The 56,571-nt window shown below is 53.6% G+C and carries 53 protein-coding genes and 3 pseudogenes (1 of these 56 only partly in view); 19 read left to right on the top strand and 37 right to left on the bottom strand.

Annotated features, from left to right (window positions below):
• The 3 genes from ACIPZH_RS14130 to ACIPZH_RS14120 form a co-directional block, all read left to right on the top strand.
• On the top strand, positions 1–57 hold the 3' end of the coding sequence (locus tag ACIPZH_RS14130) for a hypothetical protein (RefSeq protein WP_400636603.1). 366 nt of this gene lie to the left of the window's left edge; 57 of the gene's 423 nt are visible here — the last part of the coding sequence; its start codon lies beyond the left edge, outside the window; the stop codon is at positions 55–57.
• Positions 58–205: 148 nt separating this feature from the next.
• Positions 206–730: an HAD domain-containing protein gene (locus ACIPZH_RS14125; protein ID WP_400636601.1), complete on the top strand. Its 525-nt coding sequence runs from the start codon at positions 206–208 to the stop codon at positions 728–730.
• A gap of 98 nt (positions 731–828) precedes the next feature.
• Complete coding sequence (locus ACIPZH_RS14120; RefSeq protein WP_241806088.1) at positions 829–1,170, top strand: hypothetical protein; 342 nt, start codon at positions 829–831, stop codon at positions 1,168–1,170.
• A gap of 97 nt (positions 1,171–1,267) precedes the next feature.
• Here ACIPZH_RS14120 and ACIPZH_RS14115 read toward each other — a convergent pair whose 3' ends face one another.
• Positions 1,268–1,558, bottom strand: coding sequence for a hypothetical protein (locus tag ACIPZH_RS14115; protein WP_400636600.1), 291 nt, complete (start codon positions 1,556–1,558; stop codon positions 1,268–1,270).
• A 181-nt stretch (positions 1,559–1,739) separates the two neighbouring features.
• Between ACIPZH_RS14115 and ACIPZH_RS14110 the strand changes: the two genes are divergently transcribed.
• Complete coding sequence (locus ACIPZH_RS14110; RefSeq protein ID WP_241806089.1) at positions 1,740–2,057, top strand: hypothetical protein; 318 nt, start codon at positions 1,740–1,742, stop codon at positions 2,055–2,057.
• A 353-nt stretch (positions 2,058–2,410) separates the two neighbouring features.
• Here the strand turns inward: ACIPZH_RS14110 and ACIPZH_RS14105 are convergent, their stop codons facing one another.
• From ACIPZH_RS14105 to ACIPZH_RS14090, 4 genes are read right to left on the bottom strand one after another with little or no spacing between them, the layout of a single operon-like run.
• On the bottom strand, positions 2,411–3,049 hold the full coding sequence (locus ACIPZH_RS14105; protein ID WP_400636598.1) for an RraA family protein: 639 nt from the start codon (positions 3,047–3,049) through the stop codon (positions 2,411–2,413).
• Between the two features lie 30 nt (positions 3,050–3,079).
• Complete coding sequence (locus ACIPZH_RS14100; protein ID WP_400636596.1) at positions 3,080–4,054, bottom strand: hydroxyacid dehydrogenase; 975 nt, start codon at positions 4,052–4,054, stop codon at positions 3,080–3,082.
• Positions 4,055–4,063: 9 nt separating this feature from the next.
• Positions 4,064–5,173: an MFS transporter gene (locus tag ACIPZH_RS14095; RefSeq protein WP_400636595.1), complete on the bottom strand. Its 1,110-nt coding sequence runs from the start codon at positions 5,171–5,173 to the stop codon at positions 4,064–4,066.
• A gap of 17 nt (positions 5,174–5,190) precedes the next feature.
• On the bottom strand, positions 5,191–5,403 hold the full coding sequence (locus ACIPZH_RS14090; RefSeq protein WP_400636593.1) for a hypothetical protein: 213 nt from the start codon (positions 5,401–5,403) through the stop codon (positions 5,191–5,193).
• Between the two features lie 217 nt (positions 5,404–5,620).
• On the opposite strand from ACIPZH_RS14090, the gene azu reads away from it, so the two are divergent.
• Entirely contained in the window at positions 5,621–6,067 is a 447-nt protein-coding gene (azu, locus tag ACIPZH_RS14085; RefSeq protein ID WP_400636592.1) for an azurin, read from the top strand.
• Positions 6,068–6,792: 725 nt separating this feature from the next.
• On the opposite strand, the gene ACIPZH_RS14080 is transcribed toward azu, so the two are convergent.
• Entirely contained in the window at positions 6,793–8,139 is a 1,347-nt protein-coding gene (locus ACIPZH_RS14080) for an aspartate aminotransferase family protein (protein ID WP_400636591.1), read from the bottom strand.
• Positions 8,140–8,853: 714 nt separating this feature from the next.
• On the opposite strand from ACIPZH_RS14080, the gene ACIPZH_RS14075 reads away from it, so the two are divergent.
• On the top strand, positions 8,854–9,771 hold the full coding sequence (locus ACIPZH_RS14075) for a LysR family transcriptional regulator (protein WP_400636589.1): 918 nt from the start codon (positions 8,854–8,856) through the stop codon (positions 9,769–9,771).
• Between the two features lie 68 nt (positions 9,772–9,839).
• On the opposite strand, the gene ACIPZH_RS14070 is transcribed toward ACIPZH_RS14075, so the two are convergent.
• Together ACIPZH_RS14070 and ACIPZH_RS14065 are read right to left on the bottom strand one after the other, a co-directional pair.
• Complete coding sequence (locus ACIPZH_RS14070) at positions 9,840–11,312, bottom strand: aldehyde dehydrogenase family protein (RefSeq protein ID WP_400636588.1); 1,473 nt, start codon at positions 11,310–11,312, stop codon at positions 9,840–9,842.
• A 103-nt stretch (positions 11,313–11,415) separates the two neighbouring features.
• Positions 11,416–12,825, bottom strand: coding sequence for an APC family permease (locus tag ACIPZH_RS14065; protein WP_400636587.1), 1,410 nt, complete (start codon positions 12,823–12,825; stop codon positions 11,416–11,418).
• 409 nt (positions 12,826–13,234) lie between these two features.
• Here ACIPZH_RS14065 and ACIPZH_RS14060 point away from each other — a divergent pair, with 409 nt between their 5' ends.
• The 4 genes from ACIPZH_RS14060 (at position 13,235) to ACIPZH_RS14045 (ending at position 16,562) form a co-directional block, all read left to right on the top strand.
• The gene (locus ACIPZH_RS14060; RefSeq protein ID WP_400636586.1) at positions 13,235–14,575 is read left to right on the top strand and encodes a hypothetical protein; all 1,341 of its coding nucleotides are present in this window, start codon (positions 13,235–13,237) and stop codon (positions 14,573–14,575) included.
• Between the two features lie 167 nt (positions 14,576–14,742).
• The gene (locus tag ACIPZH_RS14055; RefSeq protein WP_400636585.1) at positions 14,743–15,321 is read left to right on the top strand and encodes a TetR/AcrR family transcriptional regulator; all 579 of its coding nucleotides are present in this window, start codon (positions 14,743–14,745) and stop codon (positions 15,319–15,321) included.
• Positions 15,322–15,374: 53 nt separating this feature from the next.
• On the top strand, positions 15,375–16,142 hold the full coding sequence (locus tag ACIPZH_RS14050; RefSeq protein WP_400636584.1) for an MBL fold metallo-hydrolase: 768 nt from the start codon (positions 15,375–15,377) through the stop codon (positions 16,140–16,142).
• Positions 16,143–16,154: 12 nt separating this feature from the next.
• A complete protein-coding gene (locus tag ACIPZH_RS14045; protein ID WP_400636583.1) occupies positions 16,155–16,562 on the top strand; it encodes an ester cyclase in 408 nt (135 codons plus the stop codon).
• Positions 16,563–17,403: 841 nt separating this feature from the next.
• Here ACIPZH_RS14045 and ACIPZH_RS14040 read toward each other — a convergent pair.
• Positions 17,404–17,784, bottom strand: a complete 381-nt coding sequence (locus tag ACIPZH_RS14040; protein ID WP_400636582.1) for a helix-turn-helix domain-containing protein — start codon at positions 17,782–17,784, stop codon at positions 17,404–17,406.
• A gap of 164 nt (positions 17,785–17,948) precedes the next feature.
• The gene (locus ACIPZH_RS14035) at positions 17,949–18,635 is read right to left on the bottom strand and encodes a hydrolase (protein WP_400636580.1); all 687 of its coding nucleotides are present in this window, start codon (positions 18,633–18,635) and stop codon (positions 17,949–17,951) included.
• A gap of 207 nt (positions 18,636–18,842) precedes the next feature.
• Here ACIPZH_RS14035 and ACIPZH_RS14030 point away from each other — a divergent pair, with 207 nt between their 5' ends.
• A complete protein-coding gene (locus ACIPZH_RS14030; protein ID WP_400636578.1) occupies positions 18,843–19,304 on the top strand; it encodes a RidA family protein in 462 nt (153 codons plus the stop codon).
• Between the two features lie 19 nt (positions 19,305–19,323).
• Here the strand turns inward: ACIPZH_RS14030 and ACIPZH_RS14025 are convergent, their stop codons facing one another.
• From ACIPZH_RS14025 to ACIPZH_RS14000, 6 genes are all read right to left on the bottom strand, one after another.
• Positions 19,324–20,310 carry a LysR family transcriptional regulator gene (locus tag ACIPZH_RS14025; RefSeq protein ID WP_400636576.1) on the bottom strand — a complete coding sequence of 329 codons (987 nt, stop codon included), beginning with the start codon at positions 20,308–20,310 and terminating at the stop codon, positions 19,324–19,326.
• 155 nt (positions 20,311–20,465) lie between these two features.
• The gene (locus ACIPZH_RS14020) at positions 20,466–20,930 is read right to left on the bottom strand and encodes a hemerythrin domain-containing protein (RefSeq protein ID WP_400636574.1); all 465 of its coding nucleotides are present in this window, start codon (positions 20,928–20,930) and stop codon (positions 20,466–20,468) included.
• Between the two features lie 321 nt (positions 20,931–21,251).
• Positions 21,252–22,577, bottom strand: coding sequence for an SDR family oxidoreductase (locus ACIPZH_RS14015; protein WP_400636573.1), 1,326 nt, complete (start codon positions 22,575–22,577; stop codon positions 21,252–21,254).
• 32 nt (positions 22,578–22,609) lie between these two features.
• Entirely contained in the window at positions 22,610–22,843 is a 234-nt protein-coding gene (locus ACIPZH_RS14010; protein WP_010954786.1) for a PLD nuclease N-terminal domain-containing protein, read from the bottom strand.
• Positions 22,844–22,856: 13 nt separating this feature from the next.
• Positions 22,857–24,059 (bottom strand): zinc-dependent alcohol dehydrogenase, encoded by a 1,203-nt coding sequence (locus ACIPZH_RS14005; protein WP_400636570.1) that lies wholly within the window; start codon positions 24,057–24,059, stop codon positions 22,857–22,859.
• Between the two features lie 148 nt (positions 24,060–24,207).
• Positions 24,208–24,570 carry a response regulator gene (locus ACIPZH_RS14000; protein ID WP_400636569.1) on the bottom strand — a complete coding sequence of 121 codons (363 nt, stop codon included), beginning with the start codon at positions 24,568–24,570 and terminating at the stop codon, positions 24,208–24,210.
• A gap of 147 nt (positions 24,571–24,717) precedes the next feature.
• Here ACIPZH_RS14000 and ACIPZH_RS13995 point away from each other — a divergent pair, with 147 nt between their 5' ends.
• A complete protein-coding gene (locus tag ACIPZH_RS13995; protein ID WP_400636567.1) occupies positions 24,718–25,836 on the top strand; it encodes a sensor histidine kinase in 1,119 nt (372 codons plus the stop codon).
• A gap of 5 nt (positions 25,837–25,841) precedes the next feature.
• On the opposite strand, the gene ACIPZH_RS13990 is transcribed toward ACIPZH_RS13995, so the two are convergent.
• From ACIPZH_RS13990 to ACIPZH_RS13980, 3 genes are all read right to left on the bottom strand, one after another.
• Positions 25,842–26,243 (bottom strand): NUDIX domain-containing protein, encoded by a 402-nt coding sequence (locus tag ACIPZH_RS13990; RefSeq protein ID WP_400636565.1) that lies wholly within the window; start codon positions 26,241–26,243, stop codon positions 25,842–25,844.
• Between the two features lie 752 nt (positions 26,244–26,995).
• Positions 26,996–27,988 (bottom strand): isopenicillin N synthase family dioxygenase, encoded by a 993-nt coding sequence (locus ACIPZH_RS13985; RefSeq protein WP_400636564.1) that lies wholly within the window; start codon positions 27,986–27,988, stop codon positions 26,996–26,998.
• An 85-nt stretch (positions 27,989–28,073) separates the two neighbouring features.
• The gene (locus tag ACIPZH_RS13980; RefSeq protein WP_400636563.1) at positions 28,074–29,057 is read right to left on the bottom strand and encodes a GlxA family transcriptional regulator; all 984 of its coding nucleotides are present in this window, start codon (positions 29,055–29,057) and stop codon (positions 28,074–28,076) included.
• Between the two features lie 358 nt (positions 29,058–29,415).
• On the opposite strand from ACIPZH_RS13980, the gene ACIPZH_RS13975 reads away from it, so the two are divergent.
• Both ACIPZH_RS13975 and ACIPZH_RS13970 read left to right on the top strand, forming a co-directional pair.
• Complete coding sequence (locus tag ACIPZH_RS13975; RefSeq protein WP_400636561.1) at positions 29,416–30,399, top strand: dihydrodipicolinate synthase family protein; 984 nt, start codon at positions 29,416–29,418, stop codon at positions 30,397–30,399.
• 524 nt (positions 30,400–30,923) lie between these two features.
• Positions 30,924–31,844 (top strand): LysR substrate-binding domain-containing protein, encoded by a 921-nt coding sequence (locus tag ACIPZH_RS13970; protein ID WP_400636559.1) that lies wholly within the window; start codon positions 30,924–30,926, stop codon positions 31,842–31,844.
• A 112-nt stretch (positions 31,845–31,956) separates the two neighbouring features.
• Here the strand turns inward: ACIPZH_RS13970 and dddP are convergent, their stop codons facing one another.
• The 11 genes from dddP to ACIPZH_RS13915 form a co-directional block, all read right to left on the bottom strand.
• Complete coding sequence (gene dddP, locus ACIPZH_RS13965) at positions 31,957–33,300, bottom strand: dimethylsulfonioproprionate lyase DddP (protein ID WP_400636557.1); 1,344 nt, start codon at positions 33,298–33,300, stop codon at positions 31,957–31,959.
• Between the two features lie 98 nt (positions 33,301–33,398).
• Entirely contained in the window at positions 33,399–34,427 is a 1,029-nt protein-coding gene (gene proX / locus ACIPZH_RS13960; RefSeq protein ID WP_400636555.1) for a glycine betaine/L-proline ABC transporter substrate-binding protein ProX, read from the bottom strand.
• A 42-nt stretch (positions 34,428–34,469) separates the two neighbouring features.
• On the bottom strand, positions 34,470–35,423 hold the full coding sequence (gene proW, locus ACIPZH_RS13955; protein ID WP_400636554.1) for a glycine betaine/L-proline ABC transporter permease ProW: 954 nt from the start codon (positions 35,421–35,423) through the stop codon (positions 34,470–34,472).
• A 67-nt stretch (positions 35,424–35,490) separates the two neighbouring features.
• Entirely contained in the window at positions 35,491–36,636 is a 1,146-nt protein-coding gene (locus ACIPZH_RS13950; protein WP_400636553.1) for a glycine betaine/L-proline ABC transporter ATP-binding protein, read from the bottom strand.
• A 562-nt stretch (positions 36,637–37,198) separates the two neighbouring features.
• A complete protein-coding gene (locus ACIPZH_RS13945; protein ID WP_400636551.1) occupies positions 37,199–38,572 on the bottom strand; it encodes an MFS transporter in 1,374 nt (457 codons plus the stop codon).
• 232 nt (positions 38,573–38,804) lie between these two features.
• Entirely contained in the window at positions 38,805–40,295 is a 1,491-nt protein-coding gene (locus tag ACIPZH_RS13940) for an aldehyde dehydrogenase (protein WP_400636550.1), read from the bottom strand.
• 13 nt (positions 40,296–40,308) lie between these two features.
• Complete coding sequence (locus ACIPZH_RS13935; RefSeq protein ID WP_400636548.1) at positions 40,309–41,202, bottom strand: dihydrodipicolinate synthase family protein; 894 nt, start codon at positions 41,200–41,202, stop codon at positions 40,309–40,311.
• A 67-nt stretch (positions 41,203–41,269) separates the two neighbouring features.
• Positions 41,270–42,598, bottom strand: coding sequence for an MFS transporter (locus ACIPZH_RS13930; RefSeq protein WP_400636546.1), 1,329 nt, complete (start codon positions 42,596–42,598; stop codon positions 41,270–41,272).
• Between the two features lie 138 nt (positions 42,599–42,736).
• Entirely contained in the window at positions 42,737–44,056 is a 1,320-nt protein-coding gene (locus tag ACIPZH_RS13925; protein WP_400636544.1) for an FAD-binding oxidoreductase, read from the bottom strand.
• Positions 44,057–44,369: 313 nt separating this feature from the next.
• The gene (locus tag ACIPZH_RS13920) at positions 44,370–45,383 is read right to left on the bottom strand and encodes a GlxA family transcriptional regulator (RefSeq protein ID WP_400636542.1); all 1,014 of its coding nucleotides are present in this window, start codon (positions 45,381–45,383) and stop codon (positions 44,370–44,372) included.
• Between the two features lie 228 nt (positions 45,384–45,611).
• The gene (locus tag ACIPZH_RS13915; RefSeq protein ID WP_400636541.1) at positions 45,612–46,247 is read right to left on the bottom strand and encodes a DJ-1/PfpI family protein; all 636 of its coding nucleotides are present in this window, start codon (positions 46,245–46,247) and stop codon (positions 45,612–45,614) included.
• Between the two features lie 238 nt (positions 46,248–46,485).
• Here ACIPZH_RS13915 and ACIPZH_RS13910 point away from each other — a divergent pair, with 238 nt between their 5' ends.
• Together ACIPZH_RS13910 and ACIPZH_RS13905 are read left to right on the top strand one after the other, a co-directional pair.
• Positions 46,486–47,475 carry a LysR family transcriptional regulator gene (locus tag ACIPZH_RS13910; protein ID WP_400636540.1) on the top strand — a complete coding sequence of 330 codons (990 nt, stop codon included), beginning with the start codon at positions 46,486–46,488 and terminating at the stop codon, positions 47,473–47,475.
• Between the two features lie 196 nt (positions 47,476–47,671).
• Positions 47,672–48,907, top strand: a complete 1,236-nt coding sequence (locus ACIPZH_RS13905) for an SRPBCC family protein (protein WP_400636538.1) — start codon at positions 47,672–47,674, stop codon at positions 48,905–48,907.
• 619 nt (positions 48,908–49,526) lie between these two features.
• Here the strand turns inward: ACIPZH_RS13905 and ACIPZH_RS13900 are convergent.
• Both ACIPZH_RS13900 and ACIPZH_RS13895 read right to left on the bottom strand, forming a co-directional pair.
• Complete coding sequence (locus ACIPZH_RS13900; RefSeq protein ID WP_400636537.1) at positions 49,527–50,264, bottom strand: SDR family NAD(P)-dependent oxidoreductase; 738 nt, start codon at positions 50,262–50,264, stop codon at positions 49,527–49,529.
• 138 nt (positions 50,265–50,402) lie between these two features.
• Positions 50,403–51,290 (bottom strand): LysR family transcriptional regulator, encoded by an 888-nt coding sequence (locus ACIPZH_RS13895; RefSeq protein WP_400636535.1) that lies wholly within the window; start codon positions 51,288–51,290, stop codon positions 50,403–50,405.
• 160 nt (positions 51,291–51,450) lie between these two features.
• On the opposite strand from ACIPZH_RS13895, the pseudogene ACIPZH_RS13890 reads away from it, so the two are divergent.
• Positions 51,451–51,635, top strand: a pseudogene (locus tag ACIPZH_RS13890) (transposase domain-containing protein); the annotation flags it as partial.
• A 179-nt stretch (positions 51,636–51,814) separates the two neighbouring features.
• On the opposite strand, the pseudogene ACIPZH_RS13885 reads toward ACIPZH_RS13890, so the two are convergent.
• Positions 51,815–52,056, bottom strand: a pseudogene (locus tag ACIPZH_RS13885) (transposase); the annotation flags it as partial.
• On the opposite strand from ACIPZH_RS13885, the pseudogene ACIPZH_RS13880 reads away from it, so the two are divergent.
• Positions 52,056–52,160, top strand: a pseudogene (locus tag ACIPZH_RS13880) (glutaredoxin); the annotation flags it as partial. The pseudogenes ACIPZH_RS13885 and ACIPZH_RS13880 overlap by 1 nt on opposite strands.
• Before the next feature lie 366 nt (positions 52,161–52,526).
• Here the strand turns inward: ACIPZH_RS13880 and ACIPZH_RS13875 are convergent.
• The 3 genes from ACIPZH_RS13875 to ACIPZH_RS13865 form a co-directional block, all read right to left on the bottom strand.
• A complete protein-coding gene (locus tag ACIPZH_RS13875; RefSeq protein ID WP_400636690.1) occupies positions 52,527–53,174 on the bottom strand; it encodes an ATP-binding protein in 648 nt (215 codons plus the stop codon).
• A gap of 66 nt (positions 53,175–53,240) precedes the next feature.
• Positions 53,241–53,579, bottom strand: a complete 339-nt coding sequence (locus ACIPZH_RS13870) for a histidine kinase dimerization/phospho-acceptor domain-containing protein (protein WP_400636534.1) — start codon at positions 53,577–53,579, stop codon at positions 53,241–53,243.
• 22 nt (positions 53,580–53,601) lie between these two features.
• Positions 53,602–54,219, bottom strand: coding sequence for a PAS domain-containing protein (locus ACIPZH_RS13865; RefSeq protein WP_400636688.1), 618 nt, complete (start codon positions 54,217–54,219; stop codon positions 53,602–53,604).
• 580 nt (positions 54,220–54,799) lie between these two features.
• On the opposite strand from ACIPZH_RS13865, the gene ACIPZH_RS13860 reads away from it, so the two are divergent.
• Positions 54,800–55,090 carry a hypothetical protein gene (locus ACIPZH_RS13860; RefSeq protein WP_400636532.1) on the top strand — a complete coding sequence of 97 codons (291 nt, stop codon included), beginning with the start codon at positions 54,800–54,802 and terminating at the stop codon, positions 55,088–55,090.
• Between the two features lie 556 nt (positions 55,091–55,646).
• Here ACIPZH_RS13860 and ACIPZH_RS13855 read toward each other — a convergent pair.
• The gene (locus tag ACIPZH_RS13855) at positions 55,647–56,441 is read right to left on the bottom strand and encodes an OBAP family protein (protein WP_400636531.1); all 795 of its coding nucleotides are present in this window, start codon (positions 56,439–56,441) and stop codon (positions 55,647–55,649) included.
• Positions 56,442–56,571: the final 130 nt, after the last annotated feature.

The raw sequence follows: 56,571 nt of genomic DNA, 5'->3' as shown, positions 1-56,571 counted from the left end.
CCGGCTGGAGGTAAGATTGATACGCTCGAAGAAGAGGGCTTCAAAGTCCTTCTCTAAATTTTTATTAAGTCGGTTGTGGTGGGTTTGCTCGGTTAACCGCTAGCGTTAAACAGCAGGCACGCTGCGCACGCTAGCGTGAAATGGCGAAATATTCGGTGCCGCTAACGGTGCGAGACGAGATACTGGATTCAGTTGGGAGTGCGTCATGATTAGCTCGGTTCGACCACGGTTGATTAATCCAGATGACGCCGTTCTGTTTCTAGATTTCGACGGCGTACTGCATCCTGATGCTGCATTCCGTACCAAGCACGGGATCGAGTTGCGGGCAGCCGGGGAGTTGATGATGCATGCAGAGGTGCTGCAGGGCATTTTGAATGACTTTCCAAGAGTTCGGATTTCCCTATCTACATCTTGGGTTCGAATGCTCGGCTATCAAAGAGCGCGTGCGGCCTTGCCTGAGGGATTAAGAAATCGAACGGTATCCGCAACTTGGCATTCCCGAATGCGCGCCACGACGAGGGAAGGGTATGACCTTTTTACTCGCTATGAGCAAATTTGCGGTGCTGTAGCACGTGCTGGCATTACGCGCTGGGTCGCGATTGATGACGATCCAGATTTCAGTTGGCCCGACGGTGATGCTCGTTTGGTTCGCTGTGACCCTAATCAAGGGTTGGGAAGTCCGACAACGCAAGAAGAACTGCGAGTAAAGCTGGCGAAGCTGTTCAGCTGAACTCAATCCCACCGAGTAGGAATTTTCACCCGCTACAGGGTGCTCACCATCCTGTGCGCTGTGGCGATCGGACTCAATCACGCTTATCGAGGTTCCTGATGATTAAGAAGCGAGCTCCCCTTTCGACGCGTGATGCGGTTGATGATCCTGCGGTCACAATGCCGCGCACCGTATTGAAGGCGATGGAACTGAGTTTCGGATTTCCGATCACGGCATATCTGTCGGCAGCTGTGTTCGGTGCAGGGGAGTTCTACATTGAGGGGTTCGTGTTTAAAGACAGCTGTAGACGCTTCGATGATGGAGCCAGGATTCGTACCTCTATCATCATGTCGTCTCAAACTGTCGAGGGGTACTTCGTTGCGCAGACGCTGAGTAGTACATATGTGATTTGTGATTGGGCAGGCGTCGACGCAACTGATCAAACAAGATTCAAGCATTGATCAAGTGACGCCTGCGGGAGGCTGGTTATGCGACGGTTTCAATCCAGCCGGCCTGCAGCCCGGAGGAGCGATAGATCGAATTACAGATGCTGCTGCATCACATAGTCGAGAGAAGTTTTCTCAGAAACTCCTGGCGACGGTGAATGCTACCGAGGATCTTGTAGTCGCGCTCACCATCTTGGTTAAGGCTGCCCGCGTCCATCAGACCTAGGATATAGCCCTCGATTTTGTTCCTTGCCTGCCGGAGGTCAGATTCCGATGCGCTGTTGTGAACATCATCAACCAGAAGTTTCCATCGGCGAGCTTGGTTTTGGCCTGCCGAGTCGTTAGAAAACGTTGGGGCATTGAGCAATGTTTCGTAGTAACCCAAGACTGCTGGCGTGTTCAAGCGAGATCTCCACGAGATAAACCTGGAGCGATTTTATCATGCGTATACTCAATCGCCTGTTACTGCCCCGGCAGAGGCTGGCTCCTCGAGGGGTATTCAAACCTGAGTACTGAACTGTGGAGTCCCGCTAGGTCGAGACCAGGACGATGCCGCATGCGTTGAAAGGTGGAGGAGGTACTGAATGAAGGTCACACAAGCAGGTCAGCTCGATGGGATCATTGATGTGGTATGCGATGTATGCGGGATGTCCACACGAGATGGTGACGGTGAGCTTCAGTACGGAACCATGCATGCGTCTTGGGGTAGGGGCTCAGCGCATTGCGGCGAAACGTACGAGCTTCATCTGTGCGAGAACTGCTTCTTCTCTCAAGTGGCGGAGATGAAGCGGATGAGGTGGCTCGCTGCGATGTTCGATGACGATGGTGATGCGATTTTGGATAATCACTTATATGGCCGGGTTCGACAACCTGCTGGAGATGGTGGTAGCGGGCTGATCTGACCGATACGCAGATCTTGGTTAGGTCAAATTATGGCTCAGCAATAATTATGGCTGATCCATGATTTCCCTTAACTTTGAGCCATCTGCCGTGTCTGGTTTTGACCTTTCAAGCTTCGATTCAGTCACCAGCACGCTCCTGTCGCTAGGATGGGTCGTGAGACATTTAAGCCTTATGGAGCGCATCGATGTAGTGGATTTGCGGTAAGTGCGGACAACCTGGCATACACGAAATAGCGTTGAGCCATAATTCACTCCTTCTTCTTAGAGTTGGAGCGTTTTTGTGGGTAGGCACCAGCCACTCAGCAGGAGTTGCGGAGGCGTGAGAGACCGCTGCCTACCTAGGCAATGTGCGTTTAGCGCACGCTCGCTCGCACTTTCTCCCGGAAGCTGTTCTCGTAGCCGTCCTGTAGTTTGACCTTCTCTGCAAGGGTTGACAGCAAGGTGCGCGCGATGAAGATGATGCCGTCTCGGTCACCGATGATAGCGTCGCCTGGGTAGCAAACGACATTGCCGCAGGCGACTGGAACGCCTACCTGGCCTGGGCCCCATTTCGACGGGCCGGCAGGATTCACTGCTCGCGCATAGACAGGCAAGCCCATGCTGTTCAGTTCTTCAATGTCACGTATCGCACCGCCAATCACGACTGCTGCCACCTGCTTGGCCAAGCAGATCTCGCCCAGCAAATCGCCGAAGACCGAACGGTTTACTTCGCTGTTGCCATTGATGACAAGCACATCACCAGGCTGTGCTTCGTCCAGAGCCCGATGAATGGCGAGGTTGTCACCTTCACGGGTATTCAGCGGCAAGATGGTGCCGAAGAACGTGGCCTTGCCAGCGGTGTGGCGAATGGCAGACGCCATCATGCCCATGCGCTGGAGTACGTCACCGATGAGCGCTACGGGGTAGTGAGAAATTTCTTCGATCAACGACAGGTCAGCTCGCTCCCAGTTGGCATTTACGCTGATCGACTCATCGGACACATTGATGAACATTTGATACCTCCACTTCGTTATAAAAACGGCTTAGCTGAACGATTTCGGCACAGGCTGGTTGACTGGATGGGCAGGGGCTCCACCTTTGAGCACGGCAGCAATTGCCTCGAGTGCGCTCATGCCGACGCGCATCAGCGATTCATCCGTCTGTCCGACAACGTGAGCGGTGACGATCAAGTTGGGGGTATTGGCGATGTCCGGGGTTGGGTGATCAAACGGCTTGATCATGTCGATGTTCTCGGCATCAAGTACGTCTGCGCCTGCGCCGGCGAGTTTGCCGCTCTTCAGCGCATCGACCATCGCGCTTTCATCGACAACTCCACCTCGGCTGGTATTGATCAGCATCGCGCCATCTTTCATCTTGGCGAACTCTGCCGCCCCTATCAGGTTGCGAGTTGTTGGAAGTAAGGGGACATGCAGGCTTACAACATCGGCGGTTGCAAGCAGCGTGTCGAAATCTACCCAGCGACTATCGGAGCTCGGCTCGATCGCTGGATCGGTGAAAATCACCTTCATGCCAAAGGCTTCAGCAACCGGTGCCACGCTGGAGCCGATGTTGCCGAAGCCGACCAAGCCCAGGGTGCGGCCTTCAAGTTCGATTCCGGTCAACGCTAGGCGGTCTTGAGCCCAGTTACGGTTACGAGTTTGCTCGGTGGCCGTTGGAAGCTTGCGGCACAGCGACAACAACAAGGCGAAGACATGTTCAATCACGCTGCGCTGGTTTGCACCAGGGGTGTTGGTCACCCAGACGCCGTGGCTTTCAGCCGCTTTGTAGTCAACGTTGTCATAACCTGCACCGTGACGCGCAACGATGCGTAGCTTGGGAGATGCAGCGATCATCTCTGCGCTGATGTGGCCACCGCGCAGAAACACAGCGTCCACCTGATTCCGGATCTCTTCGTAGCCAACGGCGTTAGGGCCATATGCCAGTCGAACTTCACCCAGCTCAGACAGGCGGGCAAGAACGGTTTCGTGAATTGGACTGGTAACGTAGATAAGGGACATGCTGATCACTCAAGAAAATTGGTGTTTTTTATCGTCTGCAGCTGCTTGACTGCGAACTGTCCAGAGGACGATCAAACCGAGCAGGCCTGCGCCGGACAGAATGAAGGCGGGAGCGGTTTGGTTACCGGAAACGCCGATCAGCCAGGTGGCCATGAAGGGGCCAATGCCGCCGCCGATCACGGCGCCTACGCTGTGTCCGAATGCGACGCCGGTGTGGCGAACATGGGTGGGGAAGAACTCCGGCATTACCGAATAGGTACCAGCCAAGCACAGCGCGTAGGGGATCATGCCCAAGGCAAGGCCTGCCATGGCGAGGCTCATTTGGCCTTGCTGCATCATCATGAAAGATGGAACAGAAACGACTGCATACCCGAGATACGAAAGGCGCAACACTGATTTGCTGCCGATTATTGAACCCAGGTGACCAGCCAGAGGGATCATGACCGCAGCGAAAAGAACTGCTACCAGCACGATAGTGGACGCATCTGCTTTGGAGTATCCGAGGATCGAGCTGAAGTAAGCGGCAATAAATACCGTGCCGATGTAAGTGCCGATGTTCTGCACCAAAGAGATCATCATCACTTTGAGGAGGGGAAGAGGGTAGTCGCGAATCAGCTCAGCAAATGGCTGGCTTTTTGGCTTCTCGATGTCGGCTTTTTTGGACTCAAACTCAGGGCTGTTTTCGATGCCCAAGCGCATCCACAGGCCGATGATGCCCAAGGGCAGCGCGACCAGGAAAGGAACGCGCCAGCCCCATTCGGACATCTGCGAATCAGTCAGCGATGCGTCAGCGAGACCGGCGATAGCAGCTGCCAAACCTTTACCGAACTGAGCAATGGAAGGCAGGAAGGAGATGTAGAGCGAGCGTCTGTTAGCTGGAGCCCATTCACGAATGTAGCTCGCGGCGCCACCGATTTCGCCACCAGCGGAGAAGCCTTGAAGCATGCGCAGAAGCACCAAGAGAATCGGTGCCCATACACCAATCTGTGCGTAACCTGGGAGCAGACCGATTAGCGTAGCGGCCAGACCCATCAGCGTAATACTGGCGATCAGACTTGCACGGCGCCCCACTTTGTCGCCGAGCCAACCGAATGCAACTGCGCCGATGGGACGTACCAAGAAGGCGGATCCGAACACTAAAAATGTGTTGAGCAAGCCAGTGGTGGGTCATCGGATGGGAAGAAGACCAGCGCTAGGGTGGCAGCGAGGTACCCGTAAACGCTGAAGTCGTAATACTCAACGAAGGTTCCGAAAACGGCGGCAGCAGTGGCTTTTTTGGCCTTCGACTTACTATCAGCTCCAAGCTCCGGCATGGCGACGGACTCCGTCAACGTGTTGTTGTTATTCATAGGTCACTCCTTGTAGCGGAACTGATGTTCAAGTCGAGTGTGCCTTAAGCTATCTGGATATCGTTCGTACATTAGTAAGGAAGGCATCATTCCATGGTGCTGAAGTTAAACGGTAAGCTACGTCCCCGTCTGGGGATGTCTAGGAGTGCTGCGCCTCTGATCTTTTGTTGTGGACTATCAAATTTCAATAATAACGTTTTAGCATTCGAGTCTTTTGATGAATAAGAAATTTCTTGTTGCTGTAGTTTTCTCGTTGCCTGCTTTTTCGAGCGCTGGCCAGTGTCAGGTGGATGTGGCAAGCTCTGATCAGATGCGCTTTGATAATAGTGTCATTGAGGTAAGTAAGAGTTGCCCTGCCTTTAATTTGACCTTGAACAATTCAGGCACTATACCAAAAACTGTAATGGGTCATAACATTGTTATTGTTAAAAAGTCTGACGCAGACTCGGTTGCGCGTGATGCAATAGCTGCAGGCGCAGGTTCAGAATATGTGAAAGCAGGCGACACCCGAATTATTGCGCATACAAAGATGTTGGGTGGTGGTGAAAAAGATACCATCGCTATTGATCCTGCTAAACTTCAAGAGGGGGAGGAGTATTTATTTTTCTGCTCGTTCCCTGGCCGTCGAGTTATGATGTCGGGAAGTTGGTTAGTTAAAAATTGATCTGGGTGGCAGGTGCCTACAGGCTCCTGCCTCAATCTCAATTTGTAATTTATTTTTTCGTTGGTTTTATTAAAAGGTTGCGTGCATTCAATGGTGATATCAAATCTTCTGAAAAAAATAGCGTCCGCGTAAGCTGCAAACGGATGTTGGCTTTTGTCGAAGCGAAAACCCTTGTTAGGCACGCTATTCATTAGTATTTACGCTTTAAGTTATTGGGTCTTTTCGTTCCCCCAAGCTACGCAAATGGATATAGTTTGACAACCCTCTTTCAATCAAAATCTAAAATAAAATGGCCACCAATCGGTTACCGAATGGTGGCCAGCGGTACCGCTCTCCGTCAGAACTGCACCTATCTGATCTACCGCGAGGAAAAGCCAACCTAGCGCCCGATCAAGAATTCTTATCAGTAGCTACACGTCATGATGTCATGATGGTTTGACGCTTAGTAAAAAAGCCTCTTTAGCATGCGCATAGAGAGGCTGAGGTTTAGCAAAACCAAAAAATTTGCGTGAGAAGATCCTGCAAAACGTATTTAGCCGTATATGGAGTATTTTTGCAATTTTAGTTTGTGATTATGTGATCTTGAAATTAGAAACATGCATCCCCGAAAAGTCTCCGACTATGGGGCGAATAGCGCTAACTAAAAGCCCCCGGCAGCTTATGGCTGTCGAGGGCTCCCATTAGTTTGAGACTCCGTCAGTTGGGTAGCACGTTGGGCGCATCGTTCAGGCTTTGCTATAGATCGCCTTGATGATGTCTTTGGTGGTCTCGATGTACCCCTGGACATCCTCGTCGGTCATTGGCAGCGTCAGTCCGATCTGGCCACGGTGCACTGGGTAGTAGCCACGGGTGGCCATTTCCAGGGCATAGATGCCCATGCTGTTCTCATCGATCTTGTGCCAGTAGTCACGGTGGGTCGTGATTTTTTGACCTGGCTCCTTGGTGAATGCATAGGCGAAGACCGAGAAGGAGCCGAATACGGTGAACGGGTAGCCTTGTTCGGCTGCCCAGTCGTTCAGTTCTTTCTTGATGGTTGCTGCCATGTCGTTGAGGCGTTTGTATGCCTTGGCATCCATGGCTTCCATGCAAGCAATGCCAGCAGCACAGGCCATAGGGTGGCCGTGGTGGGTGCCGGAGATCATCACCTGGTTATCTTCGAGAACACGGAATACTTTACGGCTACCGCCTACGGCACCAATCGGCAGCCCACCGCCGATCATTTTGCCCATCACGGTCAGATCGGGTTTGATTTCGTACTCGCTTTGCAGGCCATTATAGGCGGCCCGAAGGGTGATGGTTTCGTCCACGATCAGGAGGATACCCAGCTCCTCGGTCAAGGCTCGCAGCTTTTGCACGAACTCTTTTTTGAGCTCAACGATGCCGCCTGCGCACGACTGGAGTTCCATAATCACGCATGCAATTTCTTCGGCATTCCCGCGCAGGATCTTCTCGCAGGCTTCAAAGTTGTTCTGGATCAGAACCAGAACGTTGTCGCTCTTGTAGGATGGAATGCCGTCAGAGTCTGGTAACGCTTTCGGGTTGAAGTCTGGCCCCGGGAAGTTGGCTGGGCTTGGATGTGCAGAGATGGCCAGGTCGTCTGTGAAGCCGTGGTAGCCACCCTCGAATTTGGCGATTTTATTTCGCCCAGTGTAGCCGCGAGCAATCCGAACAGCGCTGAGGCAGGCTTCGCTGGCCGAGCAAAAGAACTTCACCTGTTCGACGGACTCGATCCGGTCGCTCAGCAGTTTGGCCAAGCCTAGCTCATGATCCGTTGGGTTCCCGAAGGAGAATCCACTCGGCAGCAGCGCTTCAATGGCTTTCACCACAGTAGGGTGGTTGTGCCCGAGTACATTGGTTGAAAAATTATTATTGAGGTCAAGTAGCTTTCTGCCCTCAATAGTGTGGATATACTGTCCCTCACCTTTATCGACGAAGATTGCGTGCGGGCCGTAACCAAAGGTGCGACGGCTAAAGCCACCAGGAATGTAATCATTCCCTTTTGAAGTTTCTGCTTTGGAAAGATGAAATGCTTCCGAGAAATTTTTTAGAGATTGTTGGTAATCAAGCTTCATGGCTATTTCCGCATTCAAAGTGTCTTCAGCTGTCATCAAGGGCGGCGAGTTGTATTGCTTTTCCTCAGCGCTATACCCTTGTCTCCACCAGGAAAGATTTCTCTTTCTAAGATGAAGGTCAGCTCCTTTCCTTATCTCTGGGCCATCTATTATTTAATAAGGTGGTTTCGGAGATTCGCAGATAATACTATTTTCAATTCGTTGTTAGGGGCAATCTCGGTTTTGGGATTGCTTGATCGCAATTCGTGATTGTGTAGCTTGGAATCGATTGGGTCGCCGTATCACAAGAGTTTTGAGCAGAGATTTACGTTGGCGGTTTGTCAAATCGAGCAACTTTAGAGCTCTGAAGCGAGGTGCTTTGGAGGGCTGTGCCCGCTTCAGGGGCGTGGAAGTGGGTAGCGAGTGTTACCGATTCGAGGCGGATTGTTACCCATTTATTACTATTTACTATTGAGTTCATAGCTTTATAGATCAAATGTGGGTATGCATGGCATGCCTAGAGCCGGCTTGGCCGTGCATCGAGCTTGTGTCGCTGCACGCTGCAAATCGCCACATTATCGCTCAGAGGGCCAGATTGCTGCCCTGGGTTGGTGCGAAGGGAGTGAAAAAGCGTATTGCTCGACACCTATGCTCGTATAGGCCTTCGAAGGTTATGATCTTTGCACGAATCTTGCTTGATATTTAGCTTCGACAATCTCCATGAGCAGAGCCCCCATGGATACTAGACAGTTAATCTTGGCCTCCAGACTCGCTGAGACCTTGCATTTCGGCAAGACTGCCGAAATTGAGAATATTGCCCAGTCTGGGTTGAGCGCACAGATCGCGAAGCTGGAAAACGAGCTCGGCTTTAAGTTGTTCGAGCGTACCAGTCATCGCGTGTCTCTTACTGATGCGGGTCAAACATTTATCGAAAGAATACGAGTTCTGCTAAACAATTTGAATAATACGGTCTTGGAGTGTCGGGCCATTGCGGAAAGTAGCCGTGGTGTCCTGAAACTTGGCTTCTTTGGGGAGGCGGCTGGAGAGCTAACGCACTTAATATTTTCGTTGTTCCAAAAGAGCAATCCGGACATTCGGTTAGTGGTTACCGAGCTCTCGATGACCAATCAAGTGCAGGCGTTGATTTCCGGAAAAGTGGATGCAGCACTCATTCGACTTCCGGTTTGCGATCCGCGTCTTGAGTTCGATGTCATGTTTGATGAGCCTCGTGTTGCGGCGGTGCCCATAAACCATGAGATGGCCGATGCTCCGATATTGCGAATGGCCGATATTATCGAGCAGCCGTTTGCAGTTGCAGGGGAGGGGGCGCCTTCTGAGTGGGCCGCCTACTGGAGCTTGGCAAACGAGAGGCCTGGCCGCATTGGTGCATATGTGCAGTCGATTCCTGAAAGCCTGGCCGCTGTTGCCTACGGTGGAGCTTTCGATACCTACCCACTGACTGCCACGCGTCTGTACACGCATCCAGGTGTCCGATATGTGCCTTTGGCGGATGCGCCTCGTAGCACCTTGGCCATCGCGACGGTCGCAGGCAATCGTTCTCCAGCTGTGCGATCACTGCGGCGTTGTGTAAACGAGATCATTGAAAGCTCGTTAACGTGCATTCCAGAGGCTCGGCGGGCCCAGGTAGCCTGATCACCGCCGAGTATCACCAGAATAGATATCGCGTAGAACCCGGTCGGTTGCTTGACCGGGTGTGCACATCAAAAAGGGTAATGGCGAGGTTGGCGTTGCACCGATACCCATTGGGTTGTCGTTAACTCGTCGATTGCCCAATCACCATTGAACCGACCCAGGCCGGAGTTCTTCTCTCCACCGAATGGGACGTTGGCGGCATCTGCGACTGGGATGTCATTGACGTGCGCCATGCCGGAATGAATCCTCCGGGCAAACTGCACACCTCGATCCAGATCGCCACTGAACACTGCTGCTGAAAGACCGAACTGGGTATTGTTGGCCAGCTCAAGCGCATGATCTGCGTTGTCCGCACGCATCAAGCCCGCAATCGGGCCGAAAATCTCTTCGACCGCCAGCTCCATGTAAGGTTTAACCTCAGTGAAGACATGGGGAGCGAAGACCAAGTCTTGAGACTCTCCAGCATAGGCCAGTACGGCGCCTTCACGCTTGGCTTGGGCTACCTTCTGGGTCAGGCCATTGAACTGCTTTTGGTTGATCACTGGGCCGACTGCCGTTTGCGGGTCTCTCGGATCACCAATAACGAGCTTGCTCACACGCTGGATGAACGAGGAAGCGAAATCATCATAGATTGAGTCTTCGACAATTATCCTGTTAATGGCCATGCAGATTTGGCCCTGGTGCAGGAACTTGCCTACTACTGCAGCGTGTACAGCGAGTTCAAGGTCAGCGTCCGCCAATACCACGAATGGGTTGTTGCCCCCCAGTTCGAGGGCAACGTGTTTGAGGTAGTCACCGCTACTCGCTTGGCGAGCGATGTTCTGGCCAATTGGGGTCGACCCCGTGAATGAAATGAAGCTTGGGACAGGGTGGGACACGAAGTCGTCGCCGATTTCGGCGCCAGCTCCCACGACCACGCTGAGCAGGCCTGATGGAAGCCCTGCCTCCTCGAAGATTCGTGCAAGTAGGAGTCCTCCAGTCACCGGGGTGTCACTGGCCGGTTTCACAACGACTGCGTTACCAAGAGCCAGTGCCGGGGCCAGGGAGCGTTGGGTCAAGTGGAATGGAAAGTTCCAGGGACTAATGACGCCCACGACGCCCAGTGGGCGTCGGTAAACGCGGCTTTCCTTGTTCGGGATATCCGATCCCACAATTCGACCATGTACACGGTTTGGGAACGATGCAGCCTCTACAGTGATGCCCTTGGCTGTTGCCCACTCGATCTCGGCCTTAACACGCGTACTGCCCGATTCCGCGATGATCCACTCCACGATCTCTTCGCGACGCTCATCGAAGATCTGGACTGCACGGAGCATGACTGCAGCACGAGCGGTGGGGCCTGTTTCTGCCCAGGCAACCTGAGCCTCTTTAGCCCGCGCGTAGGCTTCATTCAAGTCATCTTTGCTGGCCAGGGGGATTTCGATTAATGGTCTACGTGTGTAAGGGTCGCTAACAGTCATCGTTCGACCTGTGCTGCCCTCGCGCCAGATTCCGGCGATGGGTTGCAAGTTAAACGAGGCATAAGGTTTAGGCTTATTCATTGTTATCTCCAAAATCACGTGGTCAGAATCAACCACTTGCATTGCTCGATAGCCTCGAAGTGACACGGCTAGCGTTCTGTTTTTCTGCTTGTTATGCCGTCTGTCAGGAGGCAGCGTGGGTTGCGTGGAGCTTGTCTTTAGACCGGTACCCATTGAGTAGGCCTAGCACTGCGGCGATCAGCACTAGCCACGGTAGGTAGGTGGCTAAGCCTTCTTTGGTACCGGTGAGTTCGCTGAAGTTTTTCACTGCGAGGAACACCGCAAATGCAAGGCCACCGCCACCCAGGGTTGGAGCAATCACCCCCTGCCAGGGACTGCATTTTTTGGTCTTAACTGTGAAGCCAACCACTGCGGCGGCGCCAAGCGTTTGCAGTGCCAGGATGGCAAGCGTCCCCAGGCCGACCATCCACATGTAGAGGTGTTGAATCGGATCGGAATTGGCGACCATGAATGCGCCGACGACAAGGACTGTGGCAATCGACAGTGTCACGCTGGCGACATGAGGGCTCGCATGTTTCGGGTGCACACGGCTGAGTGGCTTCGGTACGAAGTGGCTACGTGCGAGTGCGAAGAGATAGCGGCTGAGGGCATTATGGAAGGACAGCAGCACTGCAAAGACACTAGAGACAACGAGGAGCTTCATGACCTCTGTCGAGAGGGGGCCCACATACTGTGTGTTGGCGTTGAAGACGAAATTGACCATGTCCGCCCCGGCGATGGCTTGGACATCGCTGTTTGCGTAGGCGAGCCCGATGCTCCAGGTGGTGAGGGTGTAGAAGATCCCGATGATTGCAATAGCTACATAGGTAGCAAGGGGGACGGTACGGTTGGGGTTCTTGGCTTCCTCACCGTAGAGCGTGGTGGATTCAAATCCGACGAAGCAGCAAAACGCAAACATCAGCGCTACGCCCAGGCCTGGGGTGAATACCTGAGAGGGTAAGAAACCGTTCCAGCTCAGCTTTCCAATATCAGTCTGTGCGATGACTGCGACGTCGAAGATCACCAGAATCAGGATTTCAAAGATCATCAACACGCCTAATACCTTGGCCGATACCTTCACGTCCAGGTAGCCAAATACGCCGACCAAGCCAATGATTAGCAGTGCCACAATACGCCAATCGACCTGCAGGCCTGCGAAGGACGAGGCAAGTTCAGCTCCAAAGGCCGCGAATTGGCCGTAGATGCCGGCGAGCATTGCGATGTAGGCCAGCAAGGCTATGCCGCCAGCAGCATTGCCTGCGGGGCGGCCTAGTCCATGACTTACAAGTTCAGCAAAGCCGCCCGCGCTGATCACATGGCGGCTCATCGCCGCAAAACCGATCGCGAACAGTAATAGCACCAGCGAGGCGATGAGGTAGATCCCGGGCGCGCCAGCACCCCCCATTGCGAATACAACTGGGCCTGCGCCTAAGGTAGCGCCAAGCGGAGCCGCAGCCGCGATGACAAAAAAAACGATGTCTGAGACACCAAGAGATTTGGGCTTCAGCCCTTGTTGCGCCTTGTCATTTTGCATGCAGACCTCCCCTAACAGCGGGACAGTTTTTGGAGTAGTTATTGGTCTAAGGATTCTTCGCCTGCTTGTGGAGGCTGGCAATCGCGAAAGCCTGATCGTTCAATCTAGGAGGGCGATTGAGCTGAGAACGCCCCCCCCCCCCACGCTCTGGCATTGGCCGAGGCCCTTGGTGTTCTGCAGGTGGCTCTAGACCTTCTAATCGATCAAAATCGGGTTTCGTGATCAATTGATCTCCAGTCTGCTGTTGCCATCTCTGCCATAGGCACAAAGAATCAAAGCTCAGCTTGAAGAATTAGTAAGCGCTGATAATTCAAAAACTTGATCTGCAGATCTTCTTATAGGTTTCTTAAATATCCCATAAGCCCTGCCAAGTTACTTTGCCAATAACACAACAAAGAAAGAGCGAATCATGACCTACAAGTCTGGTGGTGGAAGAGTTGCGCGTGCGGTGATTGCCTATTCGGCAGTGACTTTGCTTGTTTCGGGAAAGGTGAGCGCATACGAGTTATATAACGAAGGTGGTAGGTCGCTGAACGCTGATCTCGAAGCAATATTTGCTGCCTTTCACAGTGACGAAAGTTATGCCACTACCGGAACCAAGAGTGCCGGATCTTCAAACTGGCGCGAAGGCTACGTGAAGTATGGCCTAAATGGCAGCGCGGAGCTTTCAGGCAAGTCTAGTGTTTATGGAAAGTTAAACTTTTTGAGTTCGGGTACCTGGGGAGGTGGTGATGCTGCTGGTTTCACCGTAGGTACAGAGCGACGTACAGCGGTCGAGGATGCCTACATGGGGTGGCGTTCCGGCGAGCTTTTTTCCTCTCTGGGTTCGAATGGGATCGACATCTCCGCAGGCCGACAAGAGGTTGTCGTTGGCGACGGATTCCTGATCAAGGGTGATGCGCTGAACTTCGGCGACGTAGACCTCGGTGACAATTATGACCGAGGAGGTGCGTACTACCTGGCGTCCCGTAAGGCCTTCAACCACACGGCGGTATTGAGAGTCGGTGGTGATCATGGGTGGCGTGGAGACCTGATGTGGCTGGACTCCAATAACCGTGCACAGGCGGAAACAGAGCTGGCCATTGCAACGCTTGAGCACGTTGCAGATGAAGGCACTCTGGGCTTTACCTACATTAAAGGTCTGGACGTCAATAAGCGCTTTGCTACGCCATTCCAAGCTGAACGGGATGGCATGGAGACGGCGAGCGTTCGCGGGACTGGTTCACTCGGCGTGAAAGATCTGAACTTGGCATTCGAGTATGCGACCCAGGATCGAGATAGTGGCCGCGAGAATGCTTGGTACTTGGAGGGCAGTTGGGCTTTCTCGGACGTCCTATGGTCTCCGACTGCAACCTATCGGTACAGCCGCTTCTCTGAGTCGTTCGATCCTCTGTTTTACGGGTTGAGTCGAGGCTACGGTACCTGGTTCCAAGGCGAGGTAGCCTCAAACTACGCAGGGCCTTTCAATACGAATACACGTGTGCAGCATGTTGGGCTCAAAGCGACGCCCATGGAAAGCCTGACGGTAGGGGCCCTCTACTTCAATTTCGATCCAATCAGTCGAAGCGACAGCAATCTCGGAGGGGACGAGGTTGATTTGTATGCTGAGTGGATGGTGAACGATCATCTGATGATTAGCCCGGTGATAGCCTTTTACAAACCTGACAGGAGCGCAGGCCGAGGTGGTCTGCAGCTGGGAAGCGATGACACCAACACGTACTTTCAGCTCATAGTCGGCACATCCTTCTAGCGCGCAACGAGCGCCTTCAGCTACCCGGAAGGTATGCACAAGGCGCTTTTCCATTTCTCTCACCGGAGACGGTGGGCATGGGTAGGGAGAATTATCCGACGAATTTTCTGGACTGATAAGTCCAAAATGGTTATCTTGTGCTCAGGAACAGATTTAGGGACTTAAAAATGGCTCGACCTCAAGAATTCGACACCCAGCAAGTGCTCAGAAAGGCGATGGCCGTATTCTGGGAAAAGGGCTATGAGGCGACCTCCCTGGCAGACTTGATGGCAGCTACAGGGCTGAGCAAAAGTAGTTTGTACGGGAGCTTTGGAGATAAGCGCGAGCTTTTTCTTGCAGCTTTTGACGTCTATCGACAAGACCGTAAGCGAGACATGCTGCACTTGCTTAGCGTTGATCCTGCCCGCAATGGGATCGTTTCGTTTTACGAAAGCTTGTTTGCTGATGTCGACACGGAGGCCGCCCACAATGGTTGCATGAGTGTCAACCAGGCAGTCGAGATGGCACCTCGGGATCTGAGAGTGAAGGACATGGTCGCAGACGACTTCAGGACAATTCATGAAGCCCTGACTGCAGCAATAAAGCGCGGGCAGCAGGACGGCTCTATCAAGAATTTGTCTGATGCTGAGGACATCGCGAGCATCCTCGTTTTGGCATTTCCAGGGCTTCAACTGATGGCCAGAATTAATGTAGGCGGTGAAGCCATGAACAGAAATTTGAATATTTTGATGGCGCAGCTCGACTAAAAATTTTATTCATTCTGGACTGGTCAGTCCAGAATATTAACCGTGAGGTCAACATGAAAATTCAACAAATTCGAAATGCTACAGTTGTTCTGGATTACGCCGGAACTCGTCTTTTGGTGGATCCATATTTGGCGGAGCAGGGGGCCTACCCTGGCTTTGAAGGTACTGCCAATAGCCACCTGCGCAACCCGACAGCCCCTCTACCAATGCCACTTGGCGAAATTATCAATGTGGATGCAGTGATTCTGACACACGTCCACCCTGATCATTGGGATGAGGCGGCCATTAATCTGATCCCTAAACGGATGCCGATTTACACCCAGAGTGCCGCTGACCAGGCTGTGGTGCTCTCCCAGGGCTTCACCGATGTGAATCTCATTGAGGGGACTGTTCTCAATGGGATCAATTTTTTCCAAACCAATGGGCAGCATGGTTCAGACGAAGCACTACAGGCCATTGGCGAGATCCTTGGCGATGTATGCGGCGTGGTACTCCAACACCCGGCAGAGAAAACTCTCTACATAGCCGGTGATACCGTCTGGAATCGACATGTTGTAGAGGCGCTAGAACAGTTCACGCCGGAAGTTATTCTGCTTAACGCAGGTGACGCCCAGGTGGTCGGCCTAGGTTCGATCATTATGGGTAAAGAAGATGTCTTGCGAGTTTTCCAGGCCGCTCCGCAGGCTCAGATTGTGGCCACACATCTTGAGTCGGTTAACCACGCAGTCCTGACTCGTCAAGAACTCGCCCAGTATTGCGAGCTGAACGGTATTACCAGTCGGGTCAGCATTCCGGCTGATGGTGAAACACTGAGCTTTTGAAGGAGAGATGCTATGAGCGTTGAAGAAAATAAGAAGCTGGTTCGCAACTTTTATGATGCCATCGAGCGGCGAGACTATGAAGCCGTTGCTGAGTTCTGTCACGAAGTATTTAATTTCTATGTGCGAGTGGATCACCCGATGCCTGGCGCTGCAGGGCTGGTAGGCTCCGAAAAGAAGAACTTCGACATGTTCGATCACTTCACCTTCAAAATCCATGAGTTGATTGCTGAGGCGGATCTTGTTGCTGCCTATATGATCTTCGAGGGTATCCAGACCAGAACCCTCGAAGGAGTCCCAGTGAAGGGTGGTCTTGTTCGCTTCTCGCTCATGATGCTGTTGAAGGTCAAGGACGGAAAAATTGTCGAGAAACGGGCGCATTTTGACAATAAGGACGTCGACTCTCAGCTCATAGCAGCTTAACCACCAAATCAAAGGCCCACCAGCTCGGTATTTCAGATGTAAGTGGGCCTTTTTCGAATTCGAGGTCACGGATGTAATCTGCGCTTTCAGGTGCCTCTAGGCCATTGGTCGCAATGGCTGCTGGGAGGTTGCGACGGGGCACAAGCTACCGAGGCACTCTCCTCTCGTGCTGATAGCGTTCCGGCGTGAGGCACGCGCCCCTCAGCTAGCTTTGAAATATATCATGTCGATGAAATGTTCAGGTGATCTGTAGATGTGATTAAGCGATCTGCTTTTGTAGATTGCTATTGTGTGTGCCCAGACAAAGAATCAATGCCCCATTGAATCGGTTAGACCGGTGTTGATGAGAGATTGAGTCCAGAACTGCCCGCCTAGTAATGAGGCTTTCACGGACAGGTCAGACGCAGATGTTTATAGGCGTATATTCCGGCAGCGGGCTGGCCATTCACGAGACAGCTTTCGACTCCCGTCCAGGTGAGTCAATGACCCGGGCATTAGCCTGGGGGGGGTGGTCGAGCAAGGCGTCTGGCGACAGACCAGCGCCCTCACGTGAAACAAGTGGCCAAGCTGCAGCCAGTACCGAGTGGCCGTTGGCTCAAGCGGCAGCGACCACAACCATCTCCTTTAAAAAGCCAAGCCCATTCATCCGGCGTTAGGGGCAGCCATTTGCTGCTCGTCCCGTAAGGCCTATAACGCCGCGTAATGGTCAGCTCTCATCCAATGTATGTGCAATCATGGATGAGCCATCTGTGGCGTCCACAGCCCTGAGTGACCTCAGTAACTGGCCACATGCTAAGTTGAGTCGTTATTAGGATCGATTGGGATAGCATTCCCGACCTTGCTAAGTAACCTGTTGTTGCCATGCTTGGGGCGTCATTCCTTCGGATCTCATAAACGTTCGACAGAAATGTGGTTGATCGTAGAAACCGCACTCCAGCGCGATCTCGGCGAGCATCATCGTCGATGTCTCCAGCAGTTCTTTACTCTTCCTGAGCCGCTGCTCGCGCAACCACTGCTGCGGAGACATCTGTGTGGATTCCTTGAACATTCGAGAGAAATGACTACGTGACAGACCGCAGGCTTCGGCAAGTGCAGTGACCGAAATGCCGGTATCCAGATGATCCAACATCATCTGCTTGGCCGTTGTGACTTGCCAGGGTTTGAGTCGTCCAGTCGACTGAATCGCGACGGTGGCTATAACGATGCCTTTAGCACTGTTCATGGGATCAATTCATCCTGAAAAATCTGTAGATGGCTTGATCCGGGCAGCACGATTCGCTGAAGCCTCGTCTGACGCTTCAGAACACTCCGTAACGATTGGTAGCCCGGATCAGCTCGATGCAGCCCCGCATGTTGATCAGGAACCAACTTGGGGCTGATCAGGCATCAGATCGATGCGGGCACGGGTGCCAAGGTGGGGCCGTGCTGAACGCGCTCTGGCGCTTTGTGCACCATGGTATAGGCGTAGTCGACGCCCATGCCGTAGGCGCCCGAATGCTCTTTGACCAGCGCCATGACAGCATCGTAGGTGTCGCGGTTTTTCCAATCGCGCTGCCACTCCAGTAGCACCTGCTGCCAGGTAACTGGCACCACGCCCGCCTGGATCATGCGCTGCATGGCGTAGTCGTGAGCTTCCTTGGTCGTGCCCCCGGAAGCGTCGGCAACCATATAGATCTCATAGCCTAGATCGTGCATGGCGGACAGTGCGAAGGTGGTGTTGCAGACCTCTGTCCACAGGCCCGAAACGATTATCTTGTTTCGACCATTCTTCTTCAGCGCGTCACGTATCTTCTGGTCGTCCCAGGAGTTCATGGAGGTGCGCTCAAGCAGTGGCGCATCAGGGAAAACCGCGAGCAGCTCGGGGTAGGTATGCCCGGAGAAACTCTCGGTTTCGACCGTGGTGAAGACGGTCGGCACGTTGAAGATCTTGGCCGCTTTGGCCAAGCCTACGGTGTTGTTCTTCAGCGTCTGCCGGTCAATGCTCTGGACGCCAAATGCCATTTGCGGTTGCTGATCGATGAAGATCAGTTGGCTGTTGAGCGGGGTCAGGACTTCAGTGTGTGGGTTGTTCATTGTTCTTCCCTTTTGCTGAACGGTGGCGAGAGTTTTTCGGCGGGTCGTCGCCGAGTGCCAGCACAAGATAGCGGAACACGCAGCGAAGCGGTGGCGCAATTCTGCGCTCTTGGAGGCGCTTTAATGCACCAATGGTGGCGTCCAATCCGGTGCTAGGATCTCGGCCAGTCGGATCACGTTGATCCATTTTTCGCCAAGGAGAATCCAATGGCCGCTTCACGACCTTTCAACGACGACACTGCTTACTGGGGCGTTTCATGGGAAGAGGGCTACGGCTATCCGCAAGCGCGGCGAGTTGGGAACGAGATCTTCATCTCGGGGCAGTTCAACCATGACGAAGAGGGCAACCTGGTCGCGGCGGCGCCACTGAATGCTGACGGTCGTCCGAGCGATTTCTCGTCAATGGGCGAACAGATGCGGGTTTCCTACGAAAACATCGCCAAGTTGCTCGCGCTGTATGGCGCCACGATGCAGGATGTCGTGGAAGAGACGTTGTATGTGTTGGACATGGACGCGGCCTTTGCCGTGGTTGGTAGGGTGCGCAAGGCGGCCTATGGCACCGAGCGCCCGCAGGCGGCCAGCAATATCATCGGTGTCTCGCGGCTCGCCCAGCGTCCCCAGCTGATCGAGATCGTGTGCCGAGCTGTCATCGGCGCCCAGGCTAAATGACCGGCGATCACGGTTTCAGCTATGAAGCCGGGAGGGCCTGCTGACCTTCGACCAGCGGTTTGAGGTCGGCCACGGCAGCCGCGCAGAACGTCATGAAGGCTTTCACCCGCCAGGACTTCCTGATGTCCTGGTGGGTAAGCAGCCACAGCTCATCCTGAAGCTCCTGCACCACGGAGCCGGCCCGAACCAATCCTGGGGTAATGTCGCCCAGCATGCAGGGGAGGAAGCCAAAACCGAGGCCTGCCGCAATTGCAGCGCTCGCTGCCGCCACCGAATCGGTGCGGTAGGAAATGTGCTCCGGGGGCACCCTACATTCGACGTAGCTCGTTGCCTTCAAGCCGCACAACCCCCCCGAGTAGGATACCCACGGCTGCCCCTCGGCGAAGGGATCGGCACTCGTTGCCTGCTTGACGCTGCGATATGGCGCCCAGGCGATGTTGGCGAGCTTGCGACCGACGAGGGTATCTGCGGGTTTTTTCGTCGCACGTACCGCAATGTCCGACTCATCCCGGGCCAGGCTCAACGTTTGGTTGCCGACCAGCACTTCGATGGTGATCCCCTCATTGAGCGCTTTGAAGTCCGCGATGATCGGCGTGAGGAAATACAGCAGCAGCGAGTCGCTGGTAGTGATTCGCAGCTTTCCCAGGGGGCCCTGACCGGCACGAGAAACCCTGCGGGTAACACTGACGATGTCCAGCTCAACGCGCTCGGCCAGTGCACGCAGCTCGGCACCTTCGGCAGTCAGCAGATAACCCGCCTTGCGATGATCGAAAAGCGCGACACCAAGCGTCTTCTCAACTTGCGCGACCCGGCGCGATACAGTGGACACATTGATGCCGAGTTTCTTGGCCGTAGCGGCGCGGTTGCTGCAATCACTAAGCGTTTTGATGATCCGCAAGTCGTCCCAGGAAAGCTGGCTGACAGCTTCGCCGACATCCCATTTCGGGCCGTTGGCATTCGCAGGGATGGACTGGGCACTTCCAGGTGACGGCTTCACGACAATCATTCCAGGTGGGGAGGACTGATAATACGAGAAGGAGCTTGGCCAACCAAGGAGAGGTTAGAAGGCGTGCCTGGTTCATGGGCTGAAGAATGGCTGCTGCTTGTTCGACATCTGGGGCGGATCCCTGCCAGCCGTCGCACTGGCAGGGAATGGCCTTATCAAGCGGCCCGCGGCTCGCCCTTGAGCATCTTTTTCTGGGCTTCCATGGTTTGCCCGAGCTGTTCCAGCACGTCCTTGCCAAGAAGCTTTTTGGCCGTCGGGAAAAGTTCGCCCTCTTCTTCCTCGATGTGGTGCTCCAGCAGCTCTTTCATGACTTTGACCCGACCGGAAAACTCAACGGAGCCGGTTTCAGTGTGTAGGAGGTCAGGGATGACGAGGGCGTCGACAGTGCGGTGCTCTTCCTTGGCCTCGTAGTACATTTTCGCCTCTTCCTTGCCGCCGGCTTCTTTAATAGCCGGGTAGAGGATTTCCTCCTCAAGCGCTGTGTGGATCTGTAATTCTTGCTCGATTTTTTGCAGTAGCTCGGCCCGTCTTTTCACGGCTCGTTCTGTTGTGGCCGACAGTTCCTCGAGCAGCTTCTTCACCAGCTTGTGGTCTTGAATCAGTAAGTCGATAGCGTTCATGGCGTTACCTCATACGGATTGGGTTTACGAAGTTTGCTTGTGGTTGGGTCGCAGCCAAGTGGCAGGGTTCAACTCTCTCGATGGCTGACACCTTCGAGCCGTGTAGCGACCATTGCGCCCCTTAAGGAGATGAGCGGTGTCGCCGCCCGATGGCTGAGCGTTATGGCGTCGCCAAGATGAAGTGGCGGCTGGCTGGCGAGGGCCCCGAGTTCGTTCCGCAGCCTATCGAGGTCGGCAAATTCTCGAGGGCTACCGAAGGTGCCTGAAGACCGGTGCCGACCGAGCCTCCAGACGAGCGTCGACGAAGCATGAGCTGCTTTTCTAGTTTTTCCTGCGTCGTGAACAGGCGATTGTTAACCCTGCGATGATTCCAAGCGCCGCTGCGCCTATTAGCAGGGGCGTTTTAGCTTTAGGTTTCCTCCACCCTCCGTCGATACTCCTTCTGTCACTTGGAAGCTCAAACAGGTTGCCCGATGAGGTTTCAGCTATGGGACTGCGATTTATCCCCCACCGCGTTACCCATCCAGACAACAAAGCTATTCCTGGTACTAGGTAGCTGGCCAAGTGTGCGAGGCGAGCAGCAGTCCCGACCGTAGTGTGAGCCCGAGGTGAAATTGCACAGGCTACCATTGCCTTAGCTACCCGTTCGGGATCGTAGATGGGGCTTGGCGGTGTCAGCGCATGCCCGGTGTAGTTGCCGCCGTCTCGGAAGCCGGGTGTGTCCATGACTGCTGGATAGATGTCGCACACATGGATGTTTGGAAACTTGGTCAGCTCCCCTCGCAGCGCCTCGCTCAGTCCACGCAAACCGAACTTGCTCGCCGAATAAGCCGCTGCATAGGGCTGGGCCACCCAGCTGCCCAGCGACAGTGTGTTGATCAAAATGCCGCTACCTTGCGCTTTGAAGAAGGGAAGGGCGACGTAGGCGCCTCGCAGGTATCCAATCAGATCGGTCTGGATAACCTGTTCGTGAGCTTCCAGCGGGGTATCCTCAAAGTTTCCAACCGCCCCAACTCCGGCGTTGTTGACCCAGATATCGATCCGTCCATGGCCAAACGCTGAGGCCTGTGCGGCCAGCGCTTGAACATGATCGCTGTGGGTGACGTCGGTGGTGACCGCTATGGCATCCGTACCACAATCGGTGCATTCATCCAGGACGTCAAATAATGCTTCTTCATCGCGGGCTGCGAGCACCAAGCGTGCGCCTTTGCAGGCAAAGGCGTGTGCGGCGGCGCGGCCTATGCCGCTGGATGCCCCTGTGATTACCACTACTTTGTCACGCAGCGGCCCCCTGACGGGATATCCACTACGGGGAGCTTCTTGCTCTGTGCCGCTGCTACGGTGTTCGAAGGGTGCGATAATTTCGTCGGCCTCGACCAGAGAGAGCTCAAGGGCAGTGCCATCGATCAGGGTCAAGGTCAGCCCTTCGACCGTACCTGCCTCTTTGTTTGGAAACACGGGTTCACCTTCAGCATCCAGGCTGTCGTAGATGAAGCGTGTACCTTCGAGCCATCCCACGGCGGTGAGAAGCTCGGGGCCTAGATAATACTTCCCGTCTTGAAAGAAGCCTGGAAACTGATGCGCTCGCTCCACGTTTTCAACCCGGTAGCGCTCACCTGATTTCATACCTGTCGCTTGATCGACCATTATGCAAACCTCTATAGGTGCGGCCTGGAATATCAGCCTTTGCTGTGCTCGTCGGAAGTCGGCCCAGTGCCTCGCTTGATGCCCCGCGGGCCAGCAACGCCCCATATCCCCAGGCCAACAAGCGGTAGGGCCACGATCAGGAGAGCCCAGGCCGCTTTCACGGCATCTGTCTTGTCGCTCCGGAACACGCTGACGATGGCCCACAGGTCGATGAGGAGAAGAATTGCCGCTACCGCAATCCAGAAGTAACTGGCGAGACCGTTCATGCTCATTCCTCCTCTAGAGGTGGTCAGGGCCCAAGGTGCCCGATGCAGCACCTGGCACGAGGATGACCTTGCGGCAGTTATCCTGCTTTTGATCGAACATTTTGTAGCCCATGGCCGCCTCTTCGAGGGCTAAGCGGTGAGTAACGATCAGTTCCGGTTGCAGGCGCCCTGCTTCGATGTGCACCAGCAGTTCGGGAAGGTATTTTTGAACATGGGTCTGACCCATCTTGAAGGTCAGGCCTTTGTCGAAGGCATCACCGAACATGAAGCCGTGAATGAACCCTGCATAGACGCCGGGCACGCTGACTACGCCGCCACGTCGCACAGCCGCGATGCTCTGGCGCAGGGCCTTGCCGCTGCTACCTTCCAGTTTCAAGGCCGTCATCACGGTTTCCGTGGTGCTGCCTTTGGCTTCAAACCCGACCGCATCGATGACCGCGTCCACGCCGCGCATACCCGGTGTCTGGCGAATGATGCTGTCGGCAGGATCATCATCCTTTTCGAAGTTGATCGGGATGACGCCATAGGCTTCCTGGGCATAGGCCAGCCGGTAGTCGTTGTCATCCACCATGAAGACGGTGTGCGCGCCCAGCATCCGTGCGCAGGCGGCACTCAACAGCCCCACTGGCCCCGCGCCATAGATCGCTACGGATGAGCCTTCGCCAATCTCGGCATTGATGACCGCTTGCCAAGCGGTGGGAAGGATGTCGGATAGGAACAGCACTTTGTCATCCGCGAGGGTCGTCGGGACTTTGAATGGCCCGACATTGCCTTTGGGCACCCTAACGTAATCAGCTTGGCCACCAGGGATCCCTCCATACAGATGGCTGTATCCGAACAGCGCTGCGCCTGGTGGTATGCCCTTTTTGTTGATGATCGATCCGCGCCCGGTATTGGTGGATTCACAGGCAGCGAAGAGATCATGCTGGCAGAAAAAGCAACTTCCACAAGCGATGACAAAAGGAATCATCACTCGGTCGCCAACCTGCAGGGTCGTCACGTCCCTGCCAACCTCTTCCACGATGCCCATGAATTCGTGGCCGAAGATGTCGCCTTGCTCTGTTTCCGGGATCTTGCCTCGATAGAGGTGGAGGTCGGATCCGCAGATGGCGGTGGCCGTCACCCTTAAGATGATGTCGTCTGCGTCTTGGAGGATGGGGTCTGGGACAGTATCGACCCGCACATCATTAGCACCGTGGTAGGAGACTGCTCTCATAGTCTTGCTCCTGCAAAAAAACCGTGGGGTATGCAGGGGAAGTCTTTTGGGCTGGCAAAGTTCAGACCAAACGCTTCAGTGGTGGGGGAAGCAGTTTTGATTGACCCTAGGTTACGAGTTGCCGCCAGATGGCGACATGTCCTGTTCCTCACCGGGTGGGAAGCAGCTCTTGCATAGCGCGGCTGAGCGAGTCCAAGTTGCAGGGCTTTTTAATGAAGCGCGCGTTGGCAGGTAGGGAGGCGGGCGAAAAGACGACATGACCTGAGACGATGATCACTGGCAACTCAGGATGCTCCCACCAGATGGCTTTGGCTAATTCGAGACCATTGATGTGTCCGGGCATCTGTATGTCAGTAATGACTAGGGAAAGGTTTGGAATTTTCTCCAAGATAGCCAAGGCATCTTCCGCATTGGCGCAATCGGTGACGGTGTGACCGAGGTGCGTGACGGCCTCGGTCATCAGCCAACGAAGAACCTCATCGTCCTCTACTACCAACACCTGGTGTCGCATAGTTAGCCTCCCGCCCTACCTCTACAGACTCGGCATATAACAACTCGTTCGAAAGCGCTGACAGAGGATGACGAAGTGGTTTCTTTGCCCTGGTGACTCAATGGGCTAGGCTGAATGCTTGGGACGTGTGAATGGTGGAAAACCGTGATGCGCCTGTACGACTTCATTGAGAATGATATGGGAAGCATTCTCCAGGCTTGGGAGGATTTCGCACGTTCGGTCAAGACGGACTTACCCACTCAGGATTCAGCCGGCCTCAGGAATCACTCTGAGAAGATTCTGCGTACCGTTGCTGCTGATATGCGTACTGCTCAGACTGCGCATCAGCAGTCTGAGAAGGCGCAAGGCAGAGGCCGTCTGATGAGCAGCGATACGGCGGCTCAGACCCATGCCATTACTCGTTTGATAGCGGGCTTTTCGATGGATCAATTGGTCTCTGAGTACCGAGCGTTGCGCTCCAGTGTTCTATCGCTCTGGCTGGCAAAAGAGACGCTCCGAGACGCAGAGCATGTTCAGGACATGATCCGCTTCAACGAGGCAATAGACCAAGCCATGGTTGAATCCATCGCAGCCTATGGCGCAGCAGTGGAATCAACTCGAAAAATGGTACTGGCTGTGCTTGGCCATGATCTGCGTTCTCCATTGGGTGCGGTACTCATGGCTGGTGATCTAATCCTGCGACAGGATGAGTCAGGTGAGAAGGTAAAATTGCTCGCCGCTCAGGTTTGTAACAGCGCTCGCCGGGCCAACAATATGGTGAACGACCTTCTGGATCTGGCGCGCTGTAATTTGGGAACAAATATCCCGGTGCACCTGCAGCAGGTGGAGCTGAACCCGATCTGTCGCTCGGTCATCGAGGAACTGCGCGCGGGTTCCCCTTGGGCGAACATTATTTTGAACGAATCCGTACAGATCACCGGTCAGTTTGATCCTGATCGCATGGCTCAGGTCTTCTCCAATTTGATTGGTAATGCCCTGCGCCATGGTGACTCGACGCTACCGATCCAGGTCACCCTCTTCAGCGAAGCCGGAGTTCCGCGTTTCAGCGTGCACAATTCCGGAGAGCCGATTCCCAGCGATGTGATGCCCTATCTGTTCAAGCCAGAGGGGAGATATTCAAGCTACGCGGCAGAAGAAAAGGGCTCAGCCGCTGGGTTAGGGTTGGGGCTATTCATCGCATCGGAAATAGTCGCCAGCCATGGTGGCAGGATAGAGGTGGAGTCTTGCGTTGAAGGGGGGACGACCTTTCAGGTCATTCTGTCCTAATGGCTTCAGTCCGACTCGAAGCGCCTACCGTTGACAGCTAGGAAGCCTTCTCGCCTCAGCAATTCGGTGTTTGTAGGTTTGACCGTAACCTGCTCGAGTTCGGGAGCTGAGAACCAGCGACACTCCACGATCTCGTGTGAGGGGTGCGGCTGTACTGACGTTGGCACGTTAATGCGATAGAGCCAGTGCTCTTCCGATTGGAGCACGCTGTGTCCGAGGAACTGAGCATCCGTCAGTTGCATGCCGGTTTCTTCACGGAGCTCTCGACGGGCTGCTTCTAGCTGGGTCTCTCCAGAATCGATTTTTCCGCCTGGCAGTGACCACTCGGAAGCTTCTCTGCGCACCAGCAAGATTTTGTCGGCTTGCAGGCAAATGACAGTGGAGTGCAGTTCTTTCGATTGGCTCATGACGGTTCCTCCGGTATGAACGGAAGGCCATACCTACATCTGGAAGTTCACTCCGCTCGGTAAATGGCCTGTCGGGTCGTTGCACCAACCTCTCAGCCTGATTCCAACCGCTTCCATCAAATCGGAACCTTGGGGGGGAATTTTGACCATCTTGAAATCACAGCCGCTGCCTTGCTTTTACGGGATCTTCCGGAGCTCGTTGACTTCGTCTTGTACTGCCTGCGAAACGTCGTCGCCTTCGCCCTGCCCACTGTCGGATTTTGGCCCAGTGGTATGACCGCTGTACTGCCTTGTCGAATTGATCCGCCCGCGCCTTGTTGAACCCTGGACACTCCCGGCATCACATTGTCCGTTTGTATCTGACTATCCGCCAGGCATATGTCCACCTTTTTGCCCTCGCCCGGACGGTCGTTGTGCATCGTTCGCGAAGCCACCGGGTCTTGGGAACGGTGCCGCCTTGCTGACCGGTCTTGTCTTAATCATTTGCCATGATTTCGCACCTCGTGGGTTCACAAGAGAGCTGTGTTTGCTACTGACGGCGCTGGCTCCCTTTACTCTCGTATTAGCTGGCAGGGGCGCGAAAGTTTGGCAGCGCAACATGCGCGCGATAAAGCTCCCTGCTAGGTCGAAGAGGGATTAGGGATCAAAGAAAGCCCGCTACTACGCGGGCAAGGTCTATCACATGAGGATGACTAAAGCGAACGATTGGCTTGGTTTCTTGAACGAGTCACCGCATTTTATTTGAGGTTGAATTACACTTCAGCAACTGTATCCTGCAGGTGCGTATAGCTATCGACGAACCGTTTATACTTATGCGCGCCACTCGTATAGGGCGAGTATTTTCTGGGAGACGTGTCGCTGATACAGGTCGGCACCACGTCAACTACCGCATCGAAGTCAAGGTCAATGAAGAATGGCACCGAGTAACGATCCACGCCACTGGTGTTGATCACCCGGTGCATTGTGGAGATATAGCGATCATTGGTAAACGTTTGAACCAGATCCCCAATGTTAACGATGAAAGTATCTGGTACGGGTGGAGCGCTAACCCACGCGCCGTCTCGATTCTGAACCTGCAAACCACCATTCTCATCCTGCGATAAAATGGTTAGAAAGCCGTAGTCGGTATGCGCGCCAATACCTATCTCTTTTGAAGTGATATTGCCGAATTGCGGTGGGTAGTGCAGCAGTCGCTGAATTGTAATGGGTTTTTTCTGAAGCTTCTCGAAATAGTCGGCTGGCAGGCCAAGACTTAGGGCAATGACGCTGATGAGCTTGCGCGCCAGCTTGAGCATCTCTTCATGATAGCGTTCCATAACTACCGTGAATTCTTGGGGGGATTCAGGCATAAGGTTCGGCCCAAAGAATGGAGAAACCTTCTGCTCGGACTGAGCAAAATCGAAGCACTCTTTGAAGTCTTTAGTGTTCTTAGGGTCGACATTTTCTCCGTACATAGGAATGTATCCGCGCAATGTCGGCCCGGATTTCACGATGTTCAGTTGATCCTTGACGTCGAAGGGCTGCGCGAAAAACTCTCTTGAAAGTCGGTATACGTCCTTGACTAAGGATGAGGGGACGCCATGATTTTTTATGTATAGAAAACCGACCTTTTCACATATATCGCCGATTTGGCGCGCGACCAAGCTAACGTTACTACCGTCGAGTAAAGGCGCTATGTCAACAATAGGGATCTCATGAAACGAAGTAGACTTGCTCGTCAGGCAGCTTTCGATAGATTGCGTCACGGTCTCAACCTCATCTAATGGGTATGAATGTGACCGTTAGCTTCTACTTAAGCGTGACGACGAGCTATAACAAACGCGAAGAAATTTATAATTTTTTATCGCCACGTAAGCGAGTTGGAGAGACGCCGTAGGTCTCACGGAAGCGCTTGGTGAAGTAGCTCTGCGAGGCAAAACCGGCTGCCTGGGCAATGTTGGCAATCGCCAGCGACGTTTCTTCGATCATTGTTTTGGCATACCTCAGCCGCATCTGTAGATAATAATTGATCGGTGTAGTGTTCTCGTGGGTACGGAAAGCGTGTTCCAGCGTCCTTACTGTGGCGCCGATCTTGTGTGCTAGAGTCTCAATGGTAAGAGGTGACTCGATGTTGGCTTCCATTATTTCGATGGCCGAGCCAAGGCAGGGTGACTTCATCTTCAGTTCGAGATAACGGCGTGCTGCCTGCACTTCATCGTGGCTTCTTATCCTATCCTGAGAGAACTGGCGGGACACACTCAGAGCGAAATCTGCACCGTGATCCTGGCCGATGATGTACAGCAACATATCCAGAGCCGTGGTACCGCCCTGACAAGTGAAAACACCTTCATGGACGGTGAAGATACTTTCTGAAACTATGACGGATGGATAGAGTTCCTTGAAGGCTGACATCTGTTCACTGAATAATGTGCAAGTGCCACTTCGCAATAGCCCAGCTTTGGCCAAAATAAAACTGCCGCTGGAGAGAGAGGCAAGCCTGCAGCCGGTTTTTTTTAGTGTGCGCAATTTTGCGAGAAATTTAGGGTTGTCATAATTTGCAGCTTTCTTGTATGCGCATATAAATAACAGGTTGCATTCATCCAGTGTTTCGAATCCGCCCGAAACTCTGATCGGAATGTGATTTGAGGTAAGCACCTCGTTGCTATTTGGATAGATGTCACCACTGTAGACTTGGTAGTCATAAGCAGTGTAACCCAATAGAAGGTTGGATACGCTAAGCGCCTCGACCGCAAGTGAGAATGAGGTCAGAGCGAAACCTGGGAGCAGAATAAAGCCAACACGTCTGACGAGGGGCTGGGCTTGCCGTTTGTGCATGTGAGAAAAATCTCTGGCCTGGTGTTCAAATCAAGTCGGGAATATTCTGCGTACCATTTTGCTGGCTAGACGCCAGATCGACACTACTGCAAACATTGCATCCTAGCAAGGATTCTGCCTGTGCTGGAGCCAAGGGCTTAAAGGGCAGATCAATCCAGTGGATCAGCTACAGGGCGCTTGGCTTTCTCTGCCTAACGCCTTACGTATTCGAGGCGAGCGCCTGATTGCGGTCGTTCTAGCGCTGCCGCGAAGATGGTTTCATTGACCGCAACGGGTAGAGCGGGCGTTGCTTTGGCAGAAAGCTCCGCGCATGCAAGTATTATTTGCATAACAAAATCGTATGATCAATGAGTAGAAAATGTTGCTGTATTTTGAAGGGCTGTCATCCTTAACCTATTTCGGAAGAATTGTGGATTCGGCTTGCATAACAATAAGGGATTTTACGATGATGACTGACTTCATCTTTTCCGGTGTAAATCTTGCAGTCACTACGCCGTTCAATGCCAAAGGCAAGATCGACTACGCGCGATTTGAAGAGCTCATTGAGCAATACCTGGCGGCCGGTGTGCATGGCTTTGTACTCAGCTCTGGAACCGGAATGCATGTGTATCTTAGCAAGGAAGAGTCCAAGGAGCTGGTCGCTTTTGGCGCTAAAATCATCAACGGTCGTGCTCGCGTGATCGCTCAGACCTCCGCGTTACTGGCTGATGAAGTCGTCGAGCGTACCCGTCATGCCAGAGATTGCGGCGTGGATGGCGTTATGGTGCTTCCACCTTTCTTCGAAGGCCCCACCGATGATCAGGGCATCATCGACTTCTACTCCACCGTTTCCGAGGCTGGCGTACCGATCATTGGCTATAACGTTCCGCAGGCTGTGGGTGTGAAGGTTACTCCATCGTTGTTCAAGCTACTCTGCCAAATCCCTAACTTCGTATCGGTGAAGGACAGTAGCGGTGACCTGACGGCTCAAACCGCACTCGTTCGTACCGGCGTGCCAACCCTTAACGGGGCAGATCCACTTGCACCTTTCGCACTGTTTGCCGGCGCCGCCGGGTTGATCTGGGGCGGGGCCAACATGGCACCGAAAACATGTGTCGCTCTGGCCAAAGCTGCCGCTGAACGTAGGTGGGACAATGTCCAAGAGATCTGGCAGTCGTTGGCTCCGGTCATGTCGCTGATTTGGCAGAGCGACTACGTCCAGTCCGTTTATGCCGGCGCAGAAATCATGGGCTATGGCGCAGGCAATCCACGCCGTCCGCTTGCCCGTCTGGCCGAAGATAAGTTTGGTGCATTGCGTGACGCATTAGCTCCTCTGATCGAGCGCGAAGCCTCCACTTTATGATAGTTGGAGAGGACTACGAGTTTATTGCTTCAATTTACACTGAACAACGGTAGCTCCGGCTGGTTGAAAATTTGCCTCATCGCTTGGATAATTCGGTGTTGAGAAACTGATTTCCGCCGATGCCTTGATCATCGCTAAAGTTTGAGTGGGCCTACCTCTTCGCTGCTCGTCAAGTCATTCGTAGCGCGCTCGTCGCAACATCAAGCCCGACAGTACGGCGATTGATCTGGTCATGGGATTGGATGACGACTACAGCTGGGACGAAGAGGTTAATTATCCTTGTAGCCGATGCAGTGTTGCCCGAGGTACCCCAGGGGACGAGCATATCCTGTGTTATCCGCCTTTTACCCGCCGGGTGCAGCGTTGCTCAGACTCACCCTCTGCCGCACCTCAAAAATGTGCCGACACGTAAAGAAAAGACGGTTTCAAACTTAAGCGAAAGCGGCTCTGTTATCCAGTGAGGTTTTCTGCCAATGTTCTCGCTGCGGCGCTGATCTGGGCGTCGAACCATGTCGGGACGTTGCATGACAAAAACAGAGGATGGCAGCACTCACCGTGGCTACCGACGGATCATTCCGTCTATGACCGCGCTTCTAGAGTTTGAAGCGGTTGCCCGTAACGGCAGCATAACCTTGGCCGCTCGGGAGCTGGGAGTGACTCAAGCTGCCGTGAGCAAACAGATCCGAATCCTTGAGGAAAACATCGGCGTGCAGCTTTTCCAGCGTCTTCATCGAGGCGTGCGGATGACCAGTGAGGGGCAGACGTTGTTTACGGTGATGTCTGAATCGCTGCAGAAGGTTGCGGCGGTGTTTGATCGTCTCACCGAGGGTAGTGGTGAGCAGCAATTAGTGCTCAGCACCACCGCGACTTTTTCGCATCTGCGCGTTATGCCTCGTTTAAACAACCTTCAAGCTGCCATGCCTCATATACGCTTGCGGCTTGCCACACAGATGTTTACCGGTGATCTGCGCAGTCATGATGTTGATTTGACGGTGCGATATGGCAATGGCCGGTGGGCGGACGGTAGCGCTCTGCATCTGTTTGACGAAGAGATCTTTCCTGTGTGCTCTCCGGCCTGGCTTGCTCGAAATTCAGTGCCTTCCTCAGTGGAGGAGCTCTACGATGCTGATCTGCTCGACGCGGAGGCCACTGCCGAGGGTTGGATGACATGGCCGACATGGTTCCGAGCGCTGGGTGCAAATCCTCCCAAGCTCCATTATCGACTGCACTGCCAGCTGTACACCGATACCATTCAAGCAGCACTTCACGGGCATGGGGTGGCACTGGGTTGGGGGCGGATGCTCGATCATCTGTTGGCATCGGGCGAGTTAGTGCGGTTGACGGATCTTGTGATAAAGCCCAAAGAAGCTTACTACTTGGTAGTGCCCCAGGGGCGGGATATCACAAGAACGATCATGGGTCTTGCAGAATGGTTACGCAGCTAGCGAGCGGTTGGATTGTGGTTAAGAGCTGCGCGCTGCTGCCCGCGAAGTGTGATTATCTCGATCCAAACCTCCCGGTAAAAGGCTCTACGACAAATGTCGCAGAGCCTTAGGGCTAGTCACACAGGAAACTACTATCGAAAGGATAACGAGTCAGGAGTTCGTAGCCGGTTTCTGTAACCAATAGCTGGTTCTCCAATTTGATACCATCGCGTCCGCCGACCTCCCCGATATAGGCCTCGACGCAAAGCGCCATGCCAGGTTCAAGAACTCCTTCGTAACCATAGGACTCCAGATCTTCCGGGTAGCGAATGCATGGATATTCGTCACAGAGCCCGACGCCATGGAACATAACGCCGTAGCGCTGCTCTCGGCACGACTCCGGAAGTCGGTGGCCGTTGGCTGTGAGCTCTGTGAATCTGATACCCGGCTTGATCATCTCGATGTTCTGAGTGATGTGATCATAGGCGATTCGATACAACCGTTTTTGCTCAGCGGTTGGGACTAGGCCTCCGCAGATCCAGGTGCGTGACATGTCAACACACATGCCATACACGCCTATCAGGTCGGTGTCGAAAGATAGTAAGTCACCGTCGCTCAAAACTCGCGGCCCCGACTCCTGGAACCAAGGGTTGGTGCGAGGCCCAGAGCTTAGAATCCGAGTTTCGATCCACTCACCCCCGCGACGTATATTGCCTGCGTGGAGTACCGCCCAAATATCGTTCTCTGTCATCCCTGCGCGCATTGCTTGATGCATTTCCGCTACGGCTGCTTCGCAAGAGGCCACTGCGCAGCGCATGGCTTTGATTTCATCCGGCCCCTTGATCATCCGAGCGAACTCAGTGACTTCCTGGCCGCTGCAGAGTTGTATCCCTAATGCGTCCAGTGCTCGTACGCCAGCTAATTCCATTCGGTCTACTGCGAGGCGGCGATTGGATCCGGCATGCTGACGTAAGATGTCTTCGAGCTGCATAGCAAAGCGTCTGGCATGTTCATCAGTGCGATCCCCTGTTTCAAAATAAAAGAAAGAGGCCCCACTTCGAAGCTCGTTCACGAGCGGCAAATGGGCGCTAAGATGATCACAGCCGTGGAAGTCCCAGAGCACAACGTAGCCACTTGTGGCGATGAAGCAGGCACGAGCTGGGTTGTGAGTCGTCCACAGCTGCATGTTTGTAGTGTCGGTGGCGTAACGGATATTGAGTGGGTCGAACAACAGTATTCCGGCCAGGTCGCGCGCGACAAGCTGTTCACGAATGCGCTGAAGGCGGTACTCACGCATCGTCGGCAGATGCGGTGCTTCTAGACCCAGCGCGCGCCATTCAGAAAACGCCAGAGGAGTTGGGCCGATTTCAGTTCGGTCGTTATCGTCGACTGAGCCATCTGCCTTTAGGGATGCGGCTCGTTGCCGAGCAGGGTCAATACGTCTTTTATCTGAAGGGATAGAAAAGGGTGCCGACATCACAGTCTCCAAGCAATGCGAGTAGATTGCACATGAACGATTAAGATTGTCTTGGCGTCGAGAAAACTGAAGGCAGCCTGGCTGCCTTCTTATGTGTGTTACTTGGCGGATTGTGTGGCGGCGGCCCGAGCAGCTTGAAGCCATTCGTCGAACTGTTGCCGGTGCTCGGCAATCCACTGGGTAGCATGACCACGGATAGCTTCAGGGCTTTTTTCGCCTTGCTGCATCTTCATGTTCTGGGCACTTTCATCTGCGGTGCTAATACTCATTACAGACAAAAATTTCAGTGCTGCTGGGTTCTCTTCAGCAAACTCTTTGTTTAGTACTGCGCGCACGGTATCTACGGCAAATCCGAGATTTTTGCCGTTGTATGTGGTATTTACGTCATTGTTTCCGCCAGGGAGGTCTGTCTTCGGAACCTCCAGCCACACTACATCTTTATCTTCCACGAGGACGTTTGCAATCCATTGTGGTACCCATGTGAAATAGAGAATCGGTTTCCCTTCTTTGTATCGAGTGATGGTGTCCGCCATCAGTGCGAAATAAGAGCCCTGATTTACATGAACGGTTTTCTGCAGGCCGTAAGCTTTCATCTGATGGTCAATGATAAGTTCACAGCCCCATCCTGGGTTGCAGCCGGTTAGGTCTGCTTTTCCATCGCCGTCAGCATCGAAAAGTTTTGCAATTTCCGGCTTCTTGAGGTCGGTGATGTATTTTATGTTATGCGCTTGGGCCGTCTTTTTGTCGATGAGATAGCCTTGCAGAACACCAGGCATGATTTGGCCAGTTTTGACCATTACTTCGTCGCCGCCGGCTTGGGTGTAAAATTTCTCGTGCAGTTTGTCCCACAGATGCACAGTGAAATCAGCGTCGCCATTGGCCAGCGCCATCATCATAACGCCGTATTCGGTTTCTTTGGGCTCTTGGACGTTGTACCCCAGTTCGCGTAAGCCTTGTACGGCAATCTCGCCTCGAAAGCGTTCTTCAGCAATCGAAGGGAAAATGGGAGTGACTTTAACGCCGTCGCCTGGGGACGCTGGAGCAGCGTTGGCAGAGAGTGCGGTACACCCGATTAAAAGTGCAGTCGCAATTTGCAAAATGGGACGGGGGACAGTAATCGTGAACATTATGTACTCCAAGCCGAGGAAGTTGACTATCGTTCGTAATGCTTATGCTGGTTTATGGTGTGTGCTCGATTTTCGTTTGGAAAATGCTCGAAACAAAAGGCCAATGGGGCCTGTTTGATACCATTTCAGGCTAGGGTCTGAATTTGTACGGTCTCCAATAGCTTGGGTAAGACGATCCAGGAAAATGGCTAGCAACACTAGGCCAACACCTCCAACGGTCGCGAGACCCATGTCGAGGCGACCAATCCCTCTTAGTACCATTTGTCCTAAACCACCCACCGAAATCATGGATGCGATCACAACCATCGAGAGGGATAGCATAAGTGTCTGATTCAGCCCGGCCATGATGGTGGAGGTTGCCAAAGGAAGTTGAACCCGAACCAGCATTTGACGGGGAGTGCAGCCGAACGCGCGTGCTGCTTCAATTTTATCGTCGGGAACTTGGCGAATACCAAGGTTCGTGAGGCGCACCAGCGGCGGCAAAGCGAAAACGATGGTTACCAAAACACCAGGAACGTTACCGATGCCAAACAACATGACCACCGGGACGAGATAAACGAAAGCAGGCAAGGTTTGCATAGCGTCAAGCAACGGCCTGACCACTCGTTCAAGTCGGTCGCTTCGGGCACACACTATCCCAAGTGGAATACCAATAACCGCACAGAAAAACACCGAAGTCAGAACCAGGGCCAGTGTTGTCATCGACTCCGACCAGACACCGATAAGTCCAAGTAACGTAAGGGTGATAAAGCAAAGTAAAGCCATCCGCTGTCCCGCCAGTTGCCAGCCAAGAAGGCTGGACAGGATAATGCCGATGGATGGGGGTATGCTCTGCAGGCACCATTCAATACCGTTTAGCACATTATCGATCGGCCATCGAATGGCCCTGAAAAAATCCCTGAAATTGTGCACAAGGAAGTTTAGGGTACTGGTTACCCAGTCGCCAAGGGGGATAACGGTGGTCTGGAAGGGATCCAAAAAACTAAAGTCAGACATTTCGACAATCCTCATAACGCATTTCGCAGTTGTGGCAATTGCGAGCTTACATTTTTGGTCGATTAACTTAGTGGCTGCCCAAAGTCTGCAGGAGCTGATTCTTGGAAAGAGTTCCCTTCAGGAATCCATTTCTATCCAGAACTGGGACGGGGTATGGTAAAGTTGCCGCTATACTTAACACCTCATGCAAAGGTGTATCCAAGTACACAGGTTGCTTCTCATGCTGGGAATAGTGGTTTGTTAACCTGCATGCGTCTACCACGCTTACCAACTGCCCTTGATCATTCAACAGGTACCCGAAGTCAATGCCTGGCTTAAATGTTTTGGGATCTTCGACATGGCAGGTTGAATCAGGATCAAAGCGAGCCAGGTCACCTGCTTTAAGGATTTTCGAGCTATCGAATCCTTTAAAAAACGTTCTCACATAGTCATTGGCTGGTTGACTGATAAGTTCTTGTGGTGTCCCTATCTGTACAACCCTTCCGCCTTCCATGATTGCGATACGATGCCCAATCCGGATCGCCTCTTCGATATCATGAGAAATGAAGATGATCGTGCGCTTCTGTTCTGCCTGCAGTTTAATCAGCTCACCTTGCATCTCACTACGAATAAGTGGATCGAGAGCTGAGAAGGCTTCGTCCATTAGGAGAATCGTTGGATCGTTAGCCAGGGCTCTAGCTAAGCCTACACGTTGTTGCATGCCGCCAGACAGTTGATGAGGATAACTGTTTTCTTGCCCTGAAAGTCCAACCTGTTGGAGTGCCTCGCGAGCGCGCCTCTGGCGCTCCGACTCGTTTACACCAGCGATTTCCAAACCGAAAGCGGTGTTTTCGAGGACACTCATATGAGGCATCAATGCAAAAGACTGGAAGACCATGCCCATTTCTTTACGACGTACATCTAAAAGCTCTTTATCGGTGAGTCCGGTAATCTCACGGCCGTTCAGAAAAATTTTGCCAGATGTAGGTTCGATTAGACGATTGAATAGCCGAACCATCGTGGATTTGCCAGATCCTGAAAGGCCCATGATTACAAATATTTCACCGCGCTTTACTGAAAAAGTAGCGTCAAATACTCCGATAACTTGGCCCGTTTTTTCGAAGATTTCATTTTTGCTGTGTCCGGCTTTGACCATTTGCATAGCTTCGGTCGGACGCGATCCGAATACCTTGTAGACGTTTCTGATCGAAAGAATTTCGTCGGTAGTGGTCATGACTTCCCTCCTAATTTTGTTTTAGGGAATACGGTGGCTTCGCGAGTCGAAGGACGTATTGATTTTGGGAGGCAGTACCACAAAGGTGGCTTATACATGGCGGCTTCCTGGGTTTTTTATTTTTTTGGCCCCAGATGGGCTTTCCTAGAATTTATGCGCATCCGGCCTCGACGACCATCAACATTTATTGGTCGCAATGCATAACGTGGGGTTATCTCTCGTTGGCAATTTTTGCTAAGCATAGCAGGAGACGTCTAGGCCACTTTCTAACGCCGTATCAAGTCTAGCAGTTGGGCCGAAGTCGGGAGAGGCCCGCCGCCGCCTGCGTGGGGCGGGGCGGGCATGGTGCTGCTCCATGGGAACTACACCGGTGCTGCACTTTCAGGAGGCGTAGGTGCTCACGCGATAAGGCGGCCTTTCTGCTTATAGGAATTGGCGTCCTGTCTTTCCACAAGCATGTGCGCCTAGGCATGAAGAAATCTGGATGTTGGCTCCTATGGGGGCTCAGGCTCTCACATCACCCCCGCTCCGAATTGTGTAAACGACTGAGTCGAAATTTGAATCATGAGCGTTTGGGCTGCAGTTGTCTTGCCTGAACAGGTTGACGATTCGCACTTGGAGCAGAGGTTTCGCTGAGCAGCTTGCCCTTGGTCTCGGGTGCGAGGAAATAAGTGACGATCAAGCCGAAGAGACTGACGCCTCCAGCGATCAGTACAGTGGTCGTAACGCCATATGTTTCCATGCTGATCGGAAGTAGGAAGGTGCCTGCCGCCGCGCCGACGCGTGATGCAGCCGTAGCGAAGCCAACGCCAACACCGCGAATTTCAGTAGGGAATACTTCGCCTGGATAGACGCCGGTTAGAGTTGTCGAAACTGCGTTCGCCAGAGAGAAAATCAAGAAGCAGACAACTGTTACCACTGGCGACACGTTCCAGAAGAATGCGACGATGAACAGGGCGACAGTCGCGATGGCGAAAGGTGGAATTGCCAATTTTCGGCGTCCCACTTTTTCAATCAGAGCAACAGCAATCAAAGTGCCGGCTACGGCGATCGCGTTGATGGCGAGTCCGCCCGTGAGGCCGTCTTCTAAGCCTAAGTGTTCCAGTACGGTAGGGACGAAGGTACCGATGGCGAAGTAGGGCGTTACGAGGCAGATCCAGAATACCGAAACGAAGATCGTGGCCTTGGCGTATTCAGAAGAAAACAAGCTGGCAAATCCAAGCCTCTTACCTTCATATGTCGTCCCCAAGTCTTCTCGCTCATCGGGCGACATGTATTCCTCGGCAAGTGCAAGGGCCTCGTCTTTTCGCCCCTTACTCATCAACCAGCGCGGAGACTCTGGCGTGCCCAGTCGAGCAAGCAGAACGATTACGGTCGGGATAGTGCTTAGCCCCAGAATCACGTTCCAGTTGGCAGTGTCAGAGATCGTAAGAGCCCAGCCGATGGCATACGAAGCAAGATAGCCGACGTACCAGCCGACCTCTTGAATGCAAAGTAGCTTGCCACGCAGCCGCGCAGGCGCGAACTCGGCCAGAAGGGGCCAGCCGATGGCGTAGTCAGCGCCGATGGCCACGCCCATGAGAAGGCGTACGGCAAAAAGCTGCCAAGCTTCAGTGACGAAGAATTGTAAGACCGACCCCACCAGAAAGATCGCGAGGTCGATCGTGAACATCGGCTTTCGGCCTATTTTGTCTGCCAAATAGCCGCCCAGAGGGCCACCCAGAAAGATGCCAATGAGGGCGGAGGCCCCTATCAAGCCTTGCCAGGCGAGCGAAAGCTCCAGGTCATTGGTGATCGCCGGCATGACGATGCCGATGGATCCCAGGATAAAGCCGTCAATCAGCATGCCGCCTGAAATCAAGGTGGTAAGTTTTATGATGAACTTACGCTGCTTCTCGGACATAGCCTTCACAGGCTGTGCTGCGTGCTTGGACACAACTACATCTCCACATTATTTTTATCGTTGGATGATTTGAGCGCGACTGCTTCAGCCAGCACTTAAGATTATTCAAGCGCGTGGGACATTCGACGCGAAGGTCGAGGGGATGTCTTATTCAGCGGAGCGGTCGCACGCGAGGTCGCGCTAAACAGTGGGTAAGGGCCACCGCCTCTGAGGCAGTGGCCCTTGAGGTGCCGATCTCCGTCAGAACAGCACCGGTACTGCTCTTTTATGAAGCGTTAATCCAAATGGTCTTGAGTTCCGTGTATTGATCATGGGCCCAGATGGACTTGTCGCGTCCACCAAAACCAGACTCCTTGTAGCCACCAAACGGTGTGCTCACATCACCTTCACCGAAGCAGTTGACCGTCACCACTCCAGCGCGGATTTCACGCGACAGGCGCAGCGCATTGCGCAAGCTGCCGGTGTAGGCCGAGGCGGCCAGCCCGTAAACAGTATCGTTGGCCAGCTCAATCGCCTCGTCGATGGTCTCGAAGCTGGTCACGCTCAGTACCGGGCCAAAGATTTCCTCGACGAACAGCTTGTTGTCGCGGCCAACATTGTCGACGATGGTCGGCTGCACGAACACGCCTTCCTCGGTTTCGCCGCCTTGAACGATGCTGAGGTTCTGTTCGGCAGCGTATTCCAGATACGATTTGACCTTCTCGAAGTGCGACTTGCTCACCATGGCGCCCAAGCGATTGTCCGGGTCGAGCGGATCGCCCAGCTTCCAGTCTTTCAGGTGCTTGGCGATCAGGTTCAGCAGCTCGTCCTTGACATCCTTGTGGACGATCAGGCGCGAGGATGCCGAGCAATTCTCACCCATGTTCCAGAACGCACCGGCGGTGACGAACTGGGCCACTTCGTCCAGGTCTTCGCAATCATTCATCACTACCGCAGGGTTCTTGCCACCCAGCTCCAGGACGATGCGCTTGAGGTTGGATTCAGCAGCGTATTTCAGGAACAGTCGGCCGGTGTCGGTGGAGCCGGTAAAACTGACCATCGGGATGTCCATGTGGCGGCCGATAGCCTCGCCCACCTCACGGCCACCGCCAGGTACTAAGTTGAACACGCCCGCAGGAATGCCCGCCTCATGGGCCAGTTCGGCCACGCGCAGGGCACTGAGGGTGGTTTCCTTGGCCGGCTTGACCACGATCGAGCAACCGGCAGCCAGCGACGGGGCGATCTTCCAGGCCAGCATCAGCAGCGGGAAGTTCCACGGCAGCACCAGGCCGACCACACCGATGGCTTCACGCACCACCATGGTTACGGCAGCATTGCCGGTCGGGGCAGTGGCGTCGTAGATCTTGTCGATGAGCTCGGCGTGCCAGCGAATGGTGTGGATGGTTTCCGGCACGTCCACGGTCTGGCACTCACTGACTGGCTTGCCGCTGTCCAGGGCTTCAAGCACCGCCAGCTCGTGGGCGTTGTCTTCGAGCAGTTGGGCGAACTTTTGCAGCACGTGCTTGCGGTCGTTTGGATGCATCTTCGACCAGGTGCCTTCTTCAAACACGCGCTTGGCCGCAGCCACCGCGACGTTGACGTCGTTGACGTCGCAGGCGGCGATTTCGGCCAGCTGCTTGCCGGTGGCCGGGTTGGTGGTGACGAAAGTCTTGCCCGAGATGGCGTCGCGAAACTCACCGTCGATGAATGCTCGGGTGCGCAGTTGCAGGTCGGCGGCGATGGCCGCGTATTGTTCCTTGCTCAGCAATTCAGCCATTGTTTCAGCCTCCTTATTTGATCTGGGCGATGGTGGCTTTCAGTTCGGTGACCACGCGTTTGAGTTCTGCTTTCTCGGCCTCGTTCAGGTCGTACAGCGGCTTACGCACGCCACCGGTCTTCAAGCCGTTGAGGGCAACGCCGTTCTTGATCGCCTGGACAAACTTTCCTCCTTCGAGGAAGTCCATCAGCGGCATCATCGCGGACATGATCTTGCGGCCTTTATCGAAGTTCTTCTCGATCACGCAGGCCTCGTACAGTGCTACGTGCTCATGCGGGATGAAGTTGGAGCCAGCGCAGACCCAGCTCTTGGCACCCCAGGCAAAGAACTCAAGGGCCTGGTCGTCCCAGCCGCAGGACAGCTGGATGTTCGGGCGCTGGATGGCCAAGCGGTGCAGCTGGGCCATGTCACCGGAGCTTTCCTTGATAGCGACGATGTTCTTTACGTCAGCCACAGCGTCGAAGAACTCTTCGCCCATACTCACGCTCATGCGGCCTGGATAGTTGTAGAGCATGATCGGCAGGCCGGCGGCGGTGTCGACGGCTTTCACATGCAGGGCGATTTCCTGCTGGGTCGGCAGCGCGTAGGGCGGGGTACCGACCAGCAGCGCGTCCGCCTTGATTTCCTTGGCGTGCTGGGCGAAGGTCACGGCGTCTTCGGTGCGGATTCCACCGGTGCCGACGATCAGCGGCAGGCGGCCATTGAGTACGTCCTTGGCCTGAGCGGCTAGCTCAACTCGCTCTTGAGAGGTATGCGCGTAGTATTCGCCCGTGGAACCGCCAATAATGATGCCGTGAACCTTCGAATCGACCAAGTACTCGAGTACTTCAGCGAACGCTGCTTTGTCGATTGAGCCGTCCGCAGCGAGAGGGGTCACTGCAGGTGTGTATATGCCTTCGAATTTCATGATGCTGCTCCGATTGTTATCACCACAAAACACTCAATACCGGGCTCACCGCCAGACATTGATTTAATTAGCCCAGCGATGCTGCCTGTTGGAGGTTCAGCGAGCGTGTTTCTGGGGCCAGCATCCAAGATAGGAGCAGACCGAAAAAGGTAATACCTGCGGCCGCGTACATCGTCTGTGCGATGCCAAGCGATGCCAGCGAGATTGGCACCAAGTAAGTGCCGACCGCTGCGCCAATGCGAGAAATCGAGGTACCAGCGCCGACTGCAAATGCGCGGATTTCTGTTGGGAAAATCTCGTTTGGATAGACGAGGGTAAGAACCTGGGCTCCCCCGATGAACAACGCGTAAATAGCGAAGAACGCGAGAATCCATATCCCTGAATCGTCATCAGACGCCCCCAACCCCAGCAAGGCTAGTCCGGATACTGCGAAACTGTAGAGCAGCAAGTTGCGGCGCCCTATCACGTTGATAAGCTTGGTTGATACAAGACAGCCCACAACGAAGAAGAGGGTGATCAAGATTGAACCGATCGAGACGCTGTCTCCTTTGATGTTCATCGCTGCCAGCACTTTGGGAGCAAATGCATAGACGGCAAAGAGGGGCACAATGCAGCACGTCCAAAAGACGATGATGAACAGCATGCGCTTGGCATAGCCAGAGTATATAAGGCTCCAAACGTTGATTTTGTAGTTGGGGCTTTCTTCAGGAAGGTTCTTCAGCGAAAAATCATTGCCATAAACGCTTTTGACGATCTGCTCGGCCTCCTGACCACGCCCCTTGCTCAGCAACCACCGTGGCGACTCAGGTGTGCCTACGCGAACTACGAAAAGGGCCAGGCCAATAATTGCCGAGCTGGCCAATACCCAACGCCAGGCTTCCTCACCGCCTATGCGCAGTATCAGTTCACCCATGATGTAAGCAGCCGCAGCGCCGGCAAACCACAGGATCGTCAGCATCGCGAGGCGCGGGCCACGGTACTTCTTTGGCATGAATTCAACCAGCAGCGATGTGGCGACGGGATACTCAATGCCTACTGCAATGCCAATAATCAGTCGCAGAATAAAAATCGCTTCAGCTGAGTTAGCCCAGAACTGAGCGACGGAGGCGAGAATAAAAAGAATGGGGCCTACAAAAAACAGCCGCTTGCGGCCCAAGCGGTCAGTCAACCAGCCTCCAAGAAACCCACCGAAAAAGATGCCGATAAGGGCCGATGCGGCGATGAGGCCTTCCCAGAAGCTGCTCAGCGAGAGCGACAGGGTGATATGCGCAAGAGCCACACCGATGATGCTCAGGACGTAACCGTCGACGAAGGAACCTCCGCCCGACCGTAAAGTGAGTAGCTTGTGGAAGGTATTAAGCGGTACATCTTCTACTGAGATATTAGGACTTGTCATTTTCTCTCCTGATAAAAGACTTTTGAATTTTGGCAGCGCGACTCCAAAAAATAGGGTCGGAAACCATCTCAAAAATTCAGTGAGCGATGGTTTTGCTTTTTGTTTTTATGAAGTAAGGTCTGTCCTTGGAGTAACCGCCTAAGCTTCAATACCAGCTTTGTATTGTCCCCACATAAGGTTCAGATTGACGCCTAGGGATACCAGCGGCTCCGGTGGGTTCGCACAAGGGCCTGGCGATTTCAACAGAAATTCGACAAGTTCGTTATTCTGACCGGCAAGCCAGTCGGCCATTAGTTTTCCTGTGGCAGTTCCTCGCGTTACCCCTAAACCGTTGCAGCACAGAATTCCATATACGTTAGGCGCCAGCTGGCCGAAGTAACCTTCGTGGTTTCGAGATAATGCGAGTGCGCCACCCCAGGTGTATTCGAGGCTCACATTAGGCAGCATTGGGAACCGGCGCTTAAATGAGTCGCGGTGCCGTTTCACAAATCGCGCAGTGTACTTGCTGTTGCTCCTACCATCTGCGTTGAAACTGAAGCTATTGCGAATGAGGATGCGATTGTCAGGTGTCCGTCGGACGGTTGTGCCGAACGGATCGGCTGGGATCACGCCCCAATATGGTTTGCCACCCAGTGCAACCTGCTCATCGTCGGACAAGGGGCGGGTAAGGCTGCCGTACGTGAAGACCGGGAGCATGCGGCCTTTCAAAAAACCGAAGTGCATGCCAAATGCGTTGTTGCTGAGGATGAGTTTGCTGGCTGTGATAGAGCCTTTCTGGTGACGGAGAACAACCTTTTCCCCGTATTCGACATCAGTGATCGGGGTATTTTCGTACAAAACGACATTCGGTGGCAGGCATTCTGCTAGCCCTTTGACGAGTGCCGATGGCTGGATTAGTGATGTCCCAGGCGTGAAAAGCGCTTTGCGGTAGAAGTGCGTGCCGATGTGTTCTGGCAATTCATCCGCTTCGATCATCTCGTAAGGTTGTCCCAGCTTGTCAAGGCCGCTGCGGTATGCGTCCAACACTGCTATACCACGGGACTCCACGGCGGCTTGGTATTTGCCACAGTGCCTCATCTGACAGTCGATGTTGAACTGGGCTACCAGTTCTTTGAGAGAGCTCAAGCCGAATTGATTGAGCCTCAGGGTGGTCTTGGCTATACCGATGTCGCCAATGTAATCATCTGCGCCGATATCGTGCGGCAGATCGATGGCAAAGCCTGCGTTACGACCCGAAGAACCTAGCCCCACTTCTTGAGCCTCGATCAATGCGATTTGATCATCAGGAAAATTCAGAGCGAGTTGTCGAGCAACGGCAAGACCGGTGAAGCCTGCGCCGACGACGGCCCAGCGTACGCTGGTAGCACCCTGATGGGCTGCGTGCACGCGGCGCCCTTTGCTCAAGTGGTACCATCCGCAGGTAGAGTCATCCGCTGGCAATGAAGTGATTTTTGTCATTATGGTGATCCTGAAATGTTGGCTTGAGCAAAACTCTGAAGGTCACACCAGTTGTAGGCCGTGCGACCTGCCACTCTTTTCCATCGCAAGCTGGGTATCGAAAACATTGTTGGCCATGCTCCCCAGCTCGATGCACAGCTCGTCTACACGTCGGTACAGCTCATCGATGATTACAGTCCCACGACCCCGGGAGTGGTCGCTGAGGTCTCTGCCCACTGGCTAACTTTCTTGATTTCTCGCTCGCATTGCTGGTCTAGCTAGCCTGTCTGCCTCGTCAACGTCGGCTGAAAATCCTTTCCGGGCATGTCTATCGTTAGATTTCATACCGGATCTCTTTGGAAGGCGGGTGACCGAAAAAGGCTCTGTATGACCTGCTGAAATGAGTGCATGACACGAAGCCGCACGCGATTGACACATCGAAGATAGATGCATTGGAGTTCTGTATCAGCCGACGAGCTTCAGTTATTCTGAGCTGGAAGTAATATTTTTGAGGTGTAGTACTCAGCTGATATTTGAATAGCCGCTGGATCTGTCTGACAGAAAGACCAACGAGCTGGCCGATCTGCAATTGACTCAGCGGCTCCTCAAGATTGGACTCCATCAACGTAATAACTTCACGCAACGGCTTACTCACCTTGGGGTGCTGTTGTTTCTGGAAACTGCGATGTTTGCTCTGGTCTGAATCTAGGGTATCTAATACCGCGTTCGCGAGTCCGCTGCATGTGCCGTAACCTAACCAGCGAATCATCATGTCGAATGCACCATTCGGAGTGGCCGAGGTCATTCGGTTTCGGTCGAGTTCCAAAGGTTCTTGGGAGACGACGGCGTATGGCGCGCGCTCAGCCAGAGCAGTACGTTGCTCAGCATGTATGGCGCATCGATAGCCATCAAGCAGTCCGGCAACACCAAGATACCAAGCGCCGTTCCACAGGCCGCCAAGAGCGATTGGAAGCTTTGATATTTTTTTTAGCAACGACGATAGCCAATTGGGTAAAGTGCGGGCAGCCCGGAGACCACCACATATAACTATAAGATCTAGGCTGGACAGACGGAGGTCTGTCAGCGGAGTATCAGGGCGGATTGGAATGCCCAGGTCGCTCATGACCTCAATATGGTTATGGCTAAACGTATGCACATGTACGGCACCTGGGCAGATGAGGTTGGCGGTTACCAAAACATCCAATGCTTGGGTGAAGCAGGGCAATGAAAAATTTTCAAGCAGCAAAAAGCCTACGCGAGATGTTCTACCTTCGCTGTGCTCTTGGGTAATGAAGCCCCAATTACGGTCGGTGAACGTACGGCTAAATTCTCTTGTAATTTTTTTCATTGGGGCACCTAGCAGCCCAAGCCCAACGCTTGACTAAATTATTGAATTAAAGCGCTTTACTGTTAAAGCGGTCGTTCATCAGGTCGGCCTCTAGCTTATGACCGCTCTATGACCGAGTCCAACGACATTTCTGGGCTTTTTTGGATAACGTTGCGTTATCGTTTCGAGCTACAGCGTACCAGGAATCCTTGATCTATCAAATGCTCCTATGCGATGTATCACTAAGCGTCAGAAAGTGTGGCGTCCAGGTTTCTTCCTTAGGTTTTCGCTTTCTTGGCGTGCTTGCGCCTGGCTGGAGGTTGCAAAAAAATGATCAAACATCGCATTCAGCATGAAAATTGCACTAGCGGCGTCGCTGCAGGTCATTCTGTATTCGTCGAACTGCCACGAGAGGTATCGCCTGCGGTTTGGGGTCGGGGGCTCAATGGAGAATTTACCATCACCTGTTATGAGGCACTCATAACTGTCAGTGAGTCCAGCCGCTGCCAGATGATAGGCCCCGTTCCATATTCCACCTAAGAGTCGGCCTGCTTTAGCGGCGCGTATCAACTGCTGTGTTAGCTCTATATTGGTTTTTAACTTGGTCTCCGAGCCGCCTATCAAAATGGTGACGTCATACTCACTGAGACGGGCATTGTTCAGCGTGATATCAGGCGTCACCGAAATTCCTAGATTGCTCATGGGCGATGACCTCATGCCTATGGTTGTACATGAAATAGTATCGGTGTCGAATTTTTTTTTGGCTGCCGAAATTGCCTCCATTGTTGCGCTTAATGAACTGAAGTCAAACCCATCCAGGGCGATAAGCGCAATACTCAAGTGCCTGGCCGAACGACTCGAGATCCTATTGATAAAATCATTCATGGCAGTCGGGTCTGCTCAGGTAAGAAGAAAAGTATTAGCTGGGCACAAGATGCGCCAGTTCTCTGGGGTTACTTTTTTAACATACGGTCGGGCTTGGCGAGTTGTCTAGGGGTTTTCAGCAAATATTTGGCATAACTTTCGGTTATGTCATTGGTAATTTTTGTGCTGATGTAAGGTTTTTTTTTGCTGCATAATATGCAGTAGTGGGCGTATGGTCAGTTGAGAAGGGGTTTGAAGAATGTCGCAGAGGCACGTGGATCCAGATACCTTGCTTCTCAAGATGCCCTCGTTGCGGGCGGTGAAAGCCTTTGTAGCTGCCGCCAAATACGAGAGCTTCACCCGCGCTGCAGAGGCTTTGTGTGTGTCTCAGGCTGCCATCAGCCGACAGATCCGGGAGCTGGAGGAGTACCTCAATGCTCCATTGTTCATTCGTGTTGGGCGAGCAGTTGAGCTTACGCCTGCAGGCGTCATGTTTTTTGATGCTTCAAAGATTTCTTTCGTAAACATCGCCCAGGCTGCAGAGCGTATCAAAAATGCACCGGTCGAAAAGCACGTTCTGACAGTGGCCTGTTCACCCGCATTTTCAGCACTTTGGCTTTCGAATCATATCAAAGATTTTCGTGCTAAAAATCCAGATATAGAACTCAATCTTATCACTACCCAGAATTTCCACGCGCGCGAGCCTGGTATAGAGCCAGACATTGTTATTTCAAAGTTCGTAGATTTGGGCGAGGGGTATTCATTACATCCCCTGTGCCATGACATTATATATCCGGTCTGCTCTCCTGAATACCTGCAGCGTAACCCCGCTATAAATACGTTGGAAGGATTGCGCAGCTCAGAGCTTTTGGATTTGAGTCCTTATGGCAGGTCGGGTGTGGCAGAGCACGTCGATTGGAGCGTGTGGCTTGCTTTTCAAAACGTAGATATTGATGAGCGGCACTCAGGGAGTCCGCCACTTTTTCATGCGAACGACTATAACCTGATCGTCAACATGGCGCTCTCGGGCCAAGGCGTGGCTCTCGGTTGGGATCAGTTGGTTGGGCATTTGGTTGAAAGTGGTCGACTTATACAGCCAGTCCAAGAGCGGGTGACGTTGCGCAATAGTCTCCATTACTTGGCATGTCGCGAGAATGCTAACGCAGGGAATGCTTGTGGGCGTGTTAAGGACTGGATTATGTCTAAATTCTCCAGTTGGAAAGCCAAGGGCGAAATTCATAACCTGTAATTATCAATACGGCTTTGAAAATGTAGCTTGAGCGGTTGCTGGGCGTTGATCTACCCTTTGGACAAGCTTGACGCTAGGTCACGCAGGCCTCGAAGAAGTGTTACACATATCAGCCAAGCCGAATATGGCTATCTACAAGAATAATGTTTCAGTCATTTGTGCCCGTCGATAACGGCACGGCGCAAGGAGGATAATTATGAGCAGCAACGAATCCGTCATTGGCCTGATCAAACAGCGCAAGCCTCGGCATGTCTTGCCGCGTGAACTGTATTTCGATCATGAAGTGTATCGGCAGGATCTTGAACATATCTGGCATAAGGACTGGGTCTTCGCTGGTCATACCTTTGAGATTCCCAAGGCAGGACAGTATTTCACCCTGCAAATTGGTGACTACCCAGTGGCCGTTGTACGAGGCAAGGATGGTGAGGTTCGAGCTTTTCACAACGCGTGTCGGCACCGTGGAGCGAAAGTCTGCGAGCATTCAAATGGCAAGGTGGCCAAGCTTGTGTGTCCGTACCATAAGTGGACGTTTGAGCTCGATGGTAGTTTGATCTACGCAGGCAATATGGGCGCTGAGTTCGACCGCACCCAGTATAATCTTAAAGCTGTGCATGTGGAGATCGTCCATACATACATCTACGTGTGTGTGGCAGAGAGTGCACCGGATTTCTCCAATTTCCGCGCGGCCGTGTCGCCGTTCATTGCTCCTCACTTCTTGGAAAATGCCAAGGTTGCGTTCGAGTCCAACCTTATCGAAAAGGGCAACTGGAAACTGGTATTCGAGAACAACCGTGAGTGCTATCACTGCGATGGTACCCACCCTGAGTTGCTCAACTCCTTCGTGGAGAATTTGTCGGTCGCAGGCGTAGGTGGCGATAATGATCCGGAACTGGTGGCCCACTGGGATCGTTGCGAGGCTGCAGGGATGCCGAGCCGGCTGAACATGGATCCTCAGGGCCGTTTTCGCATGACCCGTATTCCGCTGTCCGCTGGCGCTGTCAGCTATACAATGGACGGGAAACCTGCTGTGGCTGGTCGTCTCGACAAGAGTGGCGAACCTGATATTGGTGCTCTGCTGTACTTTAACTACCCGTCTACCTGGAACCACTTCTTGGGTGACCACGCTTTGAGCTTCCGCGTGCTGCCGATTGGGCCGGGTGAAACCTTGGTAACGACCAAGTGGCTGGTACCTGAATCAGCAGTGGAAGGCGTTGATTATGATCTGGATCGTCTAACCAAGGTCTGGCTGGCGACCAATGATCAGGATCGCCGCTTGGTTGAAGGCACTCATGCAGGTGTCACTTCGCCTGCCTACGAGCCAGGCCCATTCTCGGAAAATGCTGAAAATGGTGTCTGCCAGTTTGACGACTGGTACTGCGCGACCATGCTGGAACGTTTGGAAGGGCGCCCGCAGTTGAAATCGGTAGGCTAACCTACCCCCCAACGGCGCCTTCGGCGTCGTTTTCGTTTCTCTTGTCATCGAATATGCTCAACACGACGAACAGGCATTGAATAAGTTGAATCGCCTGAGCGGCGCTTCGAGATCAAGGCATAAACCTTGTAGGTGTGACTATTGGCTTTCACATACATGAGGTTTTTTGTAGTCGATCACCCAGTGCGACGCACTCACCCGCGAACTCAGTCAGGACGCTGCAGTGTTGCTGTGCCGGCCAGGCACGGTCGCTAGGCTTCAGGTTACCCAGGACAGGCCGAGATGGCTTGACCCTGGGCAACGAGTTCATATGTTGCTAACGTTGGCTACGACTCTTGAGTCATTTAGCCATTTGTTGAATTCGTCCTGATGAGCACTAATCCACTCCTTAGCGTGGCGAACGATGTCTTTTTCCTCGCGTTCATCCATATGCATTTTGAAATTCTGAGCACTCTCATGGAGTCTGATGCACTGGCATGCAGCGAGGCCATGGCTTAAGACAGCAGTGAAAGCAGAGCAAATCGTAGTTTTTGGGGCGAAGAAATCGTCATAGGTCGAGACCTTCGTGCCTTTATGGTCGAGTTATTGCGACGAGCATGAGCGTTGAGATCATGAGGTTTCAGCAAGGAGTGCTGAGTTTTGCCATCCTGCCGCCATCCACTGTCCAGACCTGGCCAGTGACGAAGCCTGACTCCTCTGAAGCAAGCCAAGTGACGAGGTTGGCAACCTCTTCTGGTGTGCCTATTCGTCCCACTGGGTGAATCTTTCCAAGGCCTTGTCTGAACGCTTTGGGGTCAGGCAGGCTTTCGATGAAGTCGATGTTCAGATCGGTATCAATCCAGCCGGGTGCAACGGCATTGCAGCGGATGCCTTCATGGCTATGGTCTATCGCAATAGCCCGGGTTAGGCCATGAAGCCCAGCTTTCGAGGCGCAGTACGCCGCATGCTTGGGGTTCGATCCTAATCCCTCGGTGGAACCGATGTTGACAATTCTGCCCTGGGTTTGACGTAGGTGCGGCAGAGCAGCTTTGATCAGCGCAAATGGGGTTGTCAGGTTAATGGCCAGGTTGCGATTCCAGTCCTCAAGCGACATCTCTTCAGCCAAACTTTCCTGCATCATGCCGGCATTGTTAACCAGGATATCGAGGCGTCCTGTCAGTTGAATCGCTTTTGCAATCGCATCTGCTGCTGCCCCGGGCTTAGTGAAGTCCACGCCGATGCATTCGAACTGGGTGTCGTGGCCTCGCTGGGCTGTTATCACCCGAGCTCCTTCCTGCTGCAGCCGTCTGGCAATTGCCTGACCTATTCCGCTACGGCCGCCGGTAACGAGGGCTACCTTGTTCTCAAAACGTTTCATTCGTTCTCCATCCTTGCTCATTATCGGTTAATCGAACTTATGCGCTCAGCATAGGATCAGAATCCCTCAGGCCAGCAAACGGGGACAATAGACGTCTGGCGAATTCAGAATTTCGCAAAGCGGTGGTATGGACTGAGGTCAAGTTACGCCTGGATGATCTTTGAGATGGTTTGCCAGCATGTCGATGAAACTTCGGACTTTGATTGAGCCCAGCAGGGATTCACGATGCACGATGTGGATTGGCCTCACGGCTTCTTCAACGTTGGCCAAGATGATTTTCAGGCGCCCACTCTCGACCTTGTCTACAATTTGATAGTAATGAAACTGCGCGATACCAACTCCCGCTTCGGCAGCTACTGCCGCAATGTCGTTACTTGTGGCGATAAAACGGGGTTTAAGCCGGATTCTCGCAGAATCGAATTTCCAATCAACTCGAGGGGAAACGTTGCTTGAGGCAATCACCGCGTGATTTCTGAGCTCTTGGGGATCCCTTGGAGTGCCATGTTCTGCAAGGTAAGCCGGAGAAGCGCAAAGCACCTTCCGTGTTGAACCTACTCGCAAAGCCTTCATTCCCGAGTCAGGTAGCTCACCGATACGTACTGCGACATCAATTCCTTCGTCCAGCAAGTTGACCAATCTGTCTTTGAAAAATGCCGACACATCAACCTTGGGATACGTTGCCATGAATGCTAATATGCAAGGCATCACGAGGCTTTTACCAAAAATGATTGGAGCGGTGATGGAAAGCCTGCCCGAAGGCTCGGCATTGATATTCGTAACTGCCTCGTTCACCTGTCGTACATTTTCGAGAAGTGGGCGGCAATTTTTGAGGTGGAACTGGCCCGTTTCAGTGAGACGTAGATGGCGTGTACTGCGATCCAATAGCTGAACGCCGAGGTAGCGCTCCAGAGCAGAGATTGCGCGGGTCACAGCAGCAGGAGAAATATCGAGTAGTCTGGCTGCTGCTGCAAAACTTCTCTGCTCGCCAACTGCGACGAACACCTGCATGAGATGAAACTGATCCATAGCTCCGGGTATCCTCTATCGCCTACTGTCACATAGTTTACAAGGCCGGGTGCTCCGCAGTCACTGCGCTAGAAGCCATGGCCAGCCGATGCATCAGCTGATCATTAATAGAAATCAACTGTGTCCATCGGATCGTGTCCCGGGAACTGGTGTTAACCGGTCGCTGCGAAGCGGTAAGCGGGGGCTCCAATCATGAACTTGATCCGGTCGACGCGCATGAGTAAGCATGATCCATACGCTTATCTCAAGGATGTACTGACGTGGCTGCCAACGCGCACGGGCCAGAGGCGTGAAGATGGAAGCTCAGAGGGCCGCAACCTAGCGGGGCCAGGGCGCGGTTTATGACAGCCGTCCCCGATAGGGGCACGTCCAATTGCAGCCTTTTCTGCAGGTGCCACGAAGCAATGCTCTAAGGAAACCCCGAACAAGCTGCTTTGAACGCGCAATGAGCGGCGTTATGGCGCCGGCCGACCTTTCAGCTCTCAATCGGCTCAAAACCAAGGCTGTGCCCTGGCTCTTGCGCGCTACAGGTGCACCTCTCCTGCAGTGGTCAATAATTGCAGGCGCACCATCCACAGATTCGACAGCGCAAACAGCGTGGTCAGTTGCGCCGCCTTTTTGGCCAAGCCGCGAAAGCGAGTCTTTACATAGCCGAACTGGCGTTTGATCATCCGTAGCGGGTGCTCCACTGTCACACGTACTTGCGCCTTGGCCTTCTCGATCTTGCGCTTGGCTTGTAGAGCACGCTGCGTTTGCTCAAGTGCTTGCGCCTGCGTGGGCGGCGACAGCAACGTGCCGCTGGGCTTTGTTTCACTGACTGAAAACTTAATGATGGTGGCGATGGGGGGCTGGATGTTGTTCAAACCTTGATGGGAGGGCGGTAAGCGTCTGCCCAACTAACCTTGCGTTACTCTAGTCTGCACCGATGTTCTAATGGCTGGAATCAAGAAGGTGTTTTCCGAACGCATACGCTATAAGGGTGATTGCGTCCACTTAAAATACGCGGACTTTATCACCCTTGATGCTGGGGTTCGAAAGGTGAGTTACATCGCAAACTGATCTTGGATCGGTTCTCTGCCGTCAGGCCCCAAAAATCGTAAGTGAATGAGTTAATTCCAATTTTGGCTGGCCTTCACCGAAGCAAGCATTTGTCGCTTTCAGCGCTCAGAGAGTTTGCTCAGCCTAGTGTTGCTTGACTTAACGCTGCGACTAGCTCGTCTTTCGAATAGGGCTTTTTTAACAGTCGAAATTTATGACGAGCGTTTTTGCCAATGCATGGCTGTGACCGCAGGCTAGAACAACAGGCAGCGCCGGCCATTTCTCGGTGATGAAATTCCCCAGCTCCAACCCACTCATCCCAAGCATCACGACATCAGTCACCACCACATCAATTTTGTCGAGATGGTGCTCGAGCAGCTCGATTGCGCTGGCGGCGTTTCCGGCGAGCTGAGCTTCGTAGCCGAGCTCATGCAACAGCTTGACCGTTATCTCGCCAACTTGGAGATTGTCCTCTACCAATAACACCCTGGTTGCGCTTTCCGCCGTGCCACCTGCCTGTCGAGGAGCGGTGAGCGGCTCTGGTGCGGTCACAGTAGGTAATGCGATACGAATGGTCGTTCCCTTGCCGACCTCACTCTCGACGTCGACCTTGCCGTCGGATTGATGCACGAAACCATAGACCTGAGAAAGGCCCAGTCCAGTGCCTTTCCCAACCTCCTTGGTCGTGAAAAACGGCTCGAAAACACGTTCGAGATTCGCGGGTTCGATGCCATGACCATGGTCTGTCACACAGATGATGACAGGGCAACCAGCAGATTCATCTGTGGCCTTGCCAGTGGCACTGCCAGTGGCAGTGCCGATTGCGATCACGCCGCAACCCCTCATCGCGTCGCGAGCATTCACGACTAGGTTTACCAGAGCGGTCTCAAGCTGATTCGGGTCGGCACTTACCTAGTGGTCTTCAGAGGGAAGCGTGACGACGATATCCATTTTTTCACCCACCATGCTTCGAAGCATTTCTGCTATTCGCTCCACACAGTGAGCGACCAAAAAGACTTCTGGCTTCAACGCCTGACGCCTTGGAAAAGCCAGGAGCTGAGTAGTTACTCTTGCCGCCCGGTCGGTGGTTTGATTGATCAGTTCAACGTAGCGAGCCTGTTTGATTGACAGTTGCTGACTCCGGCTCAGTAATTCTGCGGCGTTTCGAATGATGGTGAGAAGATTGTTGAAGTCGTGAGCAACACCTCCAGTGAGCTGTCCGATAGCTTCCAGCTTCTGCATCTGGCGCATCTGGGCCTCGGCGGCCAGCAGATCATGGGAGCGGGGCCTGAACCTCCAGCTCCAGCTGCTCGTTGAAATCCCGTAGCTGATCCTCAGCATCATGGCGATCATGAACATCCAGGGACATGCCATACCATCTGAGTATTTTTCCTGACTCAGGATCTCGATACGGCATTGCTCGAACCATGAACCAACGATACTTACCGTCTTCGGCGCATAGGCGATGTTCTGATTCGAAAGGCTCTCCTGTCGAACAGGCTCGGTGGAAATCATCGAGCGTGTGCTGAATATCGTCCGGGTGGATACAGGCCGCAGCCAAAAGCTTGGCGTTCTTCTGTTTGCCTGCCTCGCCAAAATACTGCTTCCACTGGTCATTGACGAAGACGATCTTGCCATGCGTGTCGCATACCCAAGCCAACTGCGGCATGGTGTCCGCCATAATCTTGAAGGCGGCTTCGCTTTCACTCAAACGAGCCTGTGTGAGATGTCGTTCGGTCAAGTCGCTAGCGGCACCAAACCACTCAGTGATTTCGCCTGCTTCATCCAGGATCGGGATGGCGCGCGACAGCGTCCATCCAAATGTGCCATCGGGTAGCAGTACCCGGTGTTCCAGCTCAAACACAGATTTGTTCTGGATGGCCTTGTTGATGGCTGCGATGACCTGTTAACGGTCGCCGTCAGGGATGTATTTCTCCATCCAGCTCTTGCACGGCTCAGAGGTCTCTTCCAGAAAGCCGTCACCGGTCAGCTGTCGCATTTCCTCCCAGTCGGGGCTCATTCGATAGACCGTCGTGCTGGTTGCTGTGACGAGCGCTCTGAACCTCATCTCACTGTCATGAACACTACCCCCGATAGGCGCTGTGCTAGTGAATGTGGTCGCTGATTCTGGGCTTGAAGACATGCGTTCCATGGGCCTGTCCTAGGGCTTGGGTCAGCGCTGTTTCATACGCTGCGAGGCTTCGGGGTATAGCCAGAAGAGTGAGCCTCCGCGATGGAGTTCAGAGGTTTCGGTGGGTGGTCAATGAATCGGACAGCTGGGCGCGAACAGGCGCAACGACATCGAAGACCTTGTCAAACAGGAAAAGAAAAGTTGTACAAAAATATTTGTTTGTACAGGAAATATGGCCAACTGTCCGATAACAGCTTTATTTAAATCCCACTCATTGAACAGCTGTCTTGCTTTGCTATGGTTAGGTTCCCGTATAAGACTAAAGTCGTAGGAGGGCGGCATGCGTATTCGTGGTGATGTTTTTTGGGATTGGGCGGATCCAGTGCTTCATCATCGCAGCCATGACGAAGAACTCGATGACGGCACGACTATCGATGTCCAGGTCAGGCTTTCGCGCACAGGTCAGACGCAAATGTTCATCGGCGTCTACGCAGGATGTGGAATGGCGCTGCATGAGGAAGCTTTCGAATCCCGTCCCGGCGAGTCAATGACCCGGGCATTAGCCTGGGGGGTTGGTCGAGCAAGGCGTCTGGCGACAGATCAGCACCCTAACGTGAACCAAGTGGCCTAGCTGCAGCCAGTATCCCGGTGGCCGTTGGCTCACACGTCACCGGCCACTGCCATCTCCTCTAAAAAGCCAAGCCCATTCACCGGGGTTAGGGTTGGCCATTGGCTGCACGTCTCGCAAAACCTTCAACGCCGCGTACTGAAAGTCAGCTCTCAACCGCAGATTAGCGCAGTCATGGGATGAGCCATCTGTGGCGTCCAAAGCCCTGAGCGACCTGAGTACCTCGCCACAAGCATTAAGTTGCGCCGTAATTCGGATCGATTCGTACTCAGTCATGCCTGACTCCTCCCAGAGCAGTAGGACGTCGGTTAGCGGCTGTTCAGAAGCTATATAGCCATCTTCTCACTCATAAGCGAGGAAATATATCAAGCTCTCCACCGGGCTTCGTCCTGCTGAACGCGGCCACAACGCAAGCGGAGCGCGCCGGCCCATGGAAGGGCCAAAGGCCTGAGGATGGAAGCCCGCAGGGCCGTACCCTGGCAGCGTCAGGATACGGTTCACGACAGCCGTCCCCGAAGGAGCAGGCTCGCGGTGAGCCTATTTCAAACTGCCCAGGCAGCTACTCGCTTGAACGGCTGTTGGTAGTTGCTGGGGTCGGTGTAGCAGGAGGATGCAGGTGCGCGCCGGTTGGATCGGTGATTTGGATTACGTTGCCGTGCTCCCAACCATCCGCTTGGGGATCAGCGGCAGGGATTTGAACGTCACCCCGCTGAGCTTTGGTTTTTGCCACATCCACTCCCAAACGCCGATTCCGCTGCTCGATCATCGCTTGGTCAGCCTGTCCATCCGCAGTGAACCCCATCATCAACTGCGGAACACCCACAGGTAGCGCTTTGTCCTGGTCGGTGTGCCACGTGTGCCATGTCTTTCCATAGGTATGGGCAAGCCGCTCCATCAAGGCATGTTCGGCAGGTGCAGGAATCCCAGGCGTGATCAACTGACCGGATGAAACCTCATAGCCATGGCTGTGCCACATCGCCTTCTCCTTGGCCGACAGTCCAGCGAACAGCTTCTCATCGATGATGTACTCGATGCCCATGATCTTCGCTTCCTTAGTGTTGCCGTCGAAGATGACGCACTGGATTACATCCTCGTTCAGGATGGAGCAGTAGTGATGCGCCTCCATCTGCACATCGGGGTGACCGTTGTAAAAGTGGAAGCCATCCAGGTAGGCATTGATAGTCTCGATGGGCGGCTTAGCCTGCAAGGTCGCTGCCCCGGCTTCCAGCAATTGGCTCTTGGCTGATTCGGGCCTGCCGGGTGTCTCCACAGGCGACTTCGTCTCAGGAGCAGAGCAAGCCCACAGGAGGCTACAGGCCAGGGGAAGGGTTATGAATCTGATGAGTTGTGGCATTAGATTGGCTCTAGCTAGTGTCCTCAAGGGACAGCCGTAACCGATCCATGAACCCCACCTACCACAAGGTGGAAGCCAAGGTTACCGTGGCATCTCTGGCGAACAGTTCCATGGCAGCAGCGCTTCGTAG

The sequence above is a fragment of the Pseudomonas sp. NPDC089758 genome (assembly GCF_044748705.1).
Lineage (GTDB): Bacteria > Pseudomonadota > Gammaproteobacteria > Pseudomonadales > Pseudomonadaceae > Aquipseudomonas > Aquipseudomonas putida_X.
The sequence above is the reverse complement of the archived record's forward strand: the minus strand, read 5'-3'. Positions and strand labels throughout refer to the sequence as shown.

Bases quoted from the DNA above. Each gene is read 5' to 3' on its own strand.
- ACIPZH_RS14125 (WP_400636601.1), top strand. From the start codon at position 206: ATGATTAGCTCGGTTCGACCACGGTTGATTAATCCAGATGACGCCGTT.
- ACIPZH_RS14120 (WP_241806088.1), top strand. From the start codon at position 829: ATGATTAAGAAGCGAGCTCCCCTTTCGACGCGTGATGCGGTTGATGAT.
- ACIPZH_RS14110 (WP_241806089.1), top strand. From the start codon at position 1,740: ATGAAGGTCACACAAGCAGGTCAGCTCGATGGGATCATTGATGTGGTA.
- ACIPZH_RS14105 (WP_400636598.1), bottom strand. From the start codon at position 3,049: ATGTTCATCAATGTGTCCGATGAGTCGATCAGCGTAAATGCCAACTGG.
- ACIPZH_RS14100 (WP_400636596.1), bottom strand. From the start codon at position 4,054: ATGTCCCTTATCTACGTTACCAGTCCAATTCACGAAACCGTTCTTGCC.
- ACIPZH_RS14090 (WP_400636593.1), bottom strand. From the start codon at position 5,403: ATGAATAACAACAACACGTTGACGGAGTCCGTCGCCATGCCGGAGCTT.
- azu (WP_400636592.1), top strand. From the start codon at position 5,621: ATGAATAAGAAATTTCTTGTTGCTGTAGTTTTCTCGTTGCCTGCTTTT.
- ACIPZH_RS14080 (WP_400636591.1), bottom strand. From the start codon at position 8,139: ATGAAGCTTGATTACCAACAATCTCTAAAAAATTTCTCGGAAGCATTT.
- ACIPZH_RS14075 (WP_400636589.1), top strand. From the start codon at position 8,854: ATGGATACTAGACAGTTAATCTTGGCCTCCAGACTCGCTGAGACCTTG.
- ACIPZH_RS14070 (WP_400636588.1), bottom strand. From the start codon at position 11,312: ATGAATAAGCCTAAACCTTATGCCTCGTTTAACTTGCAACCCATCGCC.
- ACIPZH_RS14065 (WP_400636587.1), bottom strand. From the start codon at position 12,825: ATGCAAAATGACAAGGCGCAACAAGGGCTGAAGCCCAAATCTCTTGGT.
- ACIPZH_RS14060 (WP_400636586.1), top strand. From the start codon at position 13,235: ATGACCTACAAGTCTGGTGGTGGAAGAGTTGCGCGTGCGGTGATTGCC.
- ACIPZH_RS14055 (WP_400636585.1), top strand. From the start codon at position 14,743: ATGGCTCGACCTCAAGAATTCGACACCCAGCAAGTGCTCAGAAAGGCG.
- ACIPZH_RS14050 (WP_400636584.1), top strand. From the start codon at position 15,375: ATGAAAATTCAACAAATTCGAAATGCTACAGTTGTTCTGGATTACGCC.
- ACIPZH_RS14045 (WP_400636583.1), top strand. From the start codon at position 16,155: ATGAGCGTTGAAGAAAATAAGAAGCTGGTTCGCAACTTTTATGATGCC.
- ACIPZH_RS14040 (WP_400636582.1), bottom strand. From the start codon at position 17,784: ATGAACAGTGCTAAAGGCATCGTTATAGCCACCGTCGCGATTCAGTCG.
- ACIPZH_RS14035 (WP_400636580.1), bottom strand. From the start codon at position 18,635: ATGAACAACCCACACACTGAAGTCCTGACCCCGCTCAACAGCCAACTG.
- ACIPZH_RS14030 (WP_400636578.1), top strand. From the start codon at position 18,843: ATGGCCGCTTCACGACCTTTCAACGACGACACTGCTTACTGGGGCGTT.
- ACIPZH_RS14025 (WP_400636576.1), bottom strand. From the start codon at position 20,310: ATGATTGTCGTGAAGCCGTCACCTGGAAGTGCCCAGTCCATCCCTGCG.
- ACIPZH_RS14020 (WP_400636574.1), bottom strand. From the start codon at position 20,930: ATGAACGCTATCGACTTACTGATTCAAGACCACAAGCTGGTGAAGAAG.
- ACIPZH_RS14015 (WP_400636573.1), bottom strand. From the start codon at position 22,577: ATGGTCGATCAAGCGACAGGTATGAAATCAGGTGAGCGCTACCGGGTT.
- ACIPZH_RS14010 (WP_010954786.1), bottom strand. From the start codon at position 22,843: ATGAACGGTCTCGCCAGTTACTTCTGGATTGCGGTAGCGGCAATTCTT.
- ACIPZH_RS14005 (WP_400636570.1), bottom strand. From the start codon at position 24,059: ATGAGAGCAGTCTCCTACCACGGTGCTAATGATGTGCGGGTCGATACT.
- ACIPZH_RS14000 (WP_400636569.1), bottom strand. From the start codon at position 24,570: ATGCGACACCAGGTGTTGGTAGTAGAGGACGATGAGGTTCTTCGTTGG.
- ACIPZH_RS13995 (WP_400636567.1), top strand. From the start codon at position 24,718: ATGCGCCTGTACGACTTCATTGAGAATGATATGGGAAGCATTCTCCAG.
- ACIPZH_RS13990 (WP_400636565.1), bottom strand. From the start codon at position 26,243: ATGAGCCAATCGAAAGAACTGCACTCCACTGTCATTTGCCTGCAAGCC.
- ACIPZH_RS13980 (WP_400636563.1), bottom strand. From the start codon at position 29,057: ATGCACAAACGGCAAGCCCAGCCCCTCGTCAGACGTGTTGGCTTTATT.
- ACIPZH_RS13975 (WP_400636561.1), top strand. From the start codon at position 29,416: ATGTTGCTGTATTTTGAAGGGCTGTCATCCTTAACCTATTTCGGAAGA.
- ACIPZH_RS13970 (WP_400636559.1), top strand. From the start codon at position 30,924: ATGACAAAAACAGAGGATGGCAGCACTCACCGTGGCTACCGACGGATC.
- dddP (WP_400636557.1), bottom strand. From the start codon at position 33,300: ATGTCGGCACCCTTTTCTATCCCTTCAGATAAAAGACGTATTGACCCT.
- proX (WP_400636555.1), bottom strand. From the start codon at position 34,427: ATGTTCACGATTACTGTCCCCCGTCCCATTTTGCAAATTGCGACTGCA.
- proW (WP_400636554.1), bottom strand. From the start codon at position 35,423: ATGTCTGACTTTAGTTTTTTGGATCCCTTCCAGACCACCGTTATCCCC.
- ACIPZH_RS13950 (WP_400636553.1), bottom strand. From the start codon at position 36,636: ATGACCACTACCGACGAAATTCTTTCGATCAGAAACGTCTACAAGGTA.
- ACIPZH_RS13940 (WP_400636550.1), bottom strand. From the start codon at position 40,295: ATGGCTGAATTGCTGAGCAAGGAACAATACGCGGCCATCGCCGCCGAC.
- ACIPZH_RS13935 (WP_400636548.1), bottom strand. From the start codon at position 41,202: ATGAAATTCGAAGGCATATACACACCTGCAGTGACCCCTCTCGCTGCG.
- ACIPZH_RS13930 (WP_400636546.1), bottom strand. From the start codon at position 42,598: ATGACAAGTCCTAATATCTCAGTAGAAGATGTACCGCTTAATACCTTC.
- ACIPZH_RS13925 (WP_400636544.1), bottom strand. From the start codon at position 44,056: ATGACAAAAATCACTTCATTGCCAGCGGATGACTCTACCTGCGGATGG.
- ACIPZH_RS13920 (WP_400636542.1), bottom strand. From the start codon at position 45,383: ATGAAAAAAATTACAAGAGAATTTAGCCGTACGTTCACCGACCGTAAT.
- ACIPZH_RS13915 (WP_400636541.1), bottom strand. From the start codon at position 46,247: ATGAATGATTTTATCAATAGGATCTCGAGTCGTTCGGCCAGGCACTTG.
- ACIPZH_RS13910 (WP_400636540.1), top strand. From the start codon at position 46,486: ATGTCGCAGAGGCACGTGGATCCAGATACCTTGCTTCTCAAGATGCCC.
- ACIPZH_RS13905 (WP_400636538.1), top strand. From the start codon at position 47,672: ATGAGCAGCAACGAATCCGTCATTGGCCTGATCAAACAGCGCAAGCCT.
- ACIPZH_RS13900 (WP_400636537.1), bottom strand. From the start codon at position 50,264: ATGAAACGTTTTGAGAACAAGGTAGCCCTCGTTACCGGCGGCCGTAGC.
- ACIPZH_RS13895 (WP_400636535.1), bottom strand. From the start codon at position 51,290: ATGGATCAGTTTCATCTCATGCAGGTGTTCGTCGCAGTTGGCGAGCAG.
- ACIPZH_RS13875 (WP_400636690.1), bottom strand. From the start codon at position 53,174: ATGAGGGGTTGCGGCGTGATCGCAATCGGCACTGCCACTGGCAGTGCC.
- ACIPZH_RS13870 (WP_400636534.1), bottom strand. From the start codon at position 53,579: ATGCGCCAGATGCAGAAGCTGGAAGCTATCGGACAGCTCACTGGAGGT.
- ACIPZH_RS13860 (WP_400636532.1), top strand. From the start codon at position 54,800: ATGCGTATTCGTGGTGATGTTTTTTGGGATTGGGCGGATCCAGTGCTT.
- ACIPZH_RS13855 (WP_400636531.1), bottom strand. From the start codon at position 56,441: ATGCCACAACTCATCAGATTCATAACCCTTCCCCTGGCCTGTAGCCTC.